Source organism: Azospirillum himalayense, from assembly GCF_042657465.1.
Classification (GTDB): domain Bacteria; phylum Pseudomonadota; class Alphaproteobacteria; order Azospirillales; family Azospirillaceae; genus Azospirillum; species Azospirillum himalayense.
This window is the reverse complement of sequence record NZ_JBHSLC010000010.1, coordinates 293,616-349,681: the sequence shown is the minus strand read 5'-3', so window position 1 is coordinate 349,681 and position 56,066 is coordinate 293,616. Positions and strand designations below refer to the sequence as shown.

Sequence of the window (56,066 nt, the reverse complement as noted above, 5' to 3'; positions counted from 1 at the left end):
GGAAGTGCGGGAGCGATAATGCGGCATGTCTCTACCTCAGGGATCGAACATTGCGTGCGGATGCGCAGGGGCAGCAACACTAGCAATCCCGAAGGGCGGAAACCAGACCTCTCGTTCCCTTTTGGGCCCCATTTTCCGGCAGGCGGGGCATAGGAGCTTTGCGGAGAACGGGAAGGGGGGAGCGCCCCGCCCGGTCAGCCGCCCGACGCGTCCCGGCGCGACGCCTTGCCCGGCTTCCCGCTGGCCGCCCCGCCGCGGGAGATCTGGCCGCCCGTCTTGGTCGTGCCGGTCTGCTCCGTCCGTCCGGCGGCCACCGCCGACAGATTCTCCGCCGCCGCCCGCGTGCCGCTGCCGCGAGCGGCTTTGGGCGCCGGATTCGCCTTCGCGGAAGCCGGCTTCGCAGCCGTCATCTTGGGCGTCGCCTTGGAACGCCGTTTCGGCGGGGTATCCGGGGCGCTGCTTTCCGTCTCCTCGCTCTGCCGCTCGGCGCGGATCTCGTCGTCCACCTCGGCTTCAGCCTGGGCCCAATGCTCATCGTGCTGACCTTCGGGACGTCCCTCCCGCTCCCAGATGTCGTGGGCGCGGCGGCGCACGCGCTCGGCCCGATCCTGGCCCGGCTTTTCAGTCATGGGGCTGTCTCCTCCTGGTCATGGCGGGTCGGGGTCACGGACCGGCCTGCCCGTCACAACGCAGGAGAGCGGCAGTGGTTTCAAACCATCCGAAACAGAAGGCCGAATAGCGGGAGATGCCCCGTCAGCGGCTCTCCTGTCCGACGAAGCGGCTTTCGAAGCGGGCGGCGTCGGCGGGGGCCAGTGCCACATGAACATGCGCCTGCCCGTCCTCGTCCCGCCGGTCCAGCACCTGCCCATGCTCGTAGAGCCACGCCAGGGCGCGTCCGTCCGACAGGTTGACGCTCAGCTCCAGCACCTGCCGCTCGGCCGATACGCGCCGATCCAGCAATTCCAGCAGGTCGTCCAGCCCCTCCCCGGTCAGGGCGGACACGGCGACAGCGCGTTCCTCTCCCTCCATCATCCGCTGGTTGGCGAGGCGCATGTGGAGCGCGCCGCGGGCCGTCGCCGGCATCTGGTCGGTCTTGTTCAGGACCTCCACCACCCGCGGGTCGTTGGCGGCGTCGATCCCGAGGTCGGCCAGCACCGAATCCACGTCCGCCTTCTGCGCCGCCGTGTCGGGGTGCGAGACGTCGCGGACATGCAGGATCAAATCGGCAGCCTGCACCTCCTCCAGAGTGGCTCGGAAGGCGGCGACGAGCTGGGTCGGCAACTCCGACACGAAGCCCACCGTGTCCGACAGGGCCATGGTCTTGCCGGAGGAGAGCGCGATCCGGCGCACCGTGGGGTCGAGCGTGGCGAACAGCATGTCCTCGGCGGTGACGCCGGCGCCGGACAGCCGGTTGAACAGCGTCGATTTGCCGGCGTTGGTGTAGCCGACCAACGCCACCAGCGGCGTGCCGCCGCGCTGCCGGGCGGAGCGGTGCAACTTGCGGGTCCGCCGCACCTCCTCCAGGTCCGACTTCAGGCGCGAGATTCGCTCGGCGATCAGGCGGCGGTCGAGTTCGAGCTGGCTTTCGCCGGGGCCGCCCAGGAAGCCGAAGCCGCCGCGCTGCCGCTCCAGGTGGGTCCAGGACCGCACCAGCCGCGAGCGCTGGTAGGTCAGGGCCGCCAGCTCGACCTGCAATTGGCCCTCGCGGGTGTGGGCGCGTTCCCCGAAGATTTCCAGGATCAGGCCGGTGCGGTCGATCACCTTGGCCATGCAGCGGCGTTCCAGGTTGCGCTGCTGCACCGGGCTCAAAGGATGGTCGATCACCACCAGATCGGCGTGGAAGGCCTCCACCATGCCGCCGATCCGCTCGGCGGTGCCGCGCCCGAACAACGTGGCGGGGTCGGGACGGGCGATGCGGATCACTTCGGCGTGCGGCACCTCCAGGCGGATGGCCTGGGCGAGCGCGATCGCTTCGGATAGCCGCGCGTCGGGCTGGCGCGCCGGACCGTTTCCATCGTCGGGGCGGGTGGGCAGGACCGGCAGGATGACCAGGGCGCGGCCGGAGGATGGGGGCCTCGTCCCGTCAGGGTCCTGGCCGGGGGCGCCTTGGGAGACGGGGGCGGTGGAACGGGGTGACGGACGGTCGTCGGAATCAGGCATCGGGCTGGCACCGTTCCTTACAGGCAGTGGGATTGAGCGATCAGGAGTTGCAGGTCCGCAAAAAACAGCCTGCCGCCGCCGCGGTTCCAAAACCGTCCGGAATCGTGCACAAACCGCTGGCGTGTAACCTCCGGACATACTCCGATCATGCCATCCCTGGACCGCGGCGCCGCCTCCCCCCATACGGTCATGCCCGATCGCTCCGCCGGGATGCCCGGCGCCGGCCTGCTGGCCCGCTGGCCCTGGTGGGGGCTGTGCGCGGCGCTTGCGGTGATGATGGTGCTGTCGGCCCTGGCGATCGGCTTCCGCACCCCCTACTGGTCGCACGCCGATCAGGATCTGGTGCTGGCCTATCATGGGCTGCTGTTCAACGAGGGGCTTCCCCAGGAGTATTTCGACCATCCCGGCTACACTTACTTTCTGGTGATCGAGGTCTGGTACCGGCTGCTGCACGCGCTGGGGCTGATGCCGGTCGTCTCCCTGTCCGGCCTGCCGCCCGCCGCCGACGACACCGCCTACAATGCGGCCTGGCAGAATCTGGTCGAGGCCGGGCGGGCGCTGTCCATCCTCGTCACCACCGGTTTCGCGCTGGTCTACGCCAACCTCGTCCGCACGCTGGTCGGCGACCGCCGGGTAGCCTTCCTGGCCGCCGTGGTGATGGCGTTCGGCATCGGCCTGTCCACCCAGGCGCGGCAGATGCGCACCGACCTGCTGTCGGCCTCCTTCGTGGTGACGGCGCTTCTTCTGGTGCTGGTCACCATCCGCACCGCACCGGGATGGCGGCCTCTGCTGCTTCTCGGGCTGGCCGGGCTGCTGGCCGGGCTGGCGGTGGTGACGAAGATCCAGGCGATCTTCCTGGCGCTCGGCATTCCGGTCATTGCGCTGGCCTTCGGGCGGCGCTTCACCGGGGAGGGCGGTCCCCACTGGATCGCCGCCGCGATTCTGGGGCTGGCCGCCGCCGCGGCGGCGCTGCCCGCGGTGGCCCTGATCCAGCACGGCATCGCCAGCGCCGGGCAGTCGCTCTACCCCTACCGCCCGGTCGGCGGCGGGCTGTCGGGGGTCTATCAGGGGATCATCGTCGGATGGGTCGTTCTCGGCATGGCCGTCTACGCGGCGGTGTGGCGGGTGCGCCTGTCCTACGCGGTGGCGGCCATCGCGGCGGTCGCGCTCGGGCTGGCGCTGGGTGTGCTCGCCCTGACGATCCGCCCGCATGAGCAGAACGTCATCGCCGTCGCCAACCTGATCGAGCACATGTTCGTCTTCACCACCTGGAAGCATCAGGCTGCGCTCCAGGGGCAGGAGCAGGTGCTGTCCGACGGGCTGGTGACGTTGCTGGCTAAGGGGCTGTGGCGCACGCTGGCGATCCGCACGATCGTCCTCCACCCCGACAACATCCCGCAGACCGTCGTGGTGGAGTGGTTCATCATCGGTGGCTGCATCGTTCTGTGGCGCCGGGGGGAGCGGGTGGCTGCGGCGCAGGCGGCGCTTCTGCTGCTGGTCGCCTGGGGTTTAGAGACGCTGTTCTCCCTGCGCGGCTTCCAGCGGGCCTATGCCGCCTACACCGACCCGCTGACGGGGCTGGCCGCGGCCTGGGTGCTGCTGCGCCTGCCCGGCCTGCTGGAGCGCGCCCGGACGCGCCGCTGGCTTGTCGGCATGGTGGCGCTGGTGGTGGTGGTCGCCCAGGTCTGGCCGGCCATCGAGGCGATCCGGCTGCCCAACCCCGCTGGCCAGTGCGGCTGGATTCCCACCTATATGAAACGCGTCGAGCCCTTCCCCTTCTGCCGCCCCGGTTGAGGTGCGGCGCGGGCGTCCCACATCATGGGGACAGGCTGACCACGAGGTTCGACCCCATGGACGACACCGCCGACACCCCCTGGAAAACCGATCCTGACGCCCCCGACGCTGCGAAGAACGCCGCGGGGAAAGGAGGCGCCGACGCGCTGGACCAGCGGGTGGCCGCGGCGGCGATGCGGCTCGCCGCCGGGCAGGGCTGGCGCAATATCGGGCTGCTGGCGATCGCGCGGGCGGCGGGGGTGCCGCCCGATGTCTTCTACCGCCGCTTTCCCGACCGCTCCGACGTGCTGGCCGCCGTGTCGCGGGTCGCCGACACCACGGTCCTCGCCGACGATGCCCCGGTCGGTCCGGACGAGAGCGCCCGCGACCGGCTGTTCGACGTGATGATGCGCCGCTACGACGCGCTGCTCCCCTACCGGGACGGGTTGCGCTCGGTCGTTCGCGACCTGCGGCGGGAGCCGCTGACCGCGCTGGCCTTCTCCCGCCATTTCGGACGGTCGATGGCTTGGATGCTGCGCGCCGCCGGGGTGGAAGCCGACCGGACCGGCGGCGCCCTTCTGGTGGCCGGTCTGGGCGCGGTGCAGGCACGGGTCATGCGCGTCTTCCTCGAGGACGACAGCGCCGACCTGTCGCGGACCATGGCGGCGCTCGATTCCGAACTGCGGCGGGCGGAACGCTGGGCTGGGGCATTAAGCCGCAGATCTGGGCGAGCCTCTTCCTCCGAATCGCAAACGGCGCCGCAGGGCGCCGGGGAACCGGCCAGGGAACCAGGAAGCGCGTCCACCGGTTGAGGTTCCGTGGGACGCAGTGTAACCCCTGGTGCGACGCACAAGGGCGTTGACTATCTTTTTGGCAATCTGCATAGTCGCGCCACAGGTTTGCTGCGCCGCAGCACGCCTAATGAATCCTTTCGTCGGGGGTGAGAACCATGGCCAAGCAGACCGGTAACCCGTTCCTCGAATTCGATCTGTCCAAGGTGCTGGGCGAGTACAAGGTGCCCGGCCTCGACGTCGAGTCCATCCTGGCGAGCCAGCGCAAGAACATCGAGGCGGTGACCGCCGCCAACCAGCTGGCGATCGAAGGTCTGCAGGCCGTGCTCCGCCGCCAGGCCGAGATCGTCCGCTCCTCCGTCGAGGAGGCCGGCAGCTACGTGAACCAGGTCGCCGCCGCCGGCACGCCGGAAGAGAAGGCCGCCAAGCAGGCCGAGCTGGTCAAGGTCGCCTTCGAGAAGGCCCTGTCGAACATCAAGGAACTGGCCGAGCTGGTCGCCAAGTCCAACACCGAGGCCGCCGACGTGCTGTCCAAGCGCGTGTCGGAGAGCCTGGACGAGGTCAAGGCCGCCATCGCCAAGAAGTAAGCACCTCTCCCGCCGGAGAGTGCCGCAAAGGGCCGCCCACCGGGGCGGCCCTTTCGCGTTTCAGCTTCGGCGCCGCCGATGCTAGCCTTGCCCGCGACGAATGAAACCGTAACAACCGCAACAGGGCAGGGACGAGACCCGTGACCATCAATTACGACGATTTCCTGAAGGTGGACATCCGCGTCGGCACCATCACCGCGGCGGAGCCCTTTCCGGAGGCGCGCAAGCCCGCCTACAAGCTGACCATCGATTTCGGGCCGGAGATCGGGACCCGGCGCAGTTCCGCCCAGATCACGCGCCACTACACGCTCGACGAGCTGGTAGGCCGGCAGGTGTTGGGCGTGGTGAACTTCCCGCCCAAGCGCATCGGCCCCTTCACCAGCGAGGTTCTTTGCCTGGGTCTCCCGGATGCCGAGGGCGAAGTGGTGCTGGTCGGGCCGGGGCAGGGCGTGCCGAACGGCGGGCGGCTGTACTGAGTGTGCTCCTGAATCTGCGGACAGCAAAAGGGCCGGGAGGCGTCGCCGTCCCGGCCCTTTTGCTTTTGGCGAAACCCTTACTCGGCGCGTTCGATGGAGCCCCAGAGATCGTACTCGTCGGCGTGCTCGATGGTCACGTCCACGATGTCGCCCGGCTTCACATTCGTCTCGCCGTTCAGGAAGACGTTGCCGTCGATTTCCGGCGCGTCGGCGTAGGAACGGCCGATGGCTCCCTCCTCGTCGACCTCGTCGATGAGGACGCCCAGCGTGAAGCCGACCTTCTGCTGGAGCCGCTCCGCGCTGATCGCCTTCTGGGTCTCCATGAAGCGCTCCCAGCGCTCCTGCTTGACCTCTTCCGGAACGGCGCCGGGCAGGTCATTGGCGGTGGCGCCGTCGACCGGCTCGTACTTGAAGCAGCCGACGCGGTCGAGCTGCGCCTCCTTCAGCCAGTCCAGCATGAACTGGAAATCCTCCTCCGTCTCGCCGGGGAAGCCGGTGATGAAGGTGGAGCGCAGCACCAGATGCGGGCATTCCTGCCGCCACTTCCGGATGCGGTCGAGCTGCTTCTCCTGGGCCGCCGGGCGGCGCATCGCCTTCAGCACGGTGGGGGAGGCGTGCTGGAACGGGATGTCCAGATAGGGGAGGATGCGGCCCTCCGCCATCAGCGGGATCACCTCGTCCACATGCGGGTAGGGGTAGACGTAGTGCAGGCGCACCCAGACGTCGAAGTTCGCCAGCTCGCGACAGAGGTCGATGAAGCGGGCTTTCACCTTGCGCCCGTACCAGTCCTCTTCCGCGTATTTGCGGTCGATGCCGTAGGCGCTGGTGTCCTGGGAGATAACCAGCAGCTCCTTGACGCCGGCGGTCGCCAGCTTCTCCGCCTCGCGCAGGACCGAGACGACCGGACGGCTGACCAGATCGCCGCGCAGGGACGGGATGATGCAGAAGCTGCAGCGGTTGTTGCAGCCCTCGGAAATCTTCAGATAGGCGTAGTGGCGCGGGGTCAGCCGCAGCCCTTCCGGCGGCACCAGATCGGTGAAGGGGTCGTGGACCGGCGGCACGGCGTCATGCACGGCGTTGACCACCTGCTCGTACTGGTGGGGGCCGGTGACGGCCAGCACGTCCGGATGGACCTGCCGGATCATGTCCGATTCCACGCCCATGCAGCCGGTCACGATGACCCGGCCGTTTTCCTTGATCGCTTCGCCGATGGCCTCCAGCGATTCCTTCTTGGCGGAATCGAGGAAGCCGCAGGTGTTGACCAGCACGACGTCGGCGCCGTCGTAGGACGGCGAGATGTCGTAGCCTTCGGCACGCAGGCGCGTGAGGATGCGCTCGGAGTCGACGAGCGCTTTGGGGCAGCCCAGGCTGACGATCCCCACCTTGGGGGAGGAGGCCGGGTTGGTCTTGAAACCGGGAATGGACGGGGGGGTGCTGGTCATGGCGCGCATATATAGGCGAGTCGCGGCGCAACGCCAGACAAAACGCGCGGCGCAGACCCGACACGAGGGGGTAGGTGCCCTGCGTTGTCTCCGCACCGGTCCGGAGGTCCGGATGGCGCCACAGGGGGGTGCGACACCTTGTGCTGGATGGGCTTCAAGGTCAATGTTTCGTTTACTGACCCGATGCCGTAGTGTGCGCCCCGTCGTCGGGGGTGGGGGAGTCGTGGACTTGCCTACTGGGGTATGTTAGTTTTGTAACCATATAGTCTCTGCATCGTACAGACTCGCGGACGGCGTCTCGCTGCGCTCCGGGTCAAATTTAGACAACTGTCGAGACCCCGCTGCCATGTCGAAAAGCCCCCAGTCCCTGGCATCGGCGCAGGCGATCGCCGAGGTCATGATGCACATCGGTCACATCGCCGACAGCATGGGCTATACGCAGGGTTTGAAGCCGTCGCAGTGGACGGCGCTGCGCTATTTCGCGCGGGCCAATGACAGCCAGCGGACGGTGTCCGCCTTCGCCGACTTCCACGCGACGACCCGCGGCGCGGCGTCCCAAATGGTCGAGGTTTTGGTGACGAAGGAGTTGCTGACGCGCGTCCCGGTGCCGGAGGACCGCCGCGTCGTGCAGCTTCATCCCACGGATAAGGCGTTGGCCCTTCTCGAATACGACCCGTTGAAGGATTTCGCCGCGGTCATCGCGGCCCTGCCGGGGCCGGAGCAGTTCCAACTGGCGGATCTGCTGACGCGCGTGCTCAAGGGGTTGCTGAGCCAGCGGGCCTGAACAGGAGAGGTGCTGTTGCCCCCTCCCTAACCCTCCCCCGCTTCGCAGGGGAGGGGACTTTTTTCTCCCTCCCCTGCGAAAGCGGGGGAGGGCCGGGGTGGGGGCTACGCGTTCCTACGCGCTTCCCACGGTCGGCCCCTTCAGCCGCTCGACCGCCTGGGTGACGATCTCATGCAGGCCTTCGCCGCCCGCGCTGCTGTGGTCCAGCAGGCGCTGGCGCATGCGCGGCTCCCAGAAGGCGCGGATGTGGCCGGCGGTCTCGGCCACCGCCTCGTCCTGCGGGTAGGACTGGAAATAACCGGCGATCTGGTTCGCCATGCGGACGATTTCGCGTGTTGTGTCCATGGGTCGGCTCCCGGAAATGGCGTTTTAACGGAACAGCATGACGCCGTTGCCGCGGGCGCGGGCGGCCAGCGTCATGCCGGCGGCGCGGGCGAGCTTCAGCGCCAGCGCCGTGGGGGCGGAAATGGTGGCGAGCATGGGGATGCCGATGGTCGCGGCCTTCTGGACCAGCTCGAAGCTGCACCGGCTGCTCATCACCGCGAAACCGCCGGACGGGTCAATCCCCACACGGGCCAGCGCGCCGGCCAGCTTGTCGAGCGCGTTGTGGCGACCAACATCCTCGCGCGCCGTCACGATGCGCCCGTCCGGCCCGGCCCAGGCCGCGGCGTGCAGGGACTTGTTGGCGCGGTTCATCGGCTGGTGGTCAGGCAGGGCGGCAAAGGCGGCGGCCACCGCCGCCACCGACGGGGTGAAGCCCGCCATCACCCGCGGCGGCTCGCGCACCGCGTTGGCGAGGCTGTCGATCCCGCACAGGCCGCAGCCGCTCCGCCCTTCCATGGAACGGCGGCGGAGCGAACCGCGCAGAAGACGCAACGGGTCGGCTTCGATGGACAGGACGATGCCGTCCTCCACCGGGCGGACGTCGATGCGGTCGATGTCGGCGGCGCTGCCGACGATTTCCTCGCACAGGCTGAAGCCCAGCGCGAAGTCCTCCAGATCGGCCGGCGTCGCCATCATCACGGCGTGGGAGCGTCCGTTGTATTCGAATGCCACCGGAGTCTCCTCGGCGACCAGCCACGTCACGTCAGCCTGATTGGCCGCTTCCGGAAAGCCGGTGCCGCTGGCCGGCAGGGAATGGGCGAGTGACTGCATCGTTGGTCTCCTGTTTTCCCTCTCCCGCCCCGGGAGAGGGAAGGGGCCTGCGCGCAGCGCGGGAAGGGTGAGGGTGCTGACAAGTGTCATCCACTGATCTCTGGACGACCCTCACCCGGCCGCTTCGCGTTCACCCTCTCCCGGGACGGGAGAGGGGTTCGGATTACTCCGCCGCCACTTCCACCAGATCGCCGCGGCGGATCTGCCAATCGGACGGGTGGTTGCTCAGCGTCACCTGCACCGCGGTCACCTTGTATTCGGGGCAGTTGGTGGCCCAATCCGAGTTCTCGGTGGTGACCACGTTGGCCCCCGTAACCGGGTGGTGGAAGGTGGTGTAGACCACCCCCTGCGGCATCCGGTCGGAGATGCGCGCCCGCAGTGTGGTGGCGCCGATGCGGCTGGCGATGGACACCAGATCGCCGTCGCGGATGCCCCGCTCCTCGGCGTCGTGGGCGTGGACCTCCAGGATGTCCTCCGGGTGCCACGCCACGTTGGCGGTGCGACGGGTCTGGGCGCCGACGTTGTAGTGGCTGAGGATGCGCCCCGTCGTCAGGATCAGCGGGTAGAAGCGCGAGGCGCGCTCCTCCGTCGGCACATACTCGGTGATCATGAAGCGGCCCTGGCCGCGGACGAAGCCGTCGGCGTGCATGATCGGCGTGCCGACCGAGTCCTCGTCGGTGCAGGGCCACTGCACGCTGCCCACCCGGTCCAGCTTCGCGAAGCTGACGCCGGAGAAGGTCGGGGTCAGGCGGGCGATCTCGTCCATGATCTGCGCGCCGCTGCGGTAGAACATGGGATAGCCCATGGCGGTGGCCAGATCGCAGACGACCTCCCATTCCTGCTTGCCGGTCTTGGACGGCATCACCGGGCGGACGCGGTTGATCCGGCGCTCGGCGTTGGTGAAGGTGCCGTCCTTCTCCAGGAAGGAGGTGCCGGGCAGGAAGACATGGGCGAAGGCCGCGGTCTCGTTCAGGAACAGGTCCTGCACCACGACGATCTCCATGGCCCGCAGGGCGGCGAACACATGCTGGGTGTTCGGATCGGATTGGGCGATGTCCTCGCCCTGGACGAACAGGCCCATGAAGGTGCCGTCCACCGCGGAGTCGAACATGTTGGGGATGCGCAGGCCCGGCTCGGGGTCGAGAGCGGCGTTCCACACCTCCTCGAACTGCTGGCGGACCACGTCGTCGGAAACGTGGCGGTAGCCGGTCAGCTCGTGCGGGAAGGAGCCCATGTCGCAGGAGCCCTGGACGTTGTTCTGACCGCGCAGCGGGTTCACGCCGACGCCGTCACGCCCGATGTTGCCGGTCGCCATGGCGAGGTTCGCCATGCCCATCACCGCGGTCGAGCCCTGGCTGTGCTCGGTCACGCCCAGGCCGTAATAGATCGCCGCGTTGCCGCCGGTGGCGTAGAGCCGGGCCGCCGCGCGCATCTCGGCCGCCGGGATGCCGGTGTACTGCTCGGTGTTCTCCGGGGAGTGGCGCGGATCGCGGACGAAGGCCTCCCAACGGGCGAACTCCATCGGGTCGCACCGGTCGGCCACGAAGTTGCGGTCGACCAGATCCTCGGTCACGATCACATGGGCCAGCGCGTTCATCGCGGCGACGTTGGTGCCGGGACGGAGCTGGAGGTGGTGCGTGGCCGAGACGTGCGGGCTGCGCACGAGGTCGATGCGGCGCGGGTCGATGACGATCAGCTTGGCGCCCTGGCGCAGCCGCTTCTTCATGCGAGAGCCGAAGACCGGATGGCCGTCCGTCGGGTTGGCGCCGATGACCAGGATCACGTCGGACTTGTCGACGCTCTTGAAGTCCTGGGTGCCGGCGGAGGTGCCGAAGGTCTGCTTCAGGCCGTAGCCGGTCGGGGAGTGGCAGACGCGGGCGCAGGTGTCGACGTTGTTGTTGCCGAAGGCGGCGCGGATCATCTTCTGGACGACATACACCTCCTCGTTCGTGCAACGGGACGAGGTGATGCCGCCGATGGAACCGCGGCCGTACTTCTGCTGGACCGCGCGCAGGCGGGTGGCGGCGTAGGTGATCGCCTCCTCCCAGGACACGACGCGCCACGGATCGTCGATGCTCTCGCGGATCATCGGCTGCGTCTGGCGGTCGGCGTGGGTGGCGTAGCCCCAGGCGAAGCGGCCCTTGACGCAGGAATGGCCCTCGTTGGCGCCGCCGTCCTTGTGGGGGACCATGCGGACCACGGTGGTGCCCTTCATCTCCGCCTTGAAGGAGCAGCCGACGCCGCAATAGGCGCAGGTGGTGATGACGCTGTGCTCGGGCTGGCCCAGCTCGATCAGCGACTTCTCGGTCAGGGTCGCGGTCGGGCAGGCCTGGACGCAGGCGCCGCAGGACACGCACTCGCTGTCCATGAACTGTTCGAGCGCGCCCGGCGACACCTTGCTGTCGAAGCCGCGCCCGTCGATGGTCAGGGCGAAGGTACCCTGGACCTCGCCGCAGGCCCGCACGCACCGCGAGCAGACGATGCACTTGGACGGGTCGAAGGTGAAGTAGGGGTTGCTCTCGTCCTTCACGGCGGCGCGGTGGTTCTCACCCTCGTAGCCGTAGCGGACGTTGCGCAGGCCGACCGCGCCGGCCATGTCCTGGAGCTCGCAATTGCCGTTGGTCGGGCAGGTCAGGCAGTCCAGCGGGTGGTCGGAGATGTACAGCTCCATCACGCCGCGGCGCAGCCGGCCCAGACGCTCATTCTGGGTGTGCACCTTCATGCCCGGGGCGACCGGCGTGGTGCAGGAGGCCGGCGTGCCGCGCCGCCCCTCGATCTCCACCATGCACAGGCGGCAGGAGCCATAGGCGTCCAGCATGTCGGTGGCGCAGAGCTTCGGTACGGTGATGCCGGCTTCCATCGCCGCGCGCATCACCGAGGTGCCTTCCGGCACGGTCACCGTGCGGCCGTCGATGTCCAGCGTCACCATGGTGGCGGACTCGCGGGCCGGGGTGCCGTAATCGATGTCTTGGATGGACATGGGGTCTGGTCCTTTCCGCTCACTCGGCCGCGACAGCCGCGGGGCTGCGGGTGAAATCCTCGGGGAAGTGCTTCAGGGCGCTGCGGACCGGGATGGGCGTCATGCCACCCATGGCGCAGAGCGAGCCGTCGGTCATGACCTCGCACAGGTCGTTGAGCAGCGTGATGTTCGCCTGCACCTTCTCGCCGGCGATGATGCGGTCCATCACCTCGACGCCGCGCACCGCGCCGATGCGGCAGGGGGTACACTTGCCGCAGGATTCGGCGGCGCAGAACTCCATGGCGAAACGGGCCTGTTTGGCCATGTCCACGCTGTCGTCGAAGACGACGATGCCGCCGTGGCCGACCATCGCCTCGACCGCCGCGAAGGCCTCGTAATCCTTCGGCAGGTCGAACAGCGAGGGCGGCAGATAGGCGCCGAGCGGGCCGCCGGCCTGCACCGCGCGGATCGGACGACCGGTGATGGTGCCGCCGCCGAACTCGTACAACAACTCGTGCAGGGTGACGCCGAAGGCCTTCTCGACGATGCCGCCGTGCTTGATGTTGCCGGCGAGTTGGAAGGCCAGCGTGCCGCGCGAGCGGCCGACGCCGAAGTCGCGGTAGTGGTTGGCGCCCTTGTCCAGGATGATCGGGACGGAGGTCAGCGACAGCACGTTGTTGACGACGGTCGGCTTGCCGAACAGACCCTCCAGCGCCGGCAGCGGCGGCTTGGCCCGGACGGTGCCGCGCTTGCCCTCCAGGCTTTCCAGCATGGAGGTCTCCTCGCCGCAGATGTAGGCGCCGGCGCCGACGCGGACGTCGAGGTGGAAGCGGTGGCCGGTGCCGTGGATCTCGTCGCCCAGCCACTTCTCGTCATAGGCCAGCCGGATCGCCTCGCGCATCGTCGCGACGGCGTGCGGATACTCGGACCGGATGTAGATGTAGCCCTCGGTGGCGCCCACCGCGATGGCGGCGATGGTCATGCCCTCGATCAGGCAGAAGGGGTCGCCTTCCATGATCATGCGGTCGGCGAAGGTGCCGCTGTCGCCCTCGTCGGCGTTGCAGCAGATGTATTTCTGGTCCGCCTTGGCGTTCAGCACCGTGTTCCACTTGATGCCGGTCGGGAAGCCGGCGCCGCCGCGGCCGCGCAGGCCGGAGTCGGTGACCTCGGTGACGATCTCCGCCGGGGTCATGGCGAGCGCCCGCTCCAGCCCGCGGAAGCCGCCGTGCAGCCGGTAATCCTCGACCGACAGCGGGTCGATGATGCCGCAGCGGGCGAAGGTCAGCCGCTCCTGCTTGGCGAAAAAGGGGATCTTCTCGGTCAGGCCGTGGGCCAGGGCGTGGTCGGCGCCCTCCAGGAAGCCGGCGTCGAACAGGCCGGCCACATCCTCGGCCATCACCGGGCCGTAGGCGACGCGGCCCTCGGGAGTCTCCACCTCGACCAGCGTCTCCAGCCACAGCATGCCGCGGGAGCCGTTGCGGACGATGCGGAGCGGGATGCCGCGCCGGGTGGCCTCGGCGCGGATGGCGGCGGCGGTCTCGTCGGCGCCCACCGACAGGGCGGCGGCGTCGCGCGGCACGTAGACCGTGTGCAGGGGCTCGCTCATCGCGCGGCCTCCGTGGCCAGGGTGGAGGCGGTGATGGCGTCGAAGCGGGCCGGGCTGACCCGGCCGTGCAGCGTCTCGTCCACCATCACGGCGGGGGCCAGGGCGCAGTTGCCCAGGCAGAAGACCGGCTCCAGGGAGAAGGCGTCGTCGGCGGTGGTCTCGTGGAAGTCCACCTTCAGGCGGCGGCGGATGTGCTCGATCAGCCCGTCGGCGTTCATCGACTGGCAGGCCTCGGCCCGGCAGACCTTGATGGTGTGGCGGCCGGGACGGCTGCGGCGGAATTCGTGGTAGAAGGACACCACCCCGTGCACGTCGGCGCGCGACAGGTTCAGCTCACGCGCCAGCAGTGGGATGGCTTCCTCGTCGATGCAGCCGAACTCTTCCTGAAGAGCGTGCAGCATCGGCAGCAGGGCCCCGCGCAGGTGACGGTTGGCGGCAATCACCGCCGTGGCGCGGTCTTCGCTCCATGGAGATCGGGCGTTCATGGTCTCCTCCCCCGCGCCCACCTGGATCGGCGGCGCTTCGTTGGTGTCTTGTCCGTCAGCGTTACGGACATTGGGGGAGGCACGCAAATTTGATTTTCTGATGCGGTGATAGGGTTTCGCTATCACCACACGGGCGTCACGGTTATGTCTTTGAGATCATAGCCCTTTTGGCAGACCCCAGGGGGCCAGCGCCTCGTCGGTCAAAGCGCGGACACGCTCGGCGAGGCCCGGTTCCGCCGCCACGGCGGCCAGCGCCTTGGCGAGCGGGGCCGGTGGTTCGCGGTCGGCGTAGACGAGTCCCACGGCGTAGGTGAGGTCCGGTTCGGTCAGCGGCAGGGCCACCAGATCGGGGTGGAGCGCGACCAGGGTGAGGAGCTGGCTGGGCACCACGCTGGCCGCCAGACCGCTGCGCACGATGGTGTAGATGGTGACGATGGAGTTCGTCTCCATCAGCGGAACCACCGTCCGGTCGGCCATGCGGAAGGCGGTGTCGGCGATGCGCCGGTTCTGCATGTCCGGGGTGAGCAGGCACAGCGGCAGCTTCGCCGCGTCCGCCCAGCGGATGCTGGCGGCGCCCTCCCGGACCTGGCGGCGTTGGGCCAGCAGGAAGTAGCGCTCCGAAAAGAGCGGGACGGTGCGCACATTGCTCAGCGGTTCGTTGTCGAGATAGGTGACGGCGGCGTCCAGCTCGAACCCGTCGAGGTCGCGCTGGATGTCCCGCGAACTGAGCGAGCGCACGCTGGAGCGGATCTGCGGGTATCGCTCGGCGAAGCGGGCCAGTACATGGGGGACGGCGGGCAGGGCGGTCGGGATGGCGCCGATCCGCAGATGGCCAGACAGGCCCTGGCCCAGCGCCGTCAGCTCCTGATAGAGCCCGTCCCGCTCCGCGACGATGCGGCGGGCGTATTCCAGCACCTTCAGCCCCTCCGGCGTGAAGCCGGAGAATTTCTGCCCGCGCTCGACGATGGGCACGCGCAGTTCGTCCTCGAGCTGGCGGATGGCGTTGGACAGCGTCGGCTGGGAGACGTGGCAGGCCTCCGCCGCCCGGCCGAAATGCTGCTCGCGCGCCAGGGCCAGCAGATAGACGAATTTGCGGAACACAGTCCCCTCCCGCGCGTGATGGGCCGGTGCCCGCTCAGCGCCCCACATGGGCGCCGCGCACGTTATGCCGAATCGGACACACCGGCCGCAAGGATGGCGGCAAGGATAGAGACGTTTCGCCCCCGATGACCGCCGTGCGCCTTCAGTCCCCCGGCTGCGGCGCGGCGGCGGCGTGGGTGGAGCGCATCAGCGTCCCGCGCTCCGTCAGCAGCACGGTCAGCAGCGCCAGCACGCCCAGCACGGTGAAGCCGATGGTCAGCGGGCGCACGGTGCCGTCGAAGGACTGGCCGACGATCCAGCCGACCATCGCCGCCATGCCGGTGCTGAAGAAGCCGACGAAGGACGATCCCATGCCCGCCACGTGGCCCAGCGGTTCCATGGCCATGGCGTTGAAGTTCGGGGCGATCAGGCCGAAGCAGAAGAAGATCGCCGCCATGAACAGGCCGAGGCCGAGCAGCGGCGGATGCTCCGGAAAGCCGAGCAGCGCCATGGCGACGCCGGTCAGCGTGTAGCCGAGCAGGGCGACGTGCGACACCCGGTGCATGCCGACCCGCCCGACCAGCCGCGCGTTGACCAGCGAGGCGAGCGCCATCACCCCGGCGATCGCGCCGAAGGCCACCGGAAACATCGCCCCCAGCCCGTAGACGTCCACGAAAATCTGCTGGGCGCTGCCGACGTAGCTGAGCAGTCCGCCGAACAGCAGGCCCATCGCCGCGGTGTAGCCGACCGTCGCGCGCGTCGTCATCACCTTGTGGAAGGCATGGCCGAGCGCCGCGGGGGACAGCGGCATCCGATCCTCCGCCGCACGGGTTTCCGCCAACCGCAGCATCGACCAGGCGAAAGCGGCGACGCCCGCCAGGAAGAGCGCGCCGAACACCCATGGCCATGCGCCGAGATGCAGGATTCCCTCGCCCAGGGCCGGAGCGATGATCGGCACGATGATGAAGATCATCATCACGAAGGACATCACCCGCGCCATGTCGCGCCCGACGAAGCGGTCGCGCACGATGGCGATGGCGACGACGCGCGGGGCGGCGGCGCCAAAGCCCTGAAGCGCGCGGGCGGCGAGCAGCGTGGTGAAGCTGGGGGCGAAGACCGCGCCCAGCGACCCGATGGCGAAGATCACCAGCCCGGCAGCCAGGACCGGCTTGCGCCCGAACCGGTCGGACAGCGGCCCGTGGAAGGGCTGCCCGACGGCGAAACCCAGCATGTAGGCGGTGATGACGAGCTGCCGGTCGTTCTCACGCACCACCCCGAACGAACCGGCAATGTCCGGCAAGGCAACGAGCATGATGTCGATGGACAACGCCGTCAGCGCCATCAAAAGGGCCATGAGCGCGACGAACTCGCCGAAGCGGATGTCGCCGCTCCGGCCGGCGGAAGCGGAGTGGGGCATGGACTGAGGCATTGGACCAATGTGCAGCCATGCCGTCTCCGCGGCAAATCGAATTCCCGCAAGCCCGCCATCGATATTTGGACATCGACAATTCAAGGCTGTGCGGGGTTGCGGGCCGTTGCGCCGCACACGACCACCTTTTGTAGCACATCCAACTTTCATTTGAGTATTTCAAGAATTTCACGTTGTTGTTTCTGAAAATAGTGATAGACGGGCGGATTTTGTGGGAGTCGCCTGAGTGCCTGTCTATAGTGGGCGGCACCAACAGTCCGTGAAAATCGGGTATGCGCTTTCGTCTCCCCTTTGTGGCCCTGCTGGCGCTTCTTCCGCTCGTTGCCTTTGCGGTGGCCTCGGTCATGCTGGTCGACCGTCAACAGGAGCGGTCGGCAGAGGAACTGGTCCGGCACGCCACCGACGCGGCGGTGCGGACGGTGGACGGGCGCGTCCTTATGACGCGCAGCGCGCTTGAAATCATGTCCTCGGCCCGCTCGCTGGACATCGGCGACCGCGCCGTCTGGAGGGAGCGGTCGGATCGTGCGCTGAGGCAGCGGTCGGATTGGGTCGCTCTGGAGGTGCGCGACCGCCAGGGTGTGGTCACCCTGCTCCACCGGCCGCAGGAGCCGGAAGCCGGCGGAATCGATCCTGCGGCCCGGGCCGCCCAGGCGGACCGGGTGTTCCGGTCGGGAGAGGTCTGGGTCAGCGGGGTCATCAGCGACCCCTCCGGTAAGGTGGAGCCGGTCTTCGCGGTCAGCGTGCCGGTTTGGGGGGTGGGCGAGGTGCGGCTGGTCCTCACCGCCTATGTGCGCGCCTGGTCCCTTCGCCAGGTCCTGGTCGATCAGGTGGTGACGCCGAGCTGGGTCGGCGCGATTCTCGACCGTGATGGACGGATCGTAGCCCGGACGAGGTCCGAAACGGCCTTCGATCCGGCGGTCGGACAGCCGGCACCCGACTCCCTGGTCCAGGCGCTGAAGAGCGGCGAGGAATTCTTCCTGTCCCGCACCCGGAGAGGAGAGGAAATGCTGTCGGCGAAGGCCGGCTCCGTCGCCGCGTCCGGTTGGCTCCTGGCATTCGGCACTCCGGCCGAGCCGATCCAGGCGATGGCACGGCGCACGATCTACACGGTCGCCGGTGGCGGGTTGGGTGCGCTGGCGGTGGCTGCGCTGGTCGCTTGGGTTCTCGCCCGTTCCCACGACCGGCGGGAGGCGGCGGAACGGCGCGCCCGGGTGGCCGAGGCCGCGGCGGAGGCCGACCGGCGGTCCCACGCCATTCTGGAGAGCACGACCGACGGTGTCTTCGAACTCGACCGGTCCTGGCGCATCGTCTACATGAACGGGCGCGCGCGCGGCCTGATGGGCGGCAGCAGCGACCTGACCGGCCAGCGGCTGTGGGAAGCCTTCCCTGACGCCATGGGGACGGTGCTCTGGGACCGCCTTCAAACAGCCATGAGGGACCGTCACCCCGACGAGTTCGAAGCCTATTTCGCGCCGCTCGGCGTCTGGCTCTACCTGCGGGTTTTTCCGTCGTCCGTCGGGCTGGCCATCTATTTTCAGGACATCAGCAAGCGCCTTCTCGCCGAACGGGCGCTGGAACGCGCGGTGGAGCAGGCGAACCAGATCCTGGAGAGCATCGGCGACGCCTTCTACGCGATCGATCGCGAATGGCGGATCACCTATGTGAACAAGCGCGCCCAGGAGATGTTCGACCGCCCGCGCGAGGACCTCGTCGGCCGCTGCCTGCTGGACCTGTTCCCCGAGGTCGCCGGCAACACCATCATCCGCACCTTCGAGGCCGCCATGGCCGACCAGCAGCCGCGGGAGTTCGAGGCGCTGTCCGGCATCTTCCAGCGCTGGACGATGTTCAACGTCTATCCGCAGGCGGGCGGCGGCCTGTCCATCTATTTTCGCGACGTGTCCGCCCACCGCGCGGCGGAGGCGGCCCTGCGGGCCAGCGAGCACCGCTACCGCACGCTCCTGGAGGCGTTGCCCCAGATGGTCTGGACCTGCCGGGCGGATGGCGGCTGCGACTTCCTCAGCCGGCAATGGCTGTCCTACACCGGCCAGACGATGGAGGAGGGACGGGGGAATGGCTGGTCTGCGGTCATTCATCCCGATGACAGGGAGCGGATGTTCGCCGTCTGGATGCAGGCGGTCGCGCAGCGGACGATCTACGACACGGAGGCGCGCATCCGCAGCGTCGACGGAACCTACCGCTGGTTCAAGCAGCGCGCACTGCCGATCATCGATCCGGAAACCGGGGAGGAGCGCTGGTTTGGCACCTCCACCGACATCACCGACATGTTCGAGGCGCGCACCGCGATGCAGGCGGCGAAGGAGGAGGCGGAGCAGGTCGGGTTGCGCTTCCGCACGCTGGCGGACTCCATCCCGCAGCTCGCCTGGATGGCCCGTCCGGACGGGCGGATCTTCTGGTACAACCAGCGCTGGTGCGACTATACGGGCGTCGAGAGCGCGGACTCCGCGACCGGCCCGCTGTGGGACGGCATCCTTCCCGCCGACCATGCCGAGCGCGTCACGGCCAGTCTCCAGCGGTCTTTCCGGACGGAGGAACCGTGGGAGGACACCTTCCCCATGGCCGGACGGGACGGCGCTTTTCGCTGGTTCCTGTCGCGGGCGCTGCCGGTGCGCGACTCCGACGGTGCCGTCGTGCTGTGGTTCGGCACCAACACCGACGTGACCGACCGGCTGGAGGCCGAGGACGCCCTGCGCCGCGCCAAGGAGGAGGCGGAGCGGGCAGCCCTGTCGAAGTCCAAGTTCCTTGCCTCCGCCAGCCACGACCTGCGCCAGCCGATGCAGTCGCTGTTCCTGTTCTCAGGCGCGCTGCACGGCCATGTGGTGGGCGAGAAGGGGATGAAGGCGCTGCGTCTCCTGGAAAGCGGGCTGGATGCGCTGAAGGGATTGTTGGACAGCCTGCTCGACGTGTCGCGCCTGGACGCAGGGGTGGTCAAGCCGACGCTTGAGGACTTCCCGGTGGCGTTGCTGCTCGACCACATCGCGGCGGGCTACGCCCCGGTGGCCCGCGGCAAGGGGCTCGACTGGACGATGGAGGGGTGTCCGCAGAACATCCGCTCCGACCGTGTGCTGCTGGGCCGGATGATCCGCAACCTCGTGGAGAACGCCATCCGCTACACGGAGCGGGGCAACATCGTCATCACCTGCGCGGTGATCGGCGGACGGATGCGGATCACCGTTGCCGATACCGGAATCGGCATTTCGGGCGAGCATCTGCCCCGCATCTTCGAGGAGTTCCATCAGGTCGGCAACCCGGAGCGCGACCGCAGCCAGGGGCTCGGGCTGGGCCTCGCCATCGTGCAGCGCATCGGGCAGCTGCTGGAGCATCCGGTGACCGTCCGCTCGACACCCGGCGCCGGGTCGGTCTTCACCATTGAGGTGCCGTTGGGCGAAACGCCGAAACCCGTGGAAGCCGTGTCCGCGGCGCCTGGCCCGGTGGTGGCGGACGCCGGGGAGGAGCGGCTGGCGATGGTCATCGACGACGATGCCATCGTGCTGCTGGGCCTTCAGGCGATCCTGCGCGAATGGGGGTACGAGGTTCTGATCGCCGGTTCGGGGGAGCAGGCGGTGGACAAGCTGCGGTCGGTCAGCCGCAAGCCCGACATCATCATCGCCGACTACCGGCTGCGCGAGGGCAAGGTCGGCACGGACGCCATCCTCGACATCCGCCGGCTGTTCGACGCCGAGATTCCGGCGATCGTCGTGACCGGAGAGACCGGACCGGAATGCCAGCGCGACGCCGTGCGCCACGGCTTCGGTCTGATGCACAAGCCGGTAACCCCGCGCCAACTCGCCGGGGCGATGGAACGCTCCCTGCAGCCGGCGGAGTGAGGCCGGCTGGCTCCGGAGATCAGTCGCCGCCGCCGCCCATCGCGGGGGGGCTGGGGGGAAGGCGGCGGCGGGTCTCGCGGTGCAGGATGTAAAGGCCGCTCACCGCCACCACCGCGGCTCCCGACACCATGTGCAGGGTCGGCATCTCGTTCCACAGCAGCCAGCCGAACAGCACGGCCCACAGCAGCGCGGCGTAGTTGAAGGGCGCCACCACGGCCGCAGGGGCCAGCGAATAGGCCCGCGTCAGGAAAAGCTGGGCGCCGCCGCCCAGCACGCCGGTGGCCGACAGCAGGGCGAAATCGGTCAGGCTGCGCGGGGTGACCCACACGAAGGGCATGACCAGCGCCAGGATCAGGGTGGTGATCGCCGTGAAGTAGAAGACGATCGTGTTGGCGCGCTCGGTCTTGCTGAGCTGGCGGATCGCCACCATGGCGAAGGACTGGCAGAAGGCGGCGCCGAGCGCGACCAAGGCGCCCAGATGGGTCAGCATCTCGCCCGACGGCTGGACCATGATGAGAACGCCGACGAAGCCGACCAGCACCGCGCTCCACCGGTAAATGCCGACCTTCTCGCCGAGCAGCGGCACCGACAGGGCGGTGAGGAACAGCGGGGCCGAGAAGTTCAGCGCCACCGCGTCGCCCAGCGGCAGCAGATTGAAGGACCAGAAGGTCAGCGACATCGCGGTCAGTCCGACGACCGAGCGCCAGACATGGCCCATCGGCCGTTCGGTGCGCAGGTTGTTGATCCACCCGCCCTGCAGCGAGATGACCACCGCCACGGGGATCAGCGCCATGGCGTTGCGGAAGAAGGTCACCTCGATGACGGGGTACGTCTCCGAGAGCAGCTTCACCAGCACGTTCATCACGGAGAACAGCAGCACCGATCCCAGCATCATCACGATGCCGAGCGGTATGTTCTCCACACGGATGTGGCGGGGCGTCGCGGGACGGGCGGGGGCGGGGGAGAGGGGGGGCGCAGTCACGCCCGAATGCTATCAAGCGCAACCACCCGCGTCACGTTGCCGCGACACGGGTGGTCATGTCCTGACGGAATGGCCGGATTGCGGCGTCATGCCGATCCGGCCGTCGTGTGTTCGTCAGCGGTTCTTCAGCAGGTCGGCGATCTCGGCCTCGGCCAGCAGCCAGTGGTCCATCTCGCGCCCGTTCGGACGGCCCTCGCGCTCCCAGATCTCGTAGGCGCGCTCCTGCACCATGCGGTTCTTCTGGCCGTGCAGCAGGCCCTCCGCGATGTGCATGTTGATGCGCGACAGCGACACCAGCTTGCTCGCTTCGATGGAGCCCTTTGTCGCTTCCATGGTGGTGACGGTGACGTACTGCGCGAGGTTGCGCAGGTTCGCCTTGACCTCGGAGTCCAGAGTGTTCTCTTCGTTCTGGAGCACCGTCTTGATGGCGACCCAAAGGCGAAGATTGTGGTCCAGCGCGTGGCTCGCCTTCTCCGGCGTGTCGGCCTCGACCAGCAGACTGGCGGCGTGCAGCAGCGCGACCGCGTCCTGCTCGATGGCCGCGAAATTGGTGTTCAGGACGATCTCCGCCCCGGTGTCGGTGGCGAGCGCCTCGGCCGCTTCAAGCGACGGAGCGGCTTCGACGGTCTTTGCGGTGGCGGTCTTGCGCTTGGCCATGATCGAATCCCCGGCGTTGGTCCCCGAGGTCAATAGAACCAGCCGTCATTAACAAGTGGTTAAGGCGAGTATTGCCAACCCCTTTGCGCAGCCTCCGCGGCAGAACGGACACCAAGTGATTCGCGGATGGTCATGCTGCATCGCAAAATAACCGGCGAAATCTCAGCGTCCGGTGAAGGCTCCGAACGGCATGCGGTAATAGAATCCGAAGACGTTGTTGGCCGGTGCGGCGGCGTCCGCGACTGGACCGCTGGTGTCGATGCGGCTGTAGCCGAGGCTGAAACGGGCCTTGTTCTCGAACTGGTAACCGAGTTCGAGCTGGGAGCGGAACTCGACCACGCTTCCCGTCGCCGCCGGATCGCGCGGGGTGACCGGCAGGGTTCCGGCGCCCACGCTGGGTGTGAAGACGAAGGAGGAGCCTCCGAGCGGCACGTCGATCAGGATGCCGCCCATGCCGTACAGGCTGCCGTCCGGCGCGCTGGGGCCGAGCGACACCCAGGGGCGCACCTCCGCGTAGCCGTCGAGCTTGGGCAGCAGGGAGGAGCCGATGCGGATCTTGTTGTGCAGGTCGGACACCTTGGTGTCCGGTGTTTCCCCGACGCTGTAGGCGAGGCCGCCGATCTTCCAGTTGCCGATCCGGTCTTCGGGCATGGACAGGGTCTGCGCGACCGCGGGGTTGGAGAGCGCGAGGCCCGCCACGGCAACCACCAGACAGAGGCACGAGGTCCCATGACGCACGGCGGCCTGCTCCCGATCGATCGTTGACCGTCCTACTCCGGCTGCTCCAGCCTACCGCGTCCGATCCCGGCGCGGTTGTGGCATTACGCGTTGCACCGCATCCCCGCGCAAGCGCGTAACGGGGCTACTCCCTGATGTCGTGCGCGCCGACCTCCGCGTCAATGGTGGGAGGGTTGCCCTGTTTGTGACGGCCTAGGCGGTTGGCAGGGCTCATCGGGGGGCGGGGGAGCGTGCTAGACTGCCGTCATGCAGCACGTCGCACCCGATCCGAAGCAGGACCCGGCGCCGGGGGCGACGCCGATGGTGGCCGCCTTCCTCGCCGACCCGGCGAGCCATGGCGGGGCGGCGGTGGAGCGTGTCGAAACCCACGCCGCCGTCGTCTTTCTGGCCGGTGAACGGGCTTACAAGCTGAAGCGCGCGGTCCGCTATCCCTATCTGGATTACTCGACGGTCGAGCGGCGGCACGCGGCCTGCGTGGAGGAACTGCGCCTGAACCGGCGGACGGCGCCGTCCCTTTATCTCGGGCTGGACTCGGTGGTGCGGCGGGCGGACGGAACTCTCGCCTTCGGTGGGGAGGACGCGGCGGGTGGAGCGGCGCTGGACTGGCTGGTCGTGATGCGCCGCTTTCCCCAGGACGCCCTGCTCGACCGCGTGGCGGAGCGGGGCGGTCTCGACGAGGCGCTGGTTCGCGACCTGGCCGACGCCGTCACCGCCTTCCATCAGGCCGCCGCGCCGCGCCCGGACGGCGGCGGGGCCATGGCGATGCGGGAGGTGGTGGAGGGGAACATCGCCGAAATGCGTGCCAACCCCTCGCTGTTCCCGCCGGAACGCGTGGAGCGGCTGGCCGGGGCGTCGTCGGCAGCGCTGGAGCGGATGGCCCCGCTGCTGGAGGAGCGGCGGCGCGGCGGTTTCGTCCGGCATTGCCATGGCGACCTGCATCTTCGGAACATCGTTAATCTGGACGGCAGGCCCGTCCTGTTCGACGGCATCGAGTTCGACGAGCGGTTGGCGGTCATCGACGTCGCCTATGATCTCGCTTTTCTGCTGATGGATCTGGAGCGGCGGGGGCTTCGCCCGTTCGGCAACGCCGTCCTCAACCGCGGCCTGGACGTGACGGAGGATTATGGCGCCTTGGCGCTGCTGCCCCTGTTCCTGTCGGCGCGGGCGGCCATCCGCGCCAAGGTCGCGGCGAGCACGGCGGCACTCCGCCCCGACGAGAACGCGGCGCGGACGTCGGAACGGGAGGCGACCGCCTATCTGGACCATGCCCTTGCGATGTTGGAACCGCCGCCGCCGCGGCTGGTCGCCATCGGCGGCCTGTCCGGCAGCGGCAAGACCCGGCTGGCCCGCGCCCTGGCTCCGTCGCTGGGTGCGTCGCCGGGGGCCGTCGTCCTGCGCTCCGACGCGCTGCGCAAGCGCCTCGGCGGGGTTGCGGAGACGGAGCGACTTCCCGCGGAGGCCTACACGCCGGCGATGACCGAACGGGTCTATGCCGGGCTTCTGGAGCGCGCGGGGATCGTGCTGACGGCCGGGCACGCGGTGGTGTTGGACGCCGTCCATGCCCGCCCGGATGAACGGGCCGCCGTAGCCCGTCTCGCGGCGGAGGCCGGCGTGCGATTCGACGGGATCTGGCTCGACACGCCCTTGGACACGCGGATCGCCCGCATCGCCGCCCGCCGGGGCGACGCCTCCGATGCGACGGCCGAGGTGGCCGAGCGGCAGGACGTCTATGATCTGGGCCCGCTTGAGTGGCTGCGTACGAATGCTGGCAGGGATGCGGGGGAAACGCTTGCGGCCGTGCTGGAGCGACTGGTGTAATTCCAGGTGGAACGGGCGCCGCCGGTTCCCCATGGTCTAGACTACGGGCGGCGCGGCGCTGGAAACGGTGCATCCAGCCGCCGTTCCGACAGGCACCGTCCAGAAGATGGGCCGGCGGAAACGGCCCGGGGGGAGATCATGTCAATCAAGACGATCCTTGTGCCGCTGGCCGGACTCGACGGCGACACGGTGGCTTTGAACGCCGCGCTGAAGATCGCGCGCGAATTCGAGGCCCATGTCGACGCCCTGTTCGTGTCGCTGGACCCGCGCGACGCCGTGCCCATGCTGGGCGAGGGCATGTCCGGCGCGATGGTCGAGGAGATCATGCGCGCCGCCGAAGGGGAGTCGAAAACCCACCTCCACACCGCCCGCCGGACCTTCGACGATGTGATCCGCGCCGCGGACATCGAACTGCGCGGCATGCCCACCGGCGTCGAGGCGCCGACCGCCCATTGGCGGGAGGAAACCGGTCGCGTCGAGGAGGTGGTGCCGCGCGAGGGGCGGCTGGCCGACCTGCTGGTCTTCGCCCACACAACGCTGGACAGCAACACCCAGGCCTACGCGACGGTGGAAAGCGCCCTGCTGGGGGCGGCCCGTCCACTGCTGCTGGCGCCCGCCACGCTGCCGGACGAGATTGGGCGCACGGTGGCGCTCGCCTGGAACGGCAGTCCCGAATCGGTGCGTGCCCTGACCGGGGCGATGCCCTTCCTGACCGGTGCCGACACCGTCCATGTGCTGACCGCCGAAACGTCCAACACCCAGGCTGCGGCAGGGCGTCGCATCGCCCAATATCTCGCTTGGCACGGCGTTAACGTTCAGGTAACCATATTGAAACCGGGATCGGAACCCGTCGGCCAAGCCATCATCAACAAGGCGACGGAGCTTGGGTCCGACCTCCTCGTGATGGGGGGCTACGGACACAGCCGGATGCGGGAAATGATCCTGGGTGGCGTGACCCGCTATGTGCTGAATCACGCCGGCCTGCCCGTGCTGATGGCCCATTGATCATAGGGCCTCTCTGTTAAAGGCCGGGCTTCTCCGATCCGACGCGCGGCGCCGCCACGACGGGCGCCCTCCACGCCGATGGTTTTCGACCACAAGGGCCACCCGGACTCCGGTCCGGGCAAGGTCCGGCAATCGGGAAGGGAACGCGCCATGTTGACGATCGACGATTGCATCGCGCTCAGCGATCTGACCGAAGCGGAAATCGACGCCATCGCGGAGCATGAGCATCTGCCGGAAATTCTGGCGGTGGAACTGGGCTGCTGCCTCGCCCATGACGCCGAAGGAATCCGCCGGATCGCCCGCATCATCCGCGACGACATCGACCGGGCCCGCAGCCATGGTCAGGCCGTCCATGCCCGTCAGTTGACGGCGGTCCTGGACGGCTTCATGCACCAGCACCCGGCCCTGTAGGCACCCGGTCCTGTAGGCAGCCGGTCCTGTAGAAAGAGCCCGCGGAGCAGAAGGTCGACGGGAAGAAAACGCCCCATCCGCACCGTGACGGTGCGTCGGGGAGGGGGAGGCGCGGAACAACCGGCCCTCCGTTCGGTTGGCGTTGGCGGGTTCGCGTCGGGGGGACGGCGGGGAGTGCGCTTGGCGTGCTCCCCCAACCGTCGAGCCACCGCGACGCGCTGTCTTGTTCCGCCGCCAGCACAAAGGACGACGCCCGTGCCCTTGAAGACGATCCGCCTCGAACTGGCCCGCACCGCCGACCATCCGGAAGGCAGCGCGGAGCACGGCTATGAATTCACCGCTCCGCTGACCGGGGACGGCCACCTCGATCTTGAGGAATGGCGCGACCGGAAGGCCGCTTGCACGGTCCGCCGCTTCTGGCGCGGAGAAGACGAGCAGACCGGCAATCTGGTGCATCGGGGCAAGGGTTGGCTGTTCGATTACGACGCCGACGACAGCGACGACGACGAACCGATTTTCCGCTTTGACCGTCACACGCTCGTGGAGGGGGAATACATCTCCATCACCGAGCATGACGGAGTTCCATCACCGAGCATGACGGAGTGCAGCGCCCCTTCCGCGTCGTATCCGTCCGCTGAATGCCGGCTGGTTTCCGTGGCAGTCCGCTGGTTACGGACCCGCCGCACGATTCCGTGCGCTCAGGCGGCCAGCCGTTCTTCGCGGTCGCGCAAGTTGCGCCCAACCTGTTCGAGAAGCTGCCGCAGCGTCTCGGCGGTCATGCCATCCCGATTCATCAGGGCGACGATGATGGGCTCGTCCAGGATTTCCGACAGGGTCGGAGCCGTCAATTGGTCCATATTTCCCTCCCTGTTCATTCCGGCCGGCCGAAAGGCGGCGTCGTTTCCATTGTACGCAAGATACGGTATTTCGCAACAATGATGCGCCGCGAAATAAACTAACGCAGTCGGCGCAAGGGCATAAAGGCGCTGAGTGTTCATGCCTGAACACCGCAATGATGCCTATATCGGCAATCGGGTTACCACGATGGAGGGTGCGAGCGGACTCAGCAGTCCGTGTCACGGTTCCGCGTGATCGTGACTCCGGCCCCTGCGGTGTCGGCAAGCGGGGATGAAAGCTCCACATCGACACGCACATGGCGCACCTTCGGGTGCGCCAGGCACAGATCCGCGGTGCGGTCGGCCAGATACTCGGGGCCGGGCACCGCCTCCTGCGCGCACAGCCGGCGCAGATCCTCCACGATGTCCTCGTAGGACATGACCGCGGTGATGTCGTCGGGGAAACTCAGACCGGGGTGGCTGACCTTCAACTCCAGGCTGATGCGGACGGTGGGGCGTCCGGGGCGCCCGGCGAGCGACACGGTGGCGGTGAAGTCACGCAGCAGGATGGTGTAAGTCGCTGCCGCGCCGGAAGCATCGGCGCCGCAGGGTCGGGAAACGGGTTCATTGGCCAAAAAAACATCTCCTGGCGGGTGGCGGCCCTGGTCCATGCCCCGCCGGGGGCGGCCGCCTCGTCGCTGCGCCGCACCCACTATAGCGCAGGCGCCCGTCCATTCGGCAAGGTCAGACCGCTGGGACCATCGACGGTGTCACACCGCCACAGGATGCTCCGTGCCGGTGCGGACCACCGTGTCCCGGCCCGGCACGGCGGCCAATAGATCGTCGACGCTGCGCGCAATGGCCGGGTGCTGCAAACCGCCGGCGATATCGGCCAGCGGAGCCAGGACGAAGGCGCGCTCCGCGATGCGGGGATGGGGAATCTCCAACTCCGGCGCGTACATCACCAGTTCCCCATAGAACAGGATGTCGATGTCGATGGGGCGTGGCCCGAAGCGAAGGCCGCCTTCCAGGTCGCGGCCCATCTCCGCCTCGACGCTCTTGATGTGGCGCAGAAGCTCCCACGGGCCAAGCGCTGTCTGAGCGCGCAGCACCATGTTCAGGAAAGCCGGCTGGTCGGTCACATACATCGGGGCGGTTTCGTAAACGGGCGACGTCAGCATGATGCGGACCTGCGGAGCAAGCCGTTGCTGCGCGGCCGCCAGATTGGCGGCGCGATCCCCCAGATTGCTGCCAAGCGCAAGGTAGATCGTGGTCATCGCAAAACCGTCGCCAGTCGAAACCATACCCTTGTCAGTCATACCACGATCCTCCGCTCCTTCAACCGTCAAAGCGCCCTCACATCCGAAACCGACTTGCCGTCCCTTGAGGAACGACCCCGAACGGGACCGGCGGGGAGCACGCTCCGGTTTAGGTAGCCGGCTTTCTCCGGGAACCGCAAGCGGTGGGCGGGGTTGTGCCAATCGTGCGATGCTGCGTGGGAGGATGAGGGTCATGACGCTTCGGCAGGTCGGGACGGCGGCGCTTCTTGGGGTGGCCGGGGCATTCCTGGCATCTTGCGCCACGGGGCCGGACCCGCAGATCGCCCGGCGCGCCCAGACCGAACTGGTCGGCATGCCGAAGGACCGGCTGCTCGCCTGCGCCGGGGTTCCGGCGCGTCAGGCCCAGGCCGGCGGGCGGGAATATTACACCTACGTGTCCGACCCCGGCGTGGCGGTCAGCCCGCTTGGCGGCAGCAGCATCGGCGTTGGCGGCTTCGGAGGGAGCGGATCCAGCGGCGTGGGCGTCGGGCTGGGATTCGGGCTGCCGTTCGGTTCCTCGTCGCCCGGCCTGTGCGAGGCGACCTTCGTCCTGGGGCCGGGTGGGGTCGTGGAGCAGGTGTCCTATCCGGGCAACGCCTCGCTCTCCGCCTGCACGCCGATCGTCCAAAACTGCGTGCCGCCCGTCCCGCGCTGAGCTGGGTCCTTCCTGGCTGAAAGGGGGACTGTCGCCGGTCGCGGCCTTGCCGTATCGTCCGGCTAGGGCTTGGCTGTGAAAAAAGGCAGGGGAGGACCACGTCATGGACATGAGCGGCAGCCAGCGCATCACCGCCTCGCGGGACAAGGTGTGGGAGGCGCTGAACGACCCGGACATCCTGCGCCAGTGCATTCCCGGCTGCGAGGAGGTGCAGAAGACCTCCGACACGGAATTCACCGCGAAGGTGGTCGCCAAGGTGGGGCCGGTCAGCGCCAAATTCTCCGGCAAGGTGACCTTGTCGGACCTCGACCCGCCCAACGGTTACACCATCACCGGAGAAGGCTCCGGCGGGGCCGCCGGCTTCGGCAAGGGCGGCGCCAAGGTCTCGCTGGCACCGGACGGCGAGACGGCCACGGTCCTGTCCTACACCGCCCACGCCACGGTCGGCGGCAAGCTGGCTCAGATCGGTTCGCGCTTGGTGGACGCCACGGCGCGCAAGATGGCGGACGATTTCTTCAACCGCTTCACGGCGGTGGTCGGCGGGCCGCCGGCGGATCCGGCGTTCGAACCGGACTCGGAGGCGGTTGCGGAACCCCTGGCGCGGAATGCCGAGGTTCCGCAGGTGGTGACGCCGGCCATTGCGGCGCCCGCGCCGGAAATCCCCATTCCGCTGCCCGCCGCACGAGGGCGGGGCGGCTTCTATGTGCCCTGGGCGGCGCTGGCCGTCGTGGCGGTTCTTGTTCTTCTTCTCGCCTGGATGAAATAACCCGTATTTGGTGTTTGTGGTGTGGGAGCGACACGTTGGGGGGTTGGCCTTAACCACAGAATGTGTATGCTGCGCCCGAACCTGCCGGCACCAGAACGCCGGCCTCATCCGGAAGGGGGAATCTGACCAATGAACAAGCATATCCTGGGCGCCGCCCTGATCGCCGGCATTGCCATGGGCGCGGGCGCCGCGCAGGCCGCTGATGCCGCCGCCGGTAAGGACGTCTTCAAGCAGTGCATGGCCTGCCACACCGCCGAGCAGGGCAAGAACAAGGTCGGCCCGTCGCTGTTCGGCGTCGTTGGCCGCCCGGCCGCCTCGATCGACGGCTTCAAGTACTCCAAGCCGATGCAGGAGAAGGCCGCCGGTGGTCTGGTCTGGACCCCGGACAACCTGAAGGCCTACATCACCGCCCCGAAGGAAGTCGTTCCGGGCGGCACGATGGCCTTCGCGGGCATCAAGGACGCCGGCAAGGTGGACGATCTGATCGCCTTCCTGGGCGAGCAGAAGTAAAGACGCCCGCGTTTCGGCGCGGGGGTGGAGAAGGGCCGGAGGGGAAACCCTCCGGCCCTTTCCTTTTGCATCAGCCTCTTCCGGTCAGCCGGCCGCCTCCAGGCTCTTGCTCGCCACCTCGAAGACGTCCGGCGACAGGCCCGGCGTGGCGACGATGCGCTCCAACTCGGCCTTCATCAGCGCGCGGCGCGGCGCGTCGTAGCGGCGCAGACGCGAGAAGGGACCGACCATACGGGCCGCCACCTGCGGGTTCATCGGGTCGAGCCGAAGAACCTGATCGGCCAGGAAGCGATAGCCCGCCCCGCTGGTGTCGTGGAAGCGCACCGGATTGCCCCCCGCGAAACCGCCGATCAGCGCGTAGACCTTGTTCGGGTTGCGGATCTCGAAGGCGGGGTGGGCGAGCAGTTCCGTCACCCGCTCCAGAGCGTCGGGCCGGTGCGAGGTCGCCTGTACGGCGAACCACTTGTCCACCACCAGCGCCTCGCCCTTCCAGCGCTCATAGAAGCCGGCGATGGCCTCTTCCCGCTCCGGCGCGCTGGAATTGCTGAGGAACTGCAGCGCCGCCATCACGTCGGTCATCGCCTGGGAGCCGCGATACTGGCCAAGGCAGAGGCCGAGCGCCTCTTCGTCCTCCAGCGCCATGAGATAGGCGAGGCAGAGATTTTTCAACGCCCGCCGCCCGATGGCCGCGGCGTCGACCGAGAAGGGCTCGTTGCCCGCGTTGCGGCGGTGCGTGTCGAACCAACCCGGCCGCAGCGCCTCGGCCAAGCGGCGGCGGGCGAACTCGCGCACCACGTGGATGGCGTCGGGGTCGATCACCTCCATCTGCGTGCCGAGGTAGCTCTCCGTCGGCAGCGCCAGAGCCTGCGCGGCGAAGGCCGGGTCCTGGTCGGCGTCGTTCAGAACGGCACCCACCGCATCGATGAAGCTCTGGGGCAGCGCCAATTCCCGTCCGGCCTGCCGATCGGCGACCAGGGAGAGCAGCAGCCGGGTGGCCAGCGTCTGCCCGGCCTCCCAGCGGTTGAAGGCGTCGCTGTCGTTGGCCATCAGGAAGGTCAGGTCGCCGTCCGTCAGGTCGGCCCGCAGCTTCACCGGGGCGGAGAAGCCGCGCAGCAGCGATGGCACCGGGCGGGCCGGCACGTCGACGAACGTGAAGGTCTGCTCGGCCTCGGTGATGTGCAGGATGCGGCTGGTGCCGGTGGCCTCGGTCTCGCCGGCGAGGCGCAGCGGCAGGTCGGCTCCGTCCGGACCGAGCAGCCCCATGACCAGCGGGATGTGCATCGGCTCCTTCACCGGCTGGCCGGGGGTGGGCGGCACGGTCTGCCGGACCGTCAGCCGGTAGGTCTTGGCCGCGTCGTCATAGGCGCCGGTGACGTCCAGTTCCGGCGTGCCGGCCTGTCGGTACCAGCGCTTGAACTGGGTCAGGTCCACGCCGGTGGCGTCGGACATCGCCGCGGCGAAGTCGTCGCAGGTGACCGCCTGCCCGTCGTGGCGCTGGAAATACAGGTCCATGCCCTTGCGGAAGCCCTGCGGCCCCAGCAGCGTGTGGTACATGCGGATGACTTCCGACCCCTTGTCGTAGACGGTGGGGGTGTAGAAGTTGTTGATCTCCACATAGCTGTCCGGGCGCACGGGATGCGCCATGGCGCCGGAATCCTCGGGGAACTGCACGGTGCGCAGGCGCTGCACGTCGGCGATGCGCTTGACCGCCCGCGAGTTCATGTCGCTGGAGAACTCCTGGTCGCGGAAGACGGTCAACCCTTCCTTCAACGACAGCTGGAACCAATCGCGGCAGGTGACGCGGTTGCCGGTCCAGTTGTGGAAATACTCGTGCGCCACCACCGCCTCGATGCCCAGGAAGTCCTGGTCGGTGGCGGTCTCCGGCTTCGCCAGGATGTATTTGGTGTTGAAGACGTTCAGGGACTTGTTCTCCATCGCCCCCATGTTGAAGTCGCCGACCGCGACGATGTTGAAGATGTCGAGGTCGTATTCCAGACCGAACACCTCCTCGTCCCAGCGCATCGACTTGATGAGCGAGCGCATGGCGTGGTCGACCTTGTCCTCGTTCCCCGGCTCGACATAAATGCGCAGGGTCACGTCGCGGCCGGACGCGGTGCGGAAGCGGTCCTCCTGGTGCACCAGGGTGCCGGCGACCAGCGCGAACAGGTAGCAGGGCTTGGGGAAGGGGTCCTCCCACACCGCGCGGTGGCGCCCGTCGGGCAGGTCGCCGGATTCGATGAGATTGCCGTTGGACAGCAGCACCGGATAGCGCGCCTTGTCCGCGGTGATCGTGGTGGTGTAGCGGGCCATCACGTCGGGCCGGTCGGCGAAATAGGTGATCTTGCGGAAGCCCTCCGCCTCGCACTGGGTGCAGAAGTTACCGGAAGACTTGTAGAGCCCCTCCAGCGCGGTGTTCTCCTGCGGCTTGATGCGGACGACGGTCTCCAGCGTGAAGTTCTCCGGCACGCTGTGGACGGTCAGATGGTCGGGCGTGACGGTGTATTCGGCATCGGCCAGCGGCTGCCCGTTCAGCGTCACGGACACCAGTTCCAGCCGCTGCCCGTCCAGCGTCAGCGGCAGCGCCGCCGCATCGTCGCGCGCCGGGTTGCGCCGCAGCCCGAGCTGCGCGCGGACCGTGGTCACCTCCTCGCCAAGATCGAAGAACAGATCGACCGTGTCGATCAGATGCGCTGGCGGGCGGTAGTCCTGCAGGCGGATGGCCTTGGGCGTGCCTTTGTCCATGGGGCTTTTCTCTAACCTTGTTTTGGCCGTGTCGGCGTCGCGGGTACGGACTCTAGCATGGAGAGTGGGGACGCGGGACGCTGTTGGACAGGGCCGCCCTCACTATCAAAAGATCCATGAAAAAAGCCCCCATCCGGACGGAAGGGGGCTCTTGCCGGTCGGCGGGCTGTGACGGCATTCAAACGTGGAAGCTCTCGCCGCAGCCGCAGCGGCCCTTCTCGTTCGGGTTCTTGAAGACGAAGCCGGTCTGGAACTTGTCGTCGACGTAGTCCATCTCGCTGCCGATCAGGAACATCACGGCGGCGGGGTCGATCAGGACGGTGACGCCCTTGTCCTCCACCACCTCGTCGAACTTCATCTTTTCCTTGGCGTACTGCACGTCATAGCTGAGGCCGGAGCAGCCCTTGGCCTTCACGCCGATGCGCAGGCCGATGTAATCGTCGGTCGCCTTTGCCATCAGCATCCGCACGCGCTCCGCAGCGGCGTCGGTGATGGAAAGGGCCTTGGGGAGAGAAGCCGTAGAAGCCGTAGCCATGGGGATCTTCGCCTCCTTAAAACATGTCCAGTTGGACCCGAGCGACCTCGGACATCATGCCCTGGTGCCAGGGCGGTTCCCAAACCAGCTCCACCTTGCATGTGGTGACGTCCTCGACGGACGCAACCGCCTGCTGCACCTGCATCGGCAGTTCGCCGGCCACCGGGCACATGGGGCTGGTCAGGGTCATGTCGATCTCGACCTCGTTGTTCGGGCCGATGTCGACGCGGTAGATCAGGCCCAGTTCCCAGATGTCCACGGGGATTTCCGGGTCGTAGCAGCTCTTCAGCGCCGAGATCACCGCCTCGCTCAGCGCGGCGCGCGGGTCGTAGGCGGCCTTGGCCGCAGCCATGTCCGCTTCGGTCTGGTTCATCGGCTTGGCCTCCGCGGCGTCGGCTTCCTTGGAGATCGCGTCAGTGGGGGAGATCGCGTCATCGGGCATCGCGTTTCACCGTTTCCTGCAACTTACTCGCTGCTCGCCTTGTCCTCGCCTTCGATGGCCGCGTTCATCGCGTGCCAGGCGAGGGTGGCGCATTTCACGCGCACCGGGAACTGACGGACGCCGGACAGCACCATCAGCCGTTCCATGGCGTCCTCGTCCACCGGGCCGTGGTCGCCGTGGTCGTGGTCGTCCTTGGTGCAGAGGTCGTGGAAGGTTTCGAACAGGGCCTTGGCCTCCGCCTCGGTCTTGCCCTTGACCACCTCGGTCATCATGGACGCGCTGGCGGTGGAGATGGCGCAGCCGCGGCCCTGGAAGGCCACATCCTCGACCACCCCGTCCTTCAGCTTCAGGTAGACCATGAAGCGGTCGCCGCACATGGGGTTCTCGCCCTTGGCCTCCCGGTTGGCATCGTCAGGATGCCGGAAGTTCCGGGGGTTCTTGCCGTGGTCCAGGATCACTTCCTGGTACAGCTCGCGCAGTTCGTCCATCATGCTCCGAAGAACTCCTTCACCGCGATCACCGATTCAACCAGAGCGTCGGCTTCCGCCCGCGTGTTGTAAAGGGCGAAGCTGGCCCGCGCCGTGGCACCGACCCCGAAACGCTCCATCAGCGGCTCCGCGCAGTGGCGGCCGACGCGCACGGCGACGCCGTACTGGTCCACGATGGTGCCGAGATCGTGCGGGTGCACGCCCTCCAGCGTGAAGGAGATGATCGGACCCTTGCCCGGCGCGGTGCCGTAGACGCGCAGGCCGTCGATCTGGGAGAGCTGCTGCGTGGCGTACTGGAGCAGGTCGTGCTCGTGCGCAGCGATGGCTTCGCGGCCCAGGGACTCCATATAGTCCAGTGCCACGCCCAGCCCGATCACCTCGGTGATCGCCGGGGTGCCGGCCTCGAAGCGGGCCGGCGGAGCCTTGAAAGTGGTGCCTTCGAAGCTGACGCTCTCGATCATGTCGCCGCCGCCCTGGTAGGGGGGCATCTTCTTCAGCAGCTCATACTTGCCGTACAGCACGCCGGTCCCGGTCGGGCCGTAGAGCTTGTGGCCGGTCATGATGTAGAAGTCGGCGTCGATGTCCTGCACGTCCACCACGCCGTGCACGGCGGCTTGGCTGCCGTCGAACAGCACCGGCACGCCGCGCTCGTGCGCCATGCGGGCGATGATCTTGGCCGGCGTCACCGTGCCCAGCACGTTGGAGCAGTGGGTCATCGCCACCAGCTTCGTACGGTCGGACAGCAGGTCCTCAAAGGCGTTCAGGTCCAGCACGCCGTGCTCGTCCACCGGGACGACGCGGATGCGGACGCCCTTGTCCATCTGGAGAAGCTGCCACGGCACGATGTTGGCGTGGTGCTCCATGACCGAGACGATGATCTCGTCGCCTTCCGACAGGAAGGTCCGGCCATAGCTGTGGGCGACGAGGTTGACGGCCTCGGTCGCGCTGCGGGTGAAGACGATGTTGCGTTCCGACGGGGCGTTCAGGAAGCGGGCGACCTTGCGGCGGGCCTCCTCGAACTGGTCGGTCGCGGTCTGCGACAGGAAATGGACGCCCCGGTGGATGTTGGAATAATCCTCCTCCAGGAAGCGGGTCATGGCGTCGATGACCTGCCGCGGCTTCTGCGCGGAGGCGGCGCTGTCCAGATAGACGAGCGGCTTGCCGGGCTTGCCCTTCCGCTCGTGCACGGTGCGCGACAGGATGGGGAAGTCGGCGCGCACGCGCTCCACATCGAAGGTGGGGTCGAAGGTGGGGAGGGTGATCTGGGTGTCCATCTCCGGGTCCCTCCTCAGCGCGCGTTCTGCCAGTTGGCGACGTAGCTCTGGAAGGCGTCGCGGACGCTTTCCTCGGCGATCTCCTCCAGCGCCTCGGACAGGAAGGCGCCGATCAGCAGTCCGCGCGCCGTATCCTTGTCGATGCCGCGGGCGCGCAGGTAGAAGAGCTGGTCATCGTCCAACTCACCCACCGTGGCGCCGTGGCTGCACTTCACGTCGTCGGCGTAGATCTCCAGCTCCGGCTTCGCGTCGATCTCCGCGGTGTCGGAGAGCAGGAGCGCGCGGTTCTGCTGGTAACCGTCGGTCTTCTGCGCGTTGGGACGCACGATGATCTTGCCCTGGAAGACGGCGCGGGCCTGATCGTCGATCACGCCCTTGTAGACCTCGCGGCTGGTGCAGCAGGGCTTGGCGTGGTCGATGAAGGTGGTGGTGTCGACATGCTGGCCGCCGCGCACCATGTAGGCGCCGCTGACATGCGTGTCGCCTTCCTCGCCGTCCAGCACGCTGTTCACCTCGTTGCGCGACAGCTTGGCGCCGATGGTCAGGATGAAGTTGTCGTAAACGCCCTTGCCCGCCACCTTCGCCGCGGTGTGCGACAGGTGGAAGGCCTCCGTGTGCTCGCGCTGGACCTTGTAATGGTGGACCGACGCGCCCTCGCCGACGAAAACCTCGGTCACGCCGTTCGACAGGGTGGTGCAGGAACCCAGGCCGACGTGATGCTCGACGATCACGGCGCGGGAGTCCGCTTCCGCAACGATCAGGCCGCGCGGGTGGAAGGCGGTGGGCTGCGCCTCGGAGCCGACGGAGACGAAGACCAGCTCGATGGTTTCCTCAACCGTGACGCCGCGCGGCACATGAAGCACCGGCCCGTCCGCCAGGAAGGCGGTGTTCAGCGCGACCAGGGTCTGATCGTCGGGGGCGGCGATGCGGCCCAGATGCTCGGCCACCAGATCGGGCTTGCGAGTCAGGGCGTCGGCGAGGTTCAGCAGCTCGACCCCCGCCGGCAGCCCGGCGGTGGAGGACAACTCCGCCCGGAAGCGCCCATCGACGAAGACCAGCCGCGGGCCGGTCGCGCCGTCCGCGCGCACGGTCGGCAGCACGTCGAAGCGGACGGCCTCGCCGGTCACGGCCGCCGGCTGGAAGGCCAGCTTGTCGAGCGCGCGCAGGTTGGTGTAGCGCCAGGACTCGTTCTTGACGGTCGGCAGACCAAGTTCCGCGAAGCGGGCGCGGCCCTGTTCGCGCAGACCGTCCAGCCAGGACAAGCCGCCGCCGGGCAGCCCGCCCTTGACGCGGTCGAGCTGCTCCAGGAAGGGCCTGGCCGCCGCCGGCTCGTAGCCCCGCGGTGCCTTGGTGAGGGTCGTCGTCGCCATGGTCAGGCCGCCTCGTTCACGCCGAACTCGGCGTAGCCGTTCTTTTCCAGCTCCAGCGCCAGCTCCTTGCCGCCGGAGCGCTGGATCTTGCCGAAGGCCAGCACATGGACATGGTCCGGCACGATGTAGTCGAGCAGGCGCTGGTAGTGGGTGATGACCAGCATCGACCGCTCCGGCGAGCGGAGCGCGTTCACGCCCTCGGCCACGATCTTCAGCGCGTCGATGTCCAGGCCGCTGTCCGTCTCGTCGAGGATGGCGAACTTCGGCTGGAGGACGGCCATCTGAAGCGTCTCGTTGCGCTTCTTCTCGCCGCCGGAGAAGCCGACGTTGACCGCGCGCTTCAGCATCTCGTCGGTCATGTTCAGCGCCTTGGTCTTCTCGCGCACCAGCTTCAGGAACTGCATGGCGTCCAGCTCCGGCTCGCCGCGCTGCTTGCGGATGGCGTTCAGGGCGGACTTCAGGAAGGTGGTGTTGGCGACGCCGGGGATTTCGACCGGGTACTGGAAGGCCAGGAACAGGCCGGCGGCGGCGCGCTCTTCCGGCTCCATCTCCAGCAGGTCCTTGCCGAAGAAGCTCACCGAGCCCTCGGTGATCTCATAGCCGTCGCGGCCGGCCAGCACGTAGCTGAGCGTGCTCTTGCCCGAGCCGTTCGGCCCCATGATGGCGTGCACCTCGCCCGGGTTGATCGTCAGGTCGATGCCCTTGAGGATTTCCTTGCCGTCCACCGTGGCGTGCAGGTTCTTGATCTCGATCATCGTTTCTTCTTCCTTCGCGATACGGTGGGCGGTCAGCCGACGCTGCCTTCGAGGCTGATGCCGACGAGCTTCTGGGCTTCCACGGCGAACTCCATGGGCAGCTCCTTCAGCACTTCCTTGCAGAAGCCGTTGACGATCAGCGACACGGCGTCCTCCTCCGACAGGCCGCGCTGGCGGCAGTAGAAGAGCTGGTCCTCGCTGATCTTGGCGGTCGTCGCCTCGTGCTCGACGCTGGCGGTGCGGTTGCGGTTTTCGATGTAGGGCACCGTGTGGGCACCGCACTGATCGCCGATCAGCAGGCTGTCGCACTGGGTGTGGTTGCGCGCCCCTTCGGCCTTCGGCAGGATCTTCACCAGCCCGCGGTAGGTCTGCTGCGCACGTCCGGCGGAGATGCCCTTCGACACAATGGTCGAACGGGTGTTCTTGCCGATGTGGATCATCTTGGTGCCGGTGTCGGCCTGCTGGAAGTTGTTGGTGATGGCGACCGAATAGAACTCGCCCACCGAATTGTCGCCCTGCAGGATGCAGCTCGGGTACTTCCAGGTGATGGCCGAACCGGTCTCGACCTGCGTCCAGGAGATCTTGGAGTTGCGGCCGCGGCAGGCGCCGCGCTTCGTCACGAAGTTGTAGATGCCGCCGACGCCCTCGGCGTTGCCCGGATACCAGTTCTGGACCGTCGAGTATTTGATCTGCGCGTCGTCCAGCGCCACCAGCTCGACCACCGCGGCGTGCAGCTGGTTCTCGTCGCGCTGGGGCGCCGTGCAGCCTTCCAGATAGCTGACGTAGCTGCCCTCGTCGGCGATGATCAGCGTCCGCTCGAACTGGCCGGTGTTGGCCTGGTTGATGCGGAAGTAGGTCGACAGTTCCATCGGGCAGCGGACGCCCTTCGGGATGTAGACGAAGCTGCCGTCCGTGAAGACCGCGCAGTTCAGCGTCGCGTAGAAATTATCGGTGTAGGGCACGACCGAGCCGAGATACTTCTGGACCAGCTCCGGACACTTGTGCACGGCCTCGGAGATGGAGCAGAAGATGATGCCCATCTCCTCCAGCTTGGCCTTGAAGGTGGTCGCGACCGACACGCTGTCGAACACGGCGTCGACGGCGATGGCCGGGCTCTTGCCCTCGGCCCCCTCGACGCCGGCCAGGATCTCCTGCTCGCGCAGCGGGATGCCCAGCTTCTCGTAGGTCTTCAGCAGTTCGGGATCGACCTCGTCCAGCGACTTCGGACGGTCCTTCATCTTGGGCGCGGCGTAGTAGTGCGCGTCCTGATAGTCGATCGGCGGATAGGACAGCTTCGCCCAGTGGCGCGGCTCCTCCATCTCCTGCCAGACACGGAACGCCTTCAGGCGCCATTCGAGAAGCCATTCCGGCTCCTCCTTCTTGGCGGAGATGAAGCGGACGGTGTCCTCGTTCAGGCCCTTGGGCGCGACATCCGATTCGATGTCCGTCGTGAAGCCGTACTTGTACTTCTGCTCCGTGACGGCGCGGACCTGTTCGACGGTTTCGGTCGTGGCGGCCATGCTTGTCTCTCGTTCCCTGAAAGCGTTGTCCGATGAAGGCGCCGAAACGTCAGACGGCGGCGCGCCGTGCCGGGGTCGAACCGGCTTCCATTCCATTGAGCGGGCCGGGTGGACCCTCCGCCCAGGCGGGCGGTCCCATCATGTCGGCCAGCGTCACCTGTTCGAGCGCGCCGCGGATGGCGCTGTTGACCTTCTCCCAGCCGCCGCGCATCGGGCACAGGCGCTGCACGCCGCACTGGCTGTCACCGCCCTCCACGCAGGCGGTGAGCGCGATCGGGCCGTCGAGCGCCGTGATGATCTCGGCGATAGAGATTGCATCGGCGGCGCGGCTGAGCGCATAACCACCCGCGGCGCCGCGGTGCGAGGTCGTGAGGCCCGCCGGGGTCAGCGTCTTCATGAGCTTGGCGACCGTGGGGGAGGGCACGCCCGTGCGCTCCGCCAGATGGGAGACGGTGTGAACCGTGCCCACATGGCGCGCCATTTCGCTCATCACGACGATGGCGTAGTCGGTCAGCTTGCTCAGCCGGATCATGACCACCCCGATACAGGACTAATTTGGTCCTGATTAAGTGGCCATCATAGGACCTTTGTCAAGCGGAACCGGAGCGGGATAACCGGGAAAAACACTCGGGTATAAGGATGGCAGGCCTGCGCCCGGCGCACGCTGCGGCGAACTGTCGCGGGCGGTCTCCACCCATGGGAGACCATGCGGGGTGGTCGGACAACGAGAAACCGGCCCCGCGGTCGAGGCCGCGGGGCCGGTGCAGTCAGCGTGGAACCCGAAGGGAGCCGAGGGGGAAGCCGGATCAGCCCGGCTTGCGCGCCTCTTCCCGAGCCGCGTCGCTGGCCGCGCTCACCGCGTCGCCGACCTCTTCCTTGGCGGCTTCAACCGCCGCGCGGGCGGCGCGGGTGCCGCGGTCCATGGCGTCGAGGGCCATCTCCTTGGCGCGGTTCGTGGCCTCGTCGGCGTACTCGCCGACCCAGCGGTCCTCATAGCGGGAGGAGGGGATGCTGGCGCCCAGCGCGGCGCCGAGCGCGACGCCCATTATGCCCGCGACCATCGGGTGGTCATCCACCATCTCCCAGAAGCGCCCGGTGGCACTGTGCAGGCGGTCCGACGCCCGGAAGTGGCTGGCGCCGCCATGGTTGCCACCGGGATTGCCGATATGGCTGTCCACCCGGCTGCTCACGTCCCGGCGCATGTCATGCGCCCGGTCGCGGGCGTGGTCGGTCAGCCCGCGGACACGGTCGCCGGCCTCGTCCACGGCGTCGCTCGCCTTGTCGTAGACATGGCTCGCGGCGTCGCTGGCCCGCTCGTAGGCGTGGCTGGCGGCCTCACGCACGCTGTGGCCGGCGCTGTAGAAGGTGTCGCGAGCGTATTGCGCGGCGCTGCCGGCGCGGTCGCGGACATTGTGCATCGTCCCGCTGCGCGCGATGCGCCGGTCGTAACCCGAGGCGGTGAGGGCCAGCCAACCCAGGCCGATGCCGATCATGGCGAGCGGGATCGGGTTGCTGCGCATGGTCTCGCCGACCGAATGGGACCGCTGGTGGGTCTGGTTGCGGATCGGTTCATAATAGCGGTCCTGGGCGCGTTCGCCGTAGCCGCCGGGGGTGGTGTGCATCCGGTTCATGGTCTGCTCCATCAGGTGACGGGGAGCGAGCCGCGCGGTCTTGCGCTTCAGGACCTGGATCGTATCGCCGATCCGGGCTTGGCGTTCGCGGATCTCCCGTTGCATCGCGTCGTAATCGCGGGGCGTTCCGCGCCCCTTCTCATCGCCGTTCATCGGACCATCGCTCATCGCGCAAGCTGGGAGCGTGCCCAGCGCTTGTCGTCCCGCAGCGTCTCGATGGTGCGCTGCGGCTGGAGATTCTCCGGGCTGAGCCGCTTCTTCCCGATCATCGCCAGCACGCCGCCGATGACGAGCACGACGGTTCCGACGATGACTGCGGCCAGCCACGGCTCGACCACCTTCGACAGCGCGAGCACCGCCGCGGCCAGTAGGACCAGAACGCCGGCAAAAGCGATCAGGCCGCCGGCGACCACATAGGCCGCGCCGCCCGCCGCCTGACCGGCCTTTTCGGTCAGTTCGGCCTTGGCCAGCTCTATTTCCGTGCGGGCGAGGTTGGTGGTCTCCCGCGCCAGATCGGCAAACAGGCCGGCGATGGGTCGGTCTTGCCGCGGATCGTAGGAACGGTCCTCCGCAGCGCTCATGGTTTGATCCCCTGGATCGGAGTGCCGGACGCCGGCTTGGTGTCGGACGCGGCGCCCGGCGGGTTGCTGGACGCGGTGCTGGACGCGTTGCCGGGCGCGGCGGCGGCGGCAGGCGTGGTGCTGGGCGTGGCGCTGGGCGGCGTGCCGGCCACCAGTTCGGCCGCATCACGGGTGCGCGCCGCACTGGTCGCCGCGGTCGCGGCGTTCAGCGGCCGGGGGCTGTCCTGATTGCGGGCGACGCCGCCTCCCGCGGCGGTCATGGCGGTCGTCGAAGTCATGCTGCGAGGGCGCCCCGCCAGATCATGGTCGGTGCGCAAAGCCTCCTGCCCGGCGCGGTCCGCACCCCGCAAACCGAAGTCGCGATAGTCATGATGGTCTTGGTCCCGGGTGTGGCGCGCGCGGTCATGCCGGCCATAGCCGCCGGTCAAATGCGACGGCGAGGTGCTGCGAAATCGCCGTTCTCCTGAGCTTTTGACGAAGCGGGCGAACAGGAAGCCCACGGCGAAGGCGGCGCCGACGAAGACTTCCGGCTGACGCCGCGCAAAGCGCTCCACCTGACCGACCATGTCGTCCATGGTGGAGTTGCGCAGCATGTCGGCCACCCGCTCCACGCGGTCGGCGGCCTGTCCGGCGTAATGGGCGGCGGTGCCGTTGTTCTCGTCGTTCAACTGCTCCGCGGCCTTGTGCAACGCGTTGGCGACGCTGCCCAGCTGGTCGGCGGCGCGGTCCGTCTGCATCTCAAGAAGCGAGCGGATGCGGCCCTGGGCGGCGCCGAGGGTGTCGCGGCCGGCGTCGGCGGCCTCGCCGGCCAAGCGGTTGATGTTGTCGGAGGAACCCCGGTTTTGCGAACGGTCGTTCCCCACTCCCGTGTTCGCCCCACTGTTGGCCATCGGGTCCGGCGTCTTGCGGTTCGGTTCGCCGGTGCCCAACGTATCGCGGTCTGCCATCTGTTTTCCTCCTCAGGGTCGGCTGCGGGTGTGTCCCGGTCCGCAGCCTGCGGCAATTCGCCGCGCTCTGCGGCGTCCGATGTCGGGAATCAAACACACTCATGGGCATCGGAGTTCCGGGGTGTGTATAGCGTTCCTGCGCGGCAACGCGGGGTTGTTGGCGCCGATTCCATTGGCGCTGTCGAAATTGGACGGCCTGCGAAAGTGTGCTAAACTTCTCCGCGAATTCGCGAAGGTTCCAATGAACCGGAGGAGGCGGCCGTGAACGGCATTTTTTCCGCTCTGAGCAACGGCCAGAACAGTCTTTTCCAGCTCCAGAAAGCCAAGAAGGACTGGGAGCGGGCATTGGAGGCCATGGAGGGCAAGGACGCCAAGCAGGTCCTGACCGAGAAGGCCGACCAGGCGAAGCTGCCCTTCACCATGACTCCGGAGCAGCAGAAGAACTTCACCGCCGTGGTCAACGCGCTGGAGGAAGCCAAGCGCGTCGGCGGGCCGAAGGCCGTCGCCGCGCAACGGCTGGAAGAGGTCGAGCGCAAGATCGAAGAACTGAAGATGATGATGCGCCACAGCCGGGGCGACCGGGAAAAGCTGGTGCAGCTGGCGCGGGAGGCTGCGATCCTCGCCAAGCAGGCCGGACGGGCGGCGAAGGAGTATGGCGCCGGTGTGGCCGCCGCTGCGGAGATGGGACTTCCCGGCGGGGCGGGGGCGCCGTCCATCGGTGGCATCACCATCGAGCGGACGACCACCCGCACCTCCATCACCATGGTTCAGACGGAAATCGCCGTCGATGTGACGGTGACCATCCGCGGCGACGGCGCGTCCGCGGATGGCGCCTTGACCGAAGGGGCGCCGCCGGATCCGTCCACGGTTGCGTCACCCCCGCCGCTGCCGGCGGACGGCGCCGCCGCGGAGGGCACCACCACGGCCGCGGACATGGCTGCCGGCGAAGAGGCGGCGGAAGACGGCGAGGCGCGTGCCGCCGAGGCCGCGGCGGCGGCGGCGGCGGCCGGTCTGGCCGGGCAGGCCACAGCCCAAGGCGTGCCCGCGGATGGCGAGGCGTCGTCGGACGAAAAGACCGCCGCCGGAAAGACGGAGCAGGAAAAAGAAAAGGACCGGGCTGAGGGGAAGACCGACAAGGAGGCCGAGGAAAAGGCGGCGGACGGACAGGGAACCGACCTCGAGAGGTTGATGGCAGAGGCGGCGCCCAGCTTGAACGCCGCCCCCAACGCTCCCCAGGGTGACAGGATCCGCAATTACATCCAGCGGATGATGGCCGACAACGACCTGAAGATGTCGCGCTACCGCGAGGCCGACGAGTTCGGGCGCCGGGTCGAGGCCGTCCTCGCGACGGCGAAATCGATCATCGCCGAAGCGAAGGCCGCCAACGAGCTGGATCAGGCTGAAGAGCGGCGAAAGGCGCGACGGGAGTCCTTCAAGGATTACGACAAAATTGTCGAGGAGTCTCAGGACAACGTCAACGAACTGCGTCAGGCGGCGTTCGGGTCCAGCACGACCCTTAAGGATTTCGTCGAGGCCATGACCGACCCGAACGGCACGGACGGCGGTTCCGGCGAACCGGAGGGTGCCGGCGGGGAGTCCGCGGTCATGCCTTCGGCGGACAACCTCACGGCTCTCGGCGGTGGGGATCTGGGAATGCCCGCCCTGTCCGGTTCGGTCAATCTGCTCGCGTAGGAGCATCGGTGCGCCGGAGCTCGGGGCACCTCCTTCGTACGCGTCGGGCAATTGCCTTCGGAAGTATCGCCATCTGGGTAATACAGCCCATTTCGCAGTCAAAGCGGTCTTGACGGGGACGTCGGACAGGCGCAGGATCGCGGATGTGAAGGTTGATGCTCGAAAAGCATTGTACGCACAGTGCCGACCGGCGGTAACGCCGGCCGGATAGAAGGCTGGAGTTCAAGCGGCAACATCGTGTGAGACGCCGACATGGCGCTCTCATCTTACGGATACTGTTGCCCGTCCGGCTGACCGGCGGTGGAGCCATACCCGGGTGGCTCCGCCGCCGATTGTTTTTGGGGCTCTTTTTCGCCCTTTCCTTTTCCCTTCCCAGCCGCCGGTTTTCGCGCCCATGGGCGTATGGTGCCACGCGCCGTGCGCAAGAGCTCCCCGCGCTTTTCCCGTCAGAGGATAAGCCAAAGGGAAGTATGGGTATTTGAGGCGATCGGCACCCTCCCACCTAACCTCTAAATAGGCAAATTAGTTCGAAATCCGACCTATCGATAGGAGTAGGAACAAAAATTGGCCGCAAATGTGCGCAAAAAGGGGGTATCAAACAGGGGTTTAACGCCACATTAACCAGACTGGACTGACCTTGATCTCACGGAGGCGGCAAGTGCAGGCATGGGGCCAGCAACACCGCCCGCGAATTCAACCACGATGCTTGAAAGGCCCGACGATGACGATGACGGGTACCATATGCGAAGTGGCTGGAACCAATGCCGGAGTGGGGTGCCGGCGGCGGAAGGCGGGCCTTGTGCTGGCGGTTCTTCTGCTGGCCGGGTGCCCCGGCACCACGGTTCCTCCTGAAACGCAGACCGCCGGACCGACCGCCATGGCCGTTCCGGTGCCGAAGACGAAACCTGCTCCGCCGCGCGTCAAGACCGCGGGGAAGGATCAGGCGGCCACGCCGGCGGTGAACGGTCCGGGGACCGGCCCCGCCGCCGCGGTCATCGCCATGGCTGGGACAGAGGTGGCGGGGCTGCCCCCCGTACCGTTCGGCGGCGCCAGCCCACCCGCCACCCTGTCCCCCGAAACGCTCGTCGGCCTGGACCAAGTCCAGACCCGGCGTCTCCTGGGCACCCCTGCCGCAACGGAAGAGGCGCCACCTGCAAAGGTGTGGCATTACGCTAAGGGCGATTGCTCGCTCAAAGTCTTCTTCTTCATGGACATGACGTCCTCCCAGGACTTCCGTGCCCTTTCCTACGATATGAAGAGCAGCGAAAATGTCCCAGATGTCGATAAACGATGCTTCGCTCAACTCCTTGCCCAAGGCTGGGATGTCCGCAATGACTGAGTCCGCCGTCGCCCGCGTGGCGCTGGTCGACGACGACGACCTGTTCCGCGAATCCCTCAGCCTCAACCTCGCCGACGAGGGGTATGAGGTCATCACCTTCGACCGTGGCGAACCCGCGCTCGACTTCTTCGCCGAGGGCGGTTCGGTGGACATCGTCCTGCTGGACTGGCGCATGCCGAAGATGGACGGCATCGACGTCCTCCGTCAGATGCGCTCCCGTGGGATCGACCTGCCAGTGATCTTCCTCACCGTGCTGTCGGACCAGATTTACGAAGAGGCCGCCCTGGCCGGCGGCGCGCTCGACTTCGTTGAGAAGTCGCGCAGCCTGTCGATCCTGCTGAAGCGCATGCGCCTCATCGTGGACGGCTCCAAGGGCACGCCCGAGGAGGCTGAGGGGCCGAAGGAGTCCGTCTACGCGCTGGGCAATCTCGACCTGCGCCTGGACAACAGCCGCGCCCTGTGGAACGGCAAGCGCATCGACCTGACGCTGACCGAGTTCAACATCGTCAAGCTGATGGCGACCCGTCCTGAAGAGGACGTGTCCTACCGCGAGATCTACGACCTCGTGCACGGCAAGGGCTTCCTGGCCGGCTACGGCCCGTCGGGCTACCGCGCCAACGTCCGTGCCTTCATCAAGCGCATCCGCCAGAAGTTCCGCGTGGTGGACTCCGAGTTCGATTGCATCGAGAACTATCCGGGCTTCGGCTACCGCTGGGGCAACGGCACCGGTGGCACGGGCCGCACGCGCGACGACGACGCGGATGTGATGGCCGATGGCGCTGCTGCCGATTGAGGCCCGCGGGCCTGACGAGGTGCGGGACGGGGCGGAACTCACCAAGGGAGGCTTCTCCATGGCGGGTTTCCCCGGCGGCCGGTTGCGGTGGCTGTGGCACTCGCTGGCCAGCCGGCTGGCGCTGCTGACCATCGTCTTCCTGGCGGTCCCGGTGCTGATCTATGATCAGTTCCAGCGCGCCGACACCACGACGCAGACCCTGCTGCTGCAAAGCGCGCAGCGGCAGGGCGAGCTGATCGCCCGCGCACTGGAGCCGGACCTGTCCCGCGCCAACCGCGCGGCCCTGCCGCAGCTCGGTCCCATCCTGCGCCGCTTCGCGGATGGGAACACGCGGTTGAAGCTGCTGGTCCGGCCGCGCGCCCTGGCCGGCAACAACCTGATGGGCAGCGACGGCTTCTATTACGTCGCCGCCGCCCCGTCGGTGCCCACCGACGATCTGGACGCCGAGCGGCACCAGCTCCTCGAACAGGGCGTGCTGGACCGGCTGGGCGCCTCCTGCGCCGGGAACGAGCCGCTGGCCTTGCGCCTGCCGCGCTCCTCCGGCGGTTATGAGATCCTGACCTCGGTCACGCCGATCAACACCGCCTTCGGCTGCTGGGCTTTGGTGACCAGCCACACCGCCGGCGGCTATCTGGAATCCTCCCTCGGACGCCCCTACTGGAGCACGCCGGTCGTCCAGGCCGCGGCGATGATCTACATCGTCATGGCGGCGCTGGTGATGGCCGTCCTGCTGGGGGTGTGGCGCAACCTGCACCGGTTCGGCGATCTGGCCCGCGACATCGTGTCGGGCGGCATCGGCGACAGCGGGCAGGGGTCCTTCACCAACCGCAACACCGTGCCGGAGCTGTCCGGGGTGGCCGAGGACTTCGATCGGCTGGTCGATACCCTGCGCGAGAGCGCGCGGTCGCTGCGCCGCGCGGCGGAGGACAACGCCCACGCCTACAAGACGCCCATCGCGGTCATCCGCCAGTCGGTGGAGCCGCTGCGCCGTTCCCTTCCCGCCGAGGACAACCGCAGCCAGCGCGCCCTGACCATGATCGAGAAGTCGGTGGACAAGCTCGACGGTCTGGTCTCCTTCGGGCGGCGCATGGACGAGGCCGCCGCCGATCTGCTGGTCCCGCCGCGCCGCCGGGTCGACCTGTCCGATCTGGTCGAGCGCATGGCCGGCGGCTACACCAGCCTGCTCGCCGAACGGCAGCTCCACATGCGCTCGCGCATCGAATCCGGGGTGGTGGTGCGGGCCAGCGAGGACATCCTGGAAACCGTCATCGAGAATCTGGTGGAGAACGCCGTCAGCTTCTCCCCGCCGGACGGCACCGTCAGCGTGCGCCTGTCGCGCAACGGCGCCTGGGCGGAGTTGGTGGTCGAGGACGAGGGGCCGGGCGTCGATCCGGCGAACCTGCCGCGCATCTTCGAACGCTACTTCTCCCAGCGCGAGCCGGGACGGGGCATGCCGGAGGATGCGGCGGCCCAGAATCAGGCCGAGGCGACCCATTTCGGCATCGGTCTGTGGATCGTGCGGCGGAACATCGAGGCCTTCGGCGGCAAGGTCCGCGCCGAGAACCGCTCCACCGGCGGCTTCCGCATGACGGTGACCCTGGCGGTGGCGTAGGCCCGTACGTTTCCTTCAGTACAGGTGTGGCCGGACTGTACGTCCGGTCACACGTACGGAACAGCTTTGTCCCTTATCCTGACCTTGCTCCCGCCCCAATCGGGCGATACCGTGCGCCGCGACCCCCCAAAGGGCAAGGCAGCCCCATGCACGTCATCGTCATCTATGTCCTCGCGGTATCCGGCCTTCTGGCGCTGGTCAGCCTGCTTCCGCCACTGGCGGCCCGGCTTCGGGTGCCCTACACGGTGCTGCTGGCCGCCGTGGGCGTGGCGCTGGGGCTGGCGATCCAGACCTTCGCCGGGCAGGGCGGCACCGGCCCCTTCCATGACTTTCTGAATTCCCTGGCCGAGATGGACATCTCGTCCGAGGTGCTGATCTACGTTTTCCTGCCGGTGCTGCTGTTCGAAACGGCGCTGGCGGTGGATGTGCGGCGGCTGTTCGACGACGTGTGGCCGATCCTGCTGATGGCCGTGGTGGCGGTGTTCGTCTGCACTTTCGCCGTCGGCTACGCGCTGAACCTCTTCACCTCGATGGGGCTGGTGGCCTGCCTGCTGCTGGGGGCGATCGTCGCCACCACCGATCCGGCGGCGGTCGTCAGCATTTTCCGCGACCTCGGCGCGCCGCGCCGCCTGACCATGCTGGTCGAGGGCGAAAGCCTGCTGAACGACGCCGCGGCCATCGCCCTGTTCACGCTGCTGCTCGGCATGCTGACCCGCAACGCTCATGGCGGGGCGACCGAAGCGGCGATGGAGTTCCTGCACGACTTCGCCGGTGGCGTGGCGACCGGCTATGTCTGTGGGCGCGTGGTCTGCATGATCGTCGAGCCGGTGCGCGACCAGCCAATGGCCGAGATCACGCTGACCGTGGCGCTCGCCTATCTCAGCTATGTGCTGGCGGAGCATTACGTCGGTGCGTCGGGCGTCGTGGCGGTGGTCACGGCGGCGCTGGTCGTCGGTTCGGTCGGGCGTACGCGCATCTCCCCGGCCACCTGGGGGGCGCTGGAGCATGTCTGGAAACAGCTCGGCTTCTGGGCGAACTCGCTGATCTTTCTGATGACGGCGCTGCTGGTGCCGCGCCTGCTGGGCGGCATTGGCTGGAGCGACGTCGGGCTGGTGCTGGTCGTCGTCGGGGCGGCCACGGTATCCCGCGCCCTGGTGCTGTTCGGCCTGCTGCCGCTGCTGTCCGGCGCCGGTCTGGCCCAGCGGGTCAGCCATGCCTACAAGGCGGTGATGCTGTGGGGCGGCCTGCGCGGCGCGGTGTCTCTGACTCTGGCTCTGGCCGTGACGGAGAACGGGCGCGTTCCCGACCGGGTGCAGGGCTTCGTCGCCGTGCTGGTCACCGGCTTCGTCTTCTACACGCTGTTCATCAATGGCACGACGCTGCGCGCCGTCATCAACCTGCTGGGCCTCAACAAGCTGTCGCCGGTCGAACACGCCATGCGCAACCGCGCGCTCGCTTTGTCGCTGACCGGCGTGCGTGAACGGGTGGAGGGGCTGGCACACCGCTACGAGGTGGACGAGCAGGCCGTCGGCTCCATCGTGTCGCAATACAGCGACCGGCTTGACGCCATCGTCCGGGAACGGTCGACCGAGGCGCCGCTGAACAACGAGGACCGCGTGACCATCGGCCTCGTCATCCTGGTGAACCGCGAGGAGGAGCTGTATTACGAGCACTTCCGCGAGGGCATCCTGTCGCGCGGGGTGGCGGAACTGCTGAACCGCCGGACGGGGCGTCTGCTCGATGCCGTGAAAGCTCAGGGACGCGCCGGTTACCGCGCCTTCGAAGAGCCTTTCATCTCCTTCACGCCCTGGATGCGGGTCGCCAGCCTGCTGCACCGCCGGTTGGGCATCCACGCGCCGCTGGCCCGCCGGCTCGCCTTCCGGTTCGAGATTCTTCTGGGCGTGCGCACCGTGCAGCGCGAGCTTCTGGAGTTCATCAACGACAAGGTCGGCCAAGTGCTGGGCACCGACGTCGCCTGCGAGTTGGAAGGCATCCTGACGGTGCGCCTCGCCATGGTCGAGCAGGCCCTGGCGGCGCTGAAGCTCCAGTATCCCGACTACGCGCTGATCCTGCAGAGCCGCTACGTCAGCCGCGCCGCCCTGCGGCTGGAGGAGGCGGATTACCGCGCGCTCTTCGCCGAATCGATCATCAGCCAGGAAATCCTGAGCGACCTGCAACGCGATCTGGACGACCGCCGCCGCGCGCTCGACGCCTTGCCGAAGCTCGATCTGCGGCTGGATCTGATGGACCTCGTGGGGCGGGTGCCGCTGTTCGAGGGGCTGGAGGGCGACCGCCTGCGCGGGATCGCCACCCTGTTGAAGCCGCGGCTGGTCCTGCCCGGGGAGACCATCGTCCGGCGCGGCGAACGCGGCGACGCCATGTTCTTCATCGCGTCCGGCGCCGTGGAGGTGCTGGTTCCGGGTCTGGACGAGCCGGTCCAGCTCGGCACCGGGGAGGTGTTCGGCGAGATGGCTCTGCTGACCCGCCAGCGGCGCAACGCCGATGTGCGTGCGATGGGCTATTGCCAACTGCTGGTCCTGGATGTGAGAGACTTTCATCGGCTGGTGAAGAAGGACGCAAGCCTGCGTGCCCATCTCCAGTCGGTGGCCGAGGCGCGGCGCAATCCGCCGCCGAAGCCGGCCGAGGCTGTTCAGGAGGTTGCGACCCCGCTGGCGGACCCGCCTACCGTGGTCGAGGCCCCCGCCGCCGAAAGCGCGCAGGCACGGGGATAGGAGACGACGAGAGACGATGACCGTGCAAGCGACCACCGCCGCCGCGGGCGGGCGGCCCGATTGGGTGCGCCTGATGCCGGGCGTTTTCGTCCTGCTGTGGAGCACCGGGTTCATCGGCGCCAAGTACGGCCTTCCCTATGCGGAACCGCTGACCTTCCTGCTGGTCCGGCTGGGGCTGGTCGCCGTGATCCTCGGCCTCGTCGCCCTGGTCACCGGCGCGCCCTGGCCGAAGAGCTGGGCCGAGGCCGGGCGGATCGCGCTGGCCGGGCTGCTGGTGCACGGCGTCTATCTGACCGGCGTGTTCTGCGCCATCGCGAAGGGCATGCCGGCGGGTGTGACCGCGCTGATCGTCGGTATCCAACCGTTGCTGACCGCCGCCCTCTCCGGCCCGCTGCTGGGCGAGCGGGTGAGCGGACGGCAATGGATGGGTTTCCTGATGGGGCTGGCCGGAGTCGGGCTGGTGGTGGGCGAGAAGCTGCACTTCGACTCGACCGACGCGCTGGGCATCGGGCTGGCGCTGGCCGCCCTGCTGGGCATCACCTTCGGCACGCTCTACCAGAAGCGCCACGGCACGGCGATGGACCTGCGCAGCGGTGCCGCCATTCAATACGCCGCAACCGCGGCGGTGCTGGCGGTGCTGGCTCCGCTGTTCGAGACGATGCGCATCGACTGGACCGGCGAATTCGTCTTCGCCCTGTTGTGGCTCAGCTTCGTGCTGTCGGTGGGAGCGATTTTCCTTCTGTTCCTGTTGATCCGGCGCGGTGCGGCGGCGCGCGTGGCGAGCCTGTTCTATCTGGTCCCGCCGGTGACGGCGGTGATCGCCTGGGCGATGTTCGGGGAGCGGTTGGGGCTGCTGGCCCTGTCCGGCATGGCGCTGGCGGTCGCCGGGGTCGCCCTGGTCAACCGCAGTGCCAAGCGCGCGGCCTGACGCCGTGCGCATTGCCTCGGCGGGGCGCTCCGACTATGCTTTCCCGCACCGGCAAAAGATCCGGCGGCGTCCGCTGGTTCAACCACGCTTCGGCAAACCACATCGGAAGTGAGTGTCATGGACGGCCTGGAGCCCATCTCGCTCGATGACAACCAGACCCTGCAGGCCATCGGCATCCTGGCCGATGTCCTGGACGGGGTGGACGGCCCCGGCGGGCTGGACACGGTTCTGGTTTCCAAGGCGCTGCGGCAGGTGATCGCCACCAAGTCCCAGCCGGCCTTCGAATTCGCCACGCGCGCCTTCAACACGCTCGACGCCAACGTGCGCCGTCAGGTGGCGGAGACCGCCGATCAGGCCGCTCACGATTCGGTCGAGCTGCGCGCCCGCGTCGGCGGCTTCCTGGCGACCTCGGCGAAGGCGCCGGCGGCCGGCGGCCCTGCCACGCCGGCGCAGGCCACCAGCTTCCTCAACGCGCTCAATCTGCGCAACCGCCGCCGGTCGCCGCAGTCGGAGTGAGCCGGCTTGGTGCCGGTCAGATTTCTTTGGCTCAGATCACCTGTGTGTAGCGGTTCGGCTGGCCCTCGGCAGACCAGCGGGCGTGGATTTGCCCCTTGCCGTCGAAGATCAGCGACAGCCAGTTGCGCTGCCGGATGATGCGCTTGCCCGATTCAGGAAAGGCCGGCATTTCGAAGACATAGCCGTTGGGCAGGGTTTCCTTGCGGCCGGCCAGCCATTCCAGGGCGAAGGCGGTGGCCTTGGCGGGCGGCGGATGGACAACCCCCGACGCGATGAGCTGCCAGATCTCCACGCCGCCGCCGCGCAGCACGGCCCGCGCGCCCGCGTGGATTTCGCCCGATACGGACGTCACCCGGCACCCGGTGCGCCGCGAGAATTCCGCCAGCAGGCCGATCAGGCGCAACCACTCCTCGGCGTGGGCGGGGCTGCGCCATTGATCGCGCAGATCGTCCTCGATCCCGACACGGACGGGCGACAGGCCGACCGCCCGCTCCATCACGCCGGTGTCGAGGTAGAGCAGCGGCACGCTGGACATCAGGATCAGGTGACGGCAGCCCTTGAAGCGTTCCAGCCACTCTGGCAGGGCATCCCACACCCGGTCCGACAGAACGCGGCGGGGGGTGCGGTCACTGCGCATGTCCAGCGCCAGGACGCCGACATCGCCGAGCCGGAATCCCTGGCTGAACGAGTCCATGGGCGCCCCCCACACGCATTCCGGCTGGGCGCCCTCCATGGCGGCCAGTTGGAACAGCGAGAAGTGGCGACGGGCCGCCGCGTAGACGCCGCGCCAAGCCGGGGACATCATCTCCTCGTCCGGGTGGGAGCCCCAGCCGTCGAAGATGTCGTGGTCGTCCCACATCATCACCGAGGGAATGCGCGCCGTGACCGCCGCGGTTTCCGGCTGGCCCCAGACCCGCAGATAGAGGTCGAAGTAGAAGTCTTCCGCCTCTTGCGCCATGGCGGGGGTGAAGGGCTCGTCCAGGCGGGCGGCGTCGGTCCGCTTCTTCCAGGCGCTGAGCAGCGGCGGCTTGCGCCACACCGCGTCGGCGTAGAGCTGGTCGCCGCCTTGCAGCAGCAGATGGAAGCGTTCGCCCTCGTGGCGGCGGCGCAGGTCACCCCACAGGGCGTTGCGCGGCGCGTCCAGCCCGGCGATCTTCTCCTCGTCCTCCGCCCCGTTGCAGGAGACGTAGGCGATCCGCGGCGGCGAGGCGCGTCCCGGAACGGTCACCGCCCAGGTGTCCCCCGGCGAGGCCCCGTCGGTGAAGCCATAGGCGGCCTCGGCATCGCGGGCGCCGCGCGGAATCGCGAAATCGAATCGCCAGACATGCCGGTTTCCCCATTGAGCGAGGTGGCGGGGCGGAACCGGCAGGGTCACGCCGTCCACACGCAGATCGTAGGGTTCGGCGTCGCCGTCCAGCACGAAGAGGGCGGACAGCCACCAGCGGTCGCCTTGCTCTCCCCGGAAATAAAGGACGGGACCCAGAATGATGTTCGGTGCCGGCCTGCCGCGCGCCATGGACGCTCTTTATCCTCTTCGTTCCCGCCGGTCCGGGCGCCCATGGCCCAGCTTCCGTTTCCGCGGCTCCTGTTTATGGGAAAAGCCGCAGGTCTGTAAAAGGGGCAAGCGTTGATCCGAAGGGGGAAGCCGCGTGGAAATGCGGGAGCACGCGCCACGCTGGCGGGAACACCAGGGTGCGGGCAAAAAAAGCGGGCGGCCGGGTCGTCCGGTCGCCCCTCATGTGACGATGGAACGCGGGAATCGGGGGGCTAGTCCTTGCGGCGTTGCCTCAGCAGTTCGAGCATGCGCGCCGGTACCGGCTCTTCCAGCACGGGATCGTAAAGGCGGTGAAGCTCATCCACATGGCTTCTGTGGAAGGTCACCACGGCCTTTGCGTCGGCGTCGTCCTCTACGGACTGCTCGAACTCCTGACGCTCCTTATCGTCCAAGGCACCGTCAAGATATGCGTTGATATGGTTCATCGTCACACGCTTCATATCTTTTGATCCCGGAGCGTCTCCGGAGGCCATCCCCCTGAGACGGAAACGATCCGCGACGCAGAGTTCAATATAGTGCGGCGGGCACGGCGTCGGGAGTGGTGACTTACCTCTTCTTATGGGGGTGATGCCGATACCGCCAAATGGGTGGCGAAGCGTATCCGATCGGTCCCCGTGGATGTTCGGCCACTCCGCAGCAGCCATACTCGTTTCACACGCGGAATGTAACAGCCGCTCCCATCGGTTGTTCCGGCGCAGGATTGTCCGATGCGATGGAAGAATCAACCTGTTGTACGGTTGCCATACCCCGCGGCGCATTCCCTGCCGCGCCCTAGGCGGCCATCAGGTTGTTCAGCCGCTCGCGGGCCCGGCACAGGCGGGACCGGATGGTGCCGATGGAGACGTTCAGCTTCTCCGCAGCCTCCTGATAGGGGCGGCCTTCGATGGCGACCAGCTTCACGACCTTGCGCTGGCTGGGGGTGAGGGCACCGAAGGCGCGGTCCACGTCGCGAAAGACCAGCCGGGCGATCTGCGAGGCCTCGACCGACATGGCGCCGTCCCACAGTTCGACCTTGGTGACGTGCTTTTCACGCTGGAGGTTGTTGAAATGCAGATTCTTCAGCATCGTGGTCAGCCAAGCCTGCATGTTGGTGCCGGGCTCGAAACGATGCTGGCGGGACAGAGCGCGGGCAAGACAGTCCTGGGTGAGATCCTCGGCGGCGCTGACGTCGCGCGTCAACTTGCAGGCATAGCGCTGCAGGTTCGGCATGCAACGGATCAGTTCGGCTTCGAAACAATACGCCATTGTTGCTCTTCCTCCAGCTTCTCTTCATTCGGCGGGGCTGCCGGTCCGTGGTGACGGCGCCCCCGTCCCGAGAGTTCAGTTCGCGGGATTCCGACTCCCGAGGCTTCGGTGGGAGACGATCCCTTTTCGACGCGCCCTTTTTCGACGCGTGGTCCCTTCCGGCGCCGGTCCTGTGGCCGCGCCGGTTGTTGCGATTTGTGTCGGTGGTTTAGAATGCGGTGGTGCTGCCTAGCAGTGTCCGGGTGTCGGTCCGGCGCAGCACAATGAGCAGTTCGTCGTCATCAACGGTCTCCCGCTCTCCAGCCTGGGCAACTCCAAAGCGTTGATGCGCTTCGGTGTTGCTCCCGTTCGTGGTGACGTTGATTTCATAACGCGGTGGGAAGAGGCTTGTTCCCCGGCGGCCACAGCCGAAAACATCTTAGGAGGAGAAGTGTTTGGAATGTGGGGGTCATCCAAACGGATGGTGGAACTGCCCGAAGGGAAGAATCAGAGTCCAGAGCCGGGCTTGCGCGGCCGCGATTCCAGACGGCGCAGGAATTCGCCCATGATGAGGCGGTACAAGCCGTCCTTCAGCTTGGCGTCCTCGACGCCGAGGTCGATGCTGGGGTTGTCGTTGATCTCGATGACGAACACGCCGCGCTCGTTCTGCTTCACGTCCACGCCGTAGAGCCCGTCGCCGATCAGTCCCGCCGCCTTCACGGCGGTCTCGATGACCTCGCGCGGCGCCTCTTCGATGGCCAGCGTGCGTGCGGAGCCCTGCTCGGCGCGGCCGTTGCCGCCGTGCTTGACGATCTGCCAGTGCTTCTTCGCCATCAGATACTGGCAGACATAGATCGGCTGCCGGTTCAGCACGCCGACGCGCCAGTCGAACTCCGTGTACATGAACTCCTGGGCCAGGATCACGTCGGACTGCTCGAACAGGCTTTCGGCCGTCGCTTCCAGCTCGCCGCGGGTCTGCACCTTGAAGACGCCGCGGGAAAAGGAGCCGTCCGGAATCTTGAGGACGATGGGGTAGGGGATCTCTTGGTCCAGCGTTGCCAGCCCGCGCTTGTCGAAGATCACTGTCTTCGGCGCCGGGATGCGGTTGGCGCGCAGCAGCT

At 67.8% G+C, this 56,066-nt stretch carries 52 protein-coding genes (2 of these 52 cut by a window edge); 20 read left to right on the top strand and 32 right to left on the bottom strand.

The genetic code is table 11. The features are described from left to right. The 3 genes from ilvD to hflX all read right to left on the bottom strand — a co-directional run. Positions 1–27 carry the 5' portion of a dihydroxy-acid dehydratase gene (gene ilvD, locus ACFPMG_RS08850; RefSeq protein WP_376994797.1) on the bottom strand. Its footprint begins 1,839 nt before the window's first position, so 27 of the gene's 1,866 nt are visible here — the first part of the coding sequence; its start codon is at positions 25–27; the stop codon falls past the left edge of the window. Positions 28–194: 167 nt separating this feature from the next. After that, positions 195–629 (bottom strand): DUF2934 domain-containing protein, encoded by a 435-nt coding sequence (locus ACFPMG_RS08845; RefSeq protein WP_376994796.1) that lies wholly within the window; start codon positions 627–629, stop codon positions 195–197. Positions 630–753: 124 nt separating this feature from the next. Then, positions 754–2,160, bottom strand: coding sequence for a GTPase HflX (gene hflX / locus ACFPMG_RS08840; RefSeq protein WP_376994795.1), 1,407 nt, complete (start codon positions 2,158–2,160; stop codon positions 754–756). Positions 2,161–2,307: 147 nt separating this feature from the next. On the opposite strand from hflX, the gene ACFPMG_RS08835 reads away from it, so the two are divergent. The 4 genes from ACFPMG_RS08835 (at position 2,308) to ACFPMG_RS08820 (ending at position 5,787) form a co-directional block, all read left to right on the top strand. Continuing rightward, positions 2,308–3,954, top strand: coding sequence for a hypothetical protein (locus ACFPMG_RS08835; RefSeq protein WP_376994794.1), 1,647 nt, complete (start codon positions 2,308–2,310; stop codon positions 3,952–3,954). A 56-nt stretch (positions 3,955–4,010) separates the two neighbouring features. Continuing rightward, entirely contained in the window at positions 4,011–4,745 is a 735-nt protein-coding gene (locus ACFPMG_RS08830; RefSeq protein ID WP_376994793.1) for a TetR family transcriptional regulator, read from the top strand. 137 nt (positions 4,746–4,882) lie between these two features. Continuing rightward, a complete protein-coding gene (locus ACFPMG_RS08825; protein ID WP_376994792.1) occupies positions 4,883–5,311 on the top strand; it encodes a phasin family protein in 429 nt (142 codons plus the stop codon). A gap of 140 nt (positions 5,312–5,451) precedes the next feature. Further along, positions 5,452–5,787, top strand: a complete 336-nt coding sequence (locus ACFPMG_RS08820) for a tRNA-binding protein (RefSeq protein WP_376994791.1) — start codon at positions 5,452–5,454, stop codon at positions 5,785–5,787. A gap of 77 nt (positions 5,788–5,864) precedes the next feature. Here the strand turns inward: ACFPMG_RS08820 and rimO are convergent, their stop codons facing one another. Next, a complete protein-coding gene (gene rimO, locus ACFPMG_RS08815; RefSeq protein WP_376994790.1) occupies positions 5,865–7,229 on the bottom strand; it encodes a 30S ribosomal protein S12 methylthiotransferase RimO in 1,365 nt (454 codons plus the stop codon). 346 nt (positions 7,230–7,575) lie between these two features. On the opposite strand from rimO, the gene ACFPMG_RS08810 reads away from it, so the two are divergent. Continuing rightward, the gene (locus ACFPMG_RS08810; RefSeq protein ID WP_376994789.1) at positions 7,576–8,013 is read left to right on the top strand and encodes a MarR family winged helix-turn-helix transcriptional regulator; all 438 of its coding nucleotides are present in this window, start codon (positions 7,576–7,578) and stop codon (positions 8,011–8,013) included. Between the two features lie 114 nt (positions 8,014–8,127). On the opposite strand, the gene ACFPMG_RS08805 is transcribed toward ACFPMG_RS08810, so the two are convergent. The 7 genes from ACFPMG_RS08805 to ACFPMG_RS08775 all read right to left on the bottom strand — a co-directional run bounded on the left by ACFPMG_RS08805 (position 8,128) and on the right by ACFPMG_RS08775 (position 16,715). After that, positions 8,128–8,358: a formate dehydrogenase subunit delta gene (locus ACFPMG_RS08805; protein ID WP_376994788.1), complete on the bottom strand. Its 231-nt coding sequence runs from the start codon at positions 8,356–8,358 to the stop codon at positions 8,128–8,130. A gap of 24 nt (positions 8,359–8,382) precedes the next feature. Continuing rightward, positions 8,383–9,168, bottom strand: a complete 786-nt coding sequence (gene fdhD, locus ACFPMG_RS08800; protein ID WP_376994787.1) for a formate dehydrogenase accessory sulfurtransferase FdhD — start codon at positions 9,166–9,168, stop codon at positions 8,383–8,385. Between the two features lie 163 nt (positions 9,169–9,331). Beyond that, positions 9,332–12,148, bottom strand: a complete 2,817-nt coding sequence (gene fdhF / locus ACFPMG_RS08795; RefSeq protein WP_376994786.1) for a formate dehydrogenase subunit alpha — start codon at positions 12,146–12,148, stop codon at positions 9,332–9,334. A gap of 19 nt (positions 12,149–12,167) precedes the next feature. Beyond that, a complete protein-coding gene (locus ACFPMG_RS08790) occupies positions 12,168–13,733 on the bottom strand; it encodes a formate dehydrogenase beta subunit (protein ID WP_376994785.1) in 1,566 nt (521 codons plus the stop codon). Then, positions 13,730–14,218, bottom strand: a complete 489-nt coding sequence (locus ACFPMG_RS08785) for a formate dehydrogenase subunit gamma (protein WP_014197167.1) — start codon at positions 14,216–14,218, stop codon at positions 13,730–13,732. The genes ACFPMG_RS08790 and ACFPMG_RS08785 overlap by 4 nt, the downstream gene beginning before the upstream one ends. 156 nt (positions 14,219–14,374) lie before the next feature. Then, complete coding sequence (locus ACFPMG_RS08780) at positions 14,375–15,319, bottom strand: LysR family transcriptional regulator (RefSeq protein ID WP_376994784.1); 945 nt, start codon at positions 15,317–15,319, stop codon at positions 14,375–14,377. 142 nt (positions 15,320–15,461) lie between these two features. After that, positions 15,462–16,715, bottom strand: a complete 1,254-nt coding sequence (locus tag ACFPMG_RS08775) for a multidrug effflux MFS transporter (protein ID WP_376994783.1) — start codon at positions 16,713–16,715, stop codon at positions 15,462–15,464. Between the two features lie 284 nt (positions 16,716–16,999). On the opposite strand from ACFPMG_RS08775, the gene ACFPMG_RS08770 reads away from it, so the two are divergent. Next, positions 17,000–20,572, top strand: coding sequence for a hybrid sensor histidine kinase/response regulator (locus ACFPMG_RS08770; RefSeq protein WP_376994782.1), 3,573 nt, complete (start codon positions 17,000–17,002; stop codon positions 20,570–20,572). 19 nt (positions 20,573–20,591) lie between these two features. Here ACFPMG_RS08770 and ACFPMG_RS08765 read toward each other — a convergent pair whose 3' ends face one another. The 3 genes from ACFPMG_RS08765 to ACFPMG_RS08755 form a co-directional block, all read right to left on the bottom strand. Continuing rightward, positions 20,592–21,554, bottom strand: coding sequence for a DMT family transporter (locus ACFPMG_RS08765; protein WP_376994781.1), 963 nt, complete (start codon positions 21,552–21,554; stop codon positions 20,592–20,594). Between the two features lie 114 nt (positions 21,555–21,668). Beyond that, complete coding sequence (locus ACFPMG_RS08760) at positions 21,669–22,211, bottom strand: DUF2934 domain-containing protein (RefSeq protein ID WP_376994780.1); 543 nt, start codon at positions 22,209–22,211, stop codon at positions 21,669–21,671. Positions 22,212–22,373: 162 nt separating this feature from the next. Next, positions 22,374–22,949, bottom strand: a complete 576-nt coding sequence (locus tag ACFPMG_RS08755) for an acyloxyacyl hydrolase (RefSeq protein WP_376994779.1) — start codon at positions 22,947–22,949, stop codon at positions 22,374–22,376. A gap of 246 nt (positions 22,950–23,195) precedes the next feature. Between ACFPMG_RS08755 and ACFPMG_RS08750 the strand changes: the two genes are divergently transcribed. The 4 genes from ACFPMG_RS08750 to ACFPMG_RS08735 all read left to right on the top strand — a co-directional run bounded on the left by ACFPMG_RS08750 (position 23,196) and on the right by ACFPMG_RS08735 (position 27,122). After that, positions 23,196–24,767 carry a bifunctional aminoglycoside phosphotransferase/ATP-binding protein gene (locus ACFPMG_RS08750; RefSeq protein ID WP_376994778.1) on the top strand — a complete coding sequence of 524 codons (1,572 nt, stop codon included), beginning with the start codon at positions 23,196–23,198 and terminating at the stop codon, positions 24,765–24,767. Between the two features lie 138 nt (positions 24,768–24,905). Next, positions 24,906–25,772, top strand: coding sequence for a universal stress protein (locus ACFPMG_RS08745; RefSeq protein WP_376994777.1), 867 nt, complete (start codon positions 24,906–24,908; stop codon positions 25,770–25,772). A gap of 150 nt (positions 25,773–25,922) precedes the next feature. Continuing rightward, positions 25,923–26,183, top strand: a complete 261-nt coding sequence (locus ACFPMG_RS08740; protein ID WP_376994776.1) for a hypothetical protein — start codon at positions 25,923–25,925, stop codon at positions 26,181–26,183. 261 nt (positions 26,184–26,444) lie between these two features. Continuing rightward, positions 26,445–27,122, top strand: a complete 678-nt coding sequence (locus ACFPMG_RS08735; protein ID WP_376994775.1) for a hypothetical protein — start codon at positions 26,445–26,447, stop codon at positions 27,120–27,122. Positions 27,123–27,246: 124 nt separating this feature from the next. Here ACFPMG_RS08735 and ACFPMG_RS08730 read toward each other — a convergent pair whose 3' ends face one another. Both ACFPMG_RS08730 and folK read right to left on the bottom strand, forming a co-directional pair. Further along, positions 27,247–27,654 (bottom strand): dihydroneopterin aldolase, encoded by a 408-nt coding sequence (locus ACFPMG_RS08730; protein ID WP_376994774.1) that lies wholly within the window; start codon positions 27,652–27,654, stop codon positions 27,247–27,249. A 135-nt stretch (positions 27,655–27,789) separates the two neighbouring features. After that, positions 27,790–28,296 (bottom strand): 2-amino-4-hydroxy-6-hydroxymethyldihydropteridine diphosphokinase, encoded by a 507-nt coding sequence (gene folK, locus ACFPMG_RS08725; protein ID WP_376994773.1) that lies wholly within the window; start codon positions 28,294–28,296, stop codon positions 27,790–27,792. Positions 28,297–28,531: 235 nt separating this feature from the next. Here folK and ACFPMG_RS08720 point away from each other — a divergent pair, with 235 nt between their 5' ends. The 3 genes from ACFPMG_RS08720 (at position 28,532) to ACFPMG_RS08710 (ending at position 30,269) form a co-directional block, all read left to right on the top strand. Next, positions 28,532–28,993, top strand: a complete 462-nt coding sequence (locus ACFPMG_RS08720) for a hypothetical protein (RefSeq protein ID WP_376994772.1) — start codon at positions 28,532–28,534, stop codon at positions 28,991–28,993. Positions 28,994–29,096: 103 nt separating this feature from the next. Then, a complete protein-coding gene (locus tag ACFPMG_RS08715) occupies positions 29,097–29,759 on the top strand; it encodes an SRPBCC family protein (protein WP_376994771.1) in 663 nt (220 codons plus the stop codon). A gap of 129 nt (positions 29,760–29,888) precedes the next feature. Then, positions 29,889–30,269 carry a c-type cytochrome gene (locus ACFPMG_RS08710; protein WP_035676169.1) on the top strand — a complete coding sequence of 127 codons (381 nt, stop codon included), beginning with the start codon at positions 29,889–29,891 and terminating at the stop codon, positions 30,267–30,269. Between the two features lie 84 nt (positions 30,270–30,353). Here the strand turns inward: ACFPMG_RS08710 and pepN are convergent, their stop codons facing one another. The 12 genes from pepN to ACFPMG_RS08650 form a co-directional block, all read right to left on the bottom strand. Continuing rightward, positions 30,354–33,011, bottom strand: a complete 2,658-nt coding sequence (gene pepN / locus ACFPMG_RS08705; protein ID WP_376994770.1) for an aminopeptidase N — start codon at positions 33,009–33,011, stop codon at positions 30,354–30,356. Positions 33,012–33,189: 178 nt separating this feature from the next. Continuing rightward, on the bottom strand, positions 33,190–33,546 hold the full coding sequence (locus tag ACFPMG_RS08700) for a HesB/IscA family protein (protein WP_014197143.1): 357 nt from the start codon (positions 33,544–33,546) through the stop codon (positions 33,190–33,192). Between the two features lie 16 nt (positions 33,547–33,562). Beyond that, the gene (locus tag ACFPMG_RS08695) at positions 33,563–33,988 is read right to left on the bottom strand and encodes an iron-sulfur cluster assembly protein (protein ID WP_376994769.1); all 426 of its coding nucleotides are present in this window, start codon (positions 33,986–33,988) and stop codon (positions 33,563–33,565) included. A gap of 23 nt (positions 33,989–34,011) precedes the next feature. Then, on the bottom strand, positions 34,012–34,479 hold the full coding sequence (sufU, locus tag ACFPMG_RS08690) for a Fe-S cluster assembly sulfur transfer protein SufU (RefSeq protein ID WP_014197141.1): 468 nt from the start codon (positions 34,477–34,479) through the stop codon (positions 34,012–34,014). Beyond that, positions 34,476–35,750: a cysteine desulfurase gene (locus ACFPMG_RS08685; protein WP_376994768.1), complete on the bottom strand. Its 1,275-nt coding sequence runs from the start codon at positions 35,748–35,750 to the stop codon at positions 34,476–34,478. Before ACFPMG_RS08685 ends, sufU begins: the two co-directional genes overlap by 4 nt. 14 nt (positions 35,751–35,764) lie before the next feature. Continuing rightward, the gene (gene sufD / locus ACFPMG_RS08680) at positions 35,765–37,120 is read right to left on the bottom strand and encodes a Fe-S cluster assembly protein SufD (RefSeq protein WP_376994767.1); all 1,356 of its coding nucleotides are present in this window, start codon (positions 37,118–37,120) and stop codon (positions 35,765–35,767) included. Between the two features lie 2 nt (positions 37,121–37,122). Next, positions 37,123–37,875: a Fe-S cluster assembly ATPase SufC gene (gene sufC / locus ACFPMG_RS08675; RefSeq protein ID WP_040134065.1), complete on the bottom strand. Its 753-nt coding sequence runs from the start codon at positions 37,873–37,875 to the stop codon at positions 37,123–37,125. Positions 37,876–37,907: 32 nt separating this feature from the next. Further along, positions 37,908–39,395: a Fe-S cluster assembly protein SufB gene (sufB, locus tag ACFPMG_RS08670; protein WP_376994766.1), complete on the bottom strand. Its 1,488-nt coding sequence runs from the start codon at positions 39,393–39,395 to the stop codon at positions 37,908–37,910. Between the two features lie 49 nt (positions 39,396–39,444). Further along, positions 39,445–39,927 carry an SUF system Fe-S cluster assembly regulator gene (locus ACFPMG_RS08665; RefSeq protein ID WP_376994765.1) on the bottom strand — a complete coding sequence of 161 codons (483 nt, stop codon included), beginning with the start codon at positions 39,925–39,927 and terminating at the stop codon, positions 39,445–39,447. 274 nt (positions 39,928–40,201) lie between these two features. After that, entirely contained in the window at positions 40,202–41,179 is a 978-nt protein-coding gene (locus ACFPMG_RS08660) for a hypothetical protein (RefSeq protein ID WP_376994764.1), read from the bottom strand. A gap of 11 nt (positions 41,180–41,190) precedes the next feature. Further along, entirely contained in the window at positions 41,191–41,607 is a 417-nt protein-coding gene (locus ACFPMG_RS08655; protein WP_376994763.1) for a phage holin family protein, read from the bottom strand. Next, a complete protein-coding gene (locus ACFPMG_RS08650) occupies positions 41,604–42,554 on the bottom strand; it encodes a hypothetical protein (RefSeq protein WP_376994762.1) in 951 nt (316 codons plus the stop codon). Before ACFPMG_RS08650 ends, ACFPMG_RS08655 begins: the two co-directional genes overlap by 4 nt. Before the next feature lie 261 nt (positions 42,555–42,815). Here ACFPMG_RS08650 and ACFPMG_RS08645 point away from each other — a divergent pair, with 261 nt between their 5' ends. The 7 genes from ACFPMG_RS08645 to ACFPMG_RS08615 all read left to right on the top strand — a co-directional run bounded on the left by ACFPMG_RS08645 (position 42,816) and on the right by ACFPMG_RS08615 (position 52,166). Continuing rightward, positions 42,816–44,246, top strand: a complete 1,431-nt coding sequence (locus tag ACFPMG_RS08645) for a hypothetical protein (RefSeq protein ID WP_376994761.1) — start codon at positions 42,816–42,818, stop codon at positions 44,244–44,246. Positions 44,247–45,045: 799 nt separating this feature from the next. Then, the gene (locus ACFPMG_RS08640; protein WP_114858274.1) at positions 45,046–45,585 is read left to right on the top strand and encodes a hypothetical protein; all 540 of its coding nucleotides are present in this window, start codon (positions 45,046–45,048) and stop codon (positions 45,583–45,585) included. Next, on the top strand, positions 45,578–46,378 hold the full coding sequence (locus ACFPMG_RS08635) for a response regulator transcription factor (protein WP_376994760.1): 801 nt from the start codon (positions 45,578–45,580) through the stop codon (positions 46,376–46,378). Before ACFPMG_RS08640 ends, ACFPMG_RS08635 begins: the two co-directional genes overlap by 8 nt. Continuing rightward, the gene (locus ACFPMG_RS08630) at positions 46,359–47,990 is read left to right on the top strand and encodes a sensor histidine kinase (RefSeq protein WP_376994759.1); all 1,632 of its coding nucleotides are present in this window, start codon (positions 46,359–46,361) and stop codon (positions 47,988–47,990) included. Before ACFPMG_RS08635 ends, ACFPMG_RS08630 begins: the two co-directional genes overlap by 20 nt. Before the next feature lie 146 nt (positions 47,991–48,136). Further along, positions 48,137–50,722 carry a cation:proton antiporter gene (locus ACFPMG_RS08625; RefSeq protein ID WP_376994758.1) on the top strand — a complete coding sequence of 862 codons (2,586 nt, stop codon included), beginning with the start codon at positions 48,137–48,139 and terminating at the stop codon, positions 50,720–50,722. Positions 50,723–50,738: 16 nt separating this feature from the next. Then, positions 50,739–51,650, top strand: coding sequence for a DMT family transporter (locus ACFPMG_RS08620; protein ID WP_376994757.1), 912 nt, complete (start codon positions 50,739–50,741; stop codon positions 51,648–51,650). A 117-nt stretch (positions 51,651–51,767) separates the two neighbouring features. Beyond that, entirely contained in the window at positions 51,768–52,166 is a 399-nt protein-coding gene (locus ACFPMG_RS08615; protein WP_376994756.1) for a hypothetical protein, read from the top strand. A gap of 31 nt (positions 52,167–52,197) precedes the next feature. On the opposite strand, the gene ACFPMG_RS08610 is transcribed toward ACFPMG_RS08615, so the two are convergent. From ACFPMG_RS08610 to ACFPMG_RS08595, 4 genes are all read right to left on the bottom strand, one after another. Further along, entirely contained in the window at positions 52,198–53,682 is a 1,485-nt protein-coding gene (locus ACFPMG_RS08610; RefSeq protein ID WP_376994755.1) for an alkaline phosphatase D family protein, read from the bottom strand. 251 nt (positions 53,683–53,933) lie between these two features. Continuing rightward, positions 53,934–54,161, bottom strand: coding sequence for an anti-sigma factor family protein (locus ACFPMG_RS08605; protein ID WP_103039101.1), 228 nt, complete (start codon positions 54,159–54,161; stop codon positions 53,934–53,936). 331 nt (positions 54,162–54,492) lie between these two features. Next, positions 54,493–54,966, bottom strand: coding sequence for a sigma-70 family RNA polymerase sigma factor (locus ACFPMG_RS08600; RefSeq protein ID WP_014197118.1), 474 nt, complete (start codon positions 54,964–54,966; stop codon positions 54,493–54,495). Between the two features lie 486 nt (positions 54,967–55,452). Next, a protein-coding gene (locus ACFPMG_RS08595; RefSeq protein WP_376994754.1) for a RimK family protein crosses the window boundary here: on the bottom strand, positions 55,453–56,066 show its end. It continues 868 nt past the right edge of the window; the window shows 614 of its 1,482 coding nt (coding positions 869–1,482); its start codon lies off the right edge, out of view; the stop codon is at positions 55,453–55,455.

Excerpts from the sequence above, each read along its gene's own strand:
- ACFPMG_RS08695 (WP_376994769.1), bottom strand. The coding sequence starts at position 33,988 with ATGCCCGATGACGCGATCTCCCCCACTGACGCGATCTCCAAGGAAGCC.
- rimO (WP_376994790.1), bottom strand. The coding sequence starts at position 7,229 with ATGACCAGCACCCCCCCGTCCATTCCCGGTTTCAAGACCAACCCGGCC.
- ACFPMG_RS08630 (WP_376994759.1), top strand. The coding sequence starts at position 46,359 with ATGGCGCTGCTGCCGATTGAGGCCCGCGGGCCTGACGAGGTGCGGGAC.
- ACFPMG_RS08810 (WP_376994789.1), top strand. The coding sequence starts at position 7,576 with ATGTCGAAAAGCCCCCAGTCCCTGGCATCGGCGCAGGCGATCGCCGAG.
- ACFPMG_RS08610 (WP_376994755.1), bottom strand. The coding sequence starts at position 53,682 with ATGGCGCGCGGCAGGCCGGCACCGAACATCATTCTGGGTCCCGTCCTT.
- ACFPMG_RS08805 (WP_376994788.1), bottom strand. The coding sequence starts at position 8,358 with ATGGACACAACACGCGAAATCGTCCGCATGGCGAACCAGATCGCCGGT.
- ACFPMG_RS08845 (WP_376994796.1), bottom strand. The coding sequence starts at position 629 with ATGACTGAAAAGCCGGGCCAGGATCGGGCCGAGCGCGTGCGCCGCCGC.
- ACFPMG_RS08830 (WP_376994793.1), top strand. The coding sequence starts at position 4,011 with ATGGACGACACCGCCGACACCCCCTGGAAAACCGATCCTGACGCCCCC.
- sufC (WP_040134065.1), bottom strand. The coding sequence starts at position 37,875 with ATGATCGAGATCAAGAACCTGCACGCCACGGTGGACGGCAAGGAAATC.
- ACFPMG_RS08625 (WP_376994758.1), top strand. The coding sequence starts at position 48,137 with ATGCACGTCATCGTCATCTATGTCCTCGCGGTATCCGGCCTTCTGGCG.
- fdhF (WP_376994786.1), bottom strand. The coding sequence starts at position 12,148 with ATGTCCATCCAAGACATCGATTACGGCACCCCGGCCCGCGAGTCCGCC.
- ACFPMG_RS08745 (WP_376994777.1), top strand. The coding sequence starts at position 24,906 with ATGTCAATCAAGACGATCCTTGTGCCGCTGGCCGGACTCGACGGCGAC.
- ACFPMG_RS08720 (WP_376994772.1), top strand. The coding sequence starts at position 28,532 with ATGACGCTTCGGCAGGTCGGGACGGCGGCGCTTCTTGGGGTGGCCGGG.
- sufU (WP_014197141.1), bottom strand. The coding sequence starts at position 34,479 with ATGATGGACGAACTGCGCGAGCTGTACCAGGAAGTGATCCTGGACCAC.
- ACFPMG_RS08770 (WP_376994782.1), top strand. The coding sequence starts at position 17,000 with ATGCGCTTTCGTCTCCCCTTTGTGGCCCTGCTGGCGCTTCTTCCGCTC.
- ACFPMG_RS08665 (WP_376994765.1), bottom strand. The coding sequence starts at position 39,927 with ATGATCCGGCTGAGCAAGCTGACCGACTACGCCATCGTCGTGATGAGC.
- ACFPMG_RS08790 (WP_376994785.1), bottom strand. The coding sequence starts at position 13,733 with ATGAGCGAGCCCCTGCACACGGTCTACGTGCCGCGCGACGCCGCCGCC.
- ACFPMG_RS08635 (WP_376994760.1), top strand. The coding sequence starts at position 45,578 with ATGACTGAGTCCGCCGTCGCCCGCGTGGCGCTGGTCGACGACGACGAC.
- ACFPMG_RS08685 (WP_376994768.1), bottom strand. The coding sequence starts at position 35,750 with ATGGACACCCAGATCACCCTCCCCACCTTCGACCCCACCTTCGATGTG.
- ACFPMG_RS08740 (WP_376994776.1), top strand. The coding sequence starts at position 25,923 with ATGTTGACGATCGACGATTGCATCGCGCTCAGCGATCTGACCGAAGCG.
- ACFPMG_RS08605 (WP_103039101.1), bottom strand. The coding sequence starts at position 54,161 with ATGAAGCGTGTGACGATGAACCATATCAACGCATATCTTGACGGTGCC.
- fdhD (WP_376994787.1), bottom strand. The coding sequence starts at position 9,168 with ATGCAGTCACTCGCCCATTCCCTGCCGGCCAGCGGCACCGGCTTTCCG.
- ACFPMG_RS08700 (WP_014197143.1), bottom strand. The coding sequence starts at position 33,546 with ATGGCTACGGCTTCTACGGCTTCTCTCCCCAAGGCCCTTTCCATCACC.
- ACFPMG_RS08650 (WP_376994762.1), bottom strand. The coding sequence starts at position 42,554 with ATGGCAGACCGCGATACGTTGGGCACCGGCGAACCGAACCGCAAGACG.
- sufD (WP_376994767.1), bottom strand. The coding sequence starts at position 37,120 with ATGGCGACGACGACCCTCACCAAGGCACCGCGGGGCTACGAGCCGGCG.
- ACFPMG_RS08615 (WP_376994756.1), top strand. The coding sequence starts at position 51,768 with ATGGACGGCCTGGAGCCCATCTCGCTCGATGACAACCAGACCCTGCAG.
- ACFPMG_RS08600 (WP_014197118.1), bottom strand. The coding sequence starts at position 54,966 with ATGGCGTATTGTTTCGAAGCCGAACTGATCCGTTGCATGCCGAACCTG.
- ACFPMG_RS08715 (WP_376994771.1), top strand. The coding sequence starts at position 29,097 with ATGGACATGAGCGGCAGCCAGCGCATCACCGCCTCGCGGGACAAGGTG.
- ACFPMG_RS08825 (WP_376994792.1), top strand. The coding sequence starts at position 4,883 with ATGGCCAAGCAGACCGGTAACCCGTTCCTCGAATTCGATCTGTCCAAG.
- ACFPMG_RS08710 (WP_035676169.1), top strand. The coding sequence starts at position 29,889 with ATGAACAAGCATATCCTGGGCGCCGCCCTGATCGCCGGCATTGCCATG.
- ACFPMG_RS08620 (WP_376994757.1), top strand. The coding sequence starts at position 50,739 with ATGACCGTGCAAGCGACCACCGCCGCCGCGGGCGGGCGGCCCGATTGG.
- hflX (WP_376994795.1), bottom strand. The coding sequence starts at position 2,160 with ATGCCTGATTCCGACGACCGTCCGTCACCCCGTTCCACCGCCCCCGTC.
- pepN (WP_376994770.1), bottom strand. The coding sequence starts at position 33,011 with ATGGACAAAGGCACGCCCAAGGCCATCCGCCTGCAGGACTACCGCCCG.
- ACFPMG_RS08760 (WP_376994780.1), bottom strand. The coding sequence starts at position 22,211 with ATGGCCAAGCGCAAGACCGCCACCGCAAAGACCGTCGAAGCCGCTCCG.
- ACFPMG_RS08660 (WP_376994764.1), bottom strand. The coding sequence starts at position 41,179 with ATGAACGGCGATGAGAAGGGGCGCGGAACGCCCCGCGATTACGACGCG.
- ACFPMG_RS08775 (WP_376994783.1), bottom strand. The coding sequence starts at position 16,715 with ATGCCCCACTCCGCTTCCGCCGGCCGGAGCGGCGACATCCGCTTCGGC.
- ACFPMG_RS08655 (WP_376994763.1), bottom strand. The coding sequence starts at position 41,607 with ATGAGCGCTGCGGAGGACCGTTCCTACGATCCGCGGCAAGACCGACCC.
- ACFPMG_RS08835 (WP_376994794.1), top strand. The coding sequence starts at position 2,308 with ATGCCATCCCTGGACCGCGGCGCCGCCTCCCCCCATACGGTCATGCCC.
- sufB (WP_376994766.1), bottom strand. The coding sequence starts at position 39,395 with ATGGCCGCCACGACCGAAACCGTCGAACAGGTCCGCGCCGTCACGGAG.
- ACFPMG_RS08750 (WP_376994778.1), top strand. The coding sequence starts at position 23,196 with ATGCAGCACGTCGCACCCGATCCGAAGCAGGACCCGGCGCCGGGGGCG.
- ACFPMG_RS08785 (WP_014197167.1), bottom strand. The coding sequence starts at position 14,218 with ATGAACGCCCGATCTCCATGGAGCGAAGACCGCGCCACGGCGGTGATT.
- folK (WP_376994773.1), bottom strand. The coding sequence starts at position 28,296 with ATGACCACGATCTACCTTGCGCTTGGCAGCAATCTGGGGGATCGCGCC.